Consider the following 43,667-nt stretch of genomic DNA (forward strand, 5'->3'; position numbering starts at 1 on the left):
GTGATAATCCTATCACTATTGGTTGGAGCCTATTTCTATCAACGAAATAAGATGGGCATACATAAACAGGCGGAGAATCTATTCGTACAGATGCTTCAAGAAGAGATGGAAAGAAAAGAAAGAGATTTAAATCTATTTCACTTGTTTGCTGAGAGTTCATCTGATACTCTACCTTTGAAAATTTACATTACAACAGCAGAAGGGAAAAAAGCGTACGAGGTTGATTCTTTGAAAAGTAAAAAGAACATTTCTCGGAATCTGAGAAACCGGTCAATACACTCTATCCTATGTGAGAAATCCCATTTATTGCCGGATTCTTTAAATGAACATTGGCGGAGTATGCTTAAGAAAGATCACATTGATACAGAGTCTGCGGTGCGTGTGCAGATGGAAAATCTTCAGGGAAAGATTGTTAGTTCATCAAGTGACGATTGTGTGTGGGATACTTCTTTGGGGGTTGTAACTTCATATATAGGCAATCGTTGTGAGATAGAGGTCATCGGTCTTTTAGCTTTTAGTTGGAAAACAATATTATGGTATCATTGGCAACCTTTTGGATGGATTGTAATTTGTTTGTTATTGACGCTTTTATTTATCTGCTTTTATTATAAAATGGTAAATCGGCCTCCGGAATTAAAGGAGGTTCCTTATGAGGTTGTCGTTGAAAAGGAAGTCGTTGTTGAGAAAGAGGTGATTCGTGAGATAATAGTTGAAAAAGAAACATCTCCGGAAGAAAAGGCACCTCTAATAAAGCAGATTTGTAAAGTAGAAGGACAACTATATAGTTTACGTCATGGAGTTGTTTTTGATGCCCGGAATAGAGTTCTTAATTGTAATGGCAAGAAAATGTCTTTGTCCCCCCAGCAATGTCAGATTCTAAAGCTTTTTTTAGATGCTCCCGATTATACGGTGACTGATGAGGATATCATTAAGTTTATTTGGAAAGGTCAATCGAACGTTCAGATAAATATGTTTTGTTCTGCCGGAAACAAATTAGGGAAGAGATTAGAGCAAACTGGTTGTGGTGTTTGTTTCAGGCGTTTTGGAAGCGATCGTTATCGTATGTTGTTCATAGATGACCTTGTTGACAATGATTTGACATGAATGGCAATAAATGGCAATAAAATTGATAGCAGTTTATCCAAAATCTCTTTTTACCTTTGCTGCCAGTTATTAACACTTATACTTTGAAACCATGAAAAACTATATGAAATTGATCTTTGGGCTTGGTTTAATAGCCTTGGTCGGGTATTGGCCTGCCGCGAAAACTCCTAAGAGAGTAAATTCCTTATTCTTGCAAAATGTAGAGGCGCTTGCCGGTAGTGAACACGTTACCAATTTAGGTTGCTTAGATGACGGATCTGTAGATTGTCCTATTAACCATATCAAAGTAGAATATGTGGTTCAAGGATTTAGTCTTGGGGAGTGAGTGCTCTTTTATATAAATCTTATCACACTAGAATCATTCATTGCATTATTAACTTGGGTTAGAAAGGGAGTGGAACGATCTACGTTCGAGAAAAGTCTTAGAATCGTCCACTCCCGGATAACCCTTAAAAAAGGAGGTTGCCCGGCACGAAGATAGCGAAAAATTCATTGGAATGAGTAAATGTAGCATATACTTTTTCTACGGAGGAGGTGGCTCCCCGAAAGAGAGACACGACAAACAAAAGAATTACTAACCTCGTAAAAAATATGTAAGTTATGAGTAAGAAGATTTTTGCGGCCCTGATAGTCGCTGTAGTTGCAACTTTTGCAGGCTACAATATATATCAGTCACAGAGAGCAGAAATGTCGATATCGGATTTGGCAATGGCTAATGTAGAAGCGTTGGCTAGAGATGAGGCTAACAGTAATGGCAATACGGGTCCAAGTGAATTGTACGATTGTCCATGGTTATTCACTGGTGACGGAACACATTGTAAATGTGAAAATATGGCTCCATGTACAGCGGTCCTTTGTGATTAACATACATATAGGCTGTAGCTAAGATGCTGCAGCCTTATTATTAATTTTAGTAAGTTGAAATGATTTGTATGTTTTATAGAATATTAGCAATTTGTGCCTTTGCTATGACCTTATTGGGTTGTGGACATAAAGAAAAAGTAAGTGTGTTTGTGACGAATGATATGAAAGACTCCTGTTTGGTCAGTTCTCTTTCTAATACTCTTGATATGAATTCTTATGTAGATTCTCTTTCTTTTATTTCATTAGATGATTCAGATGCGAACTCATTTATAAAAGATATAAATAAGTGTATAATAAAAAATGATCGTATCTATATTTTGGATTTTTTTGGAACAGAGTCTGTTAAAGTATTTGATTTGTCTGGAAAGTTTCTTTTTATGGTAGGAGCCAAGGGCGGAGGTCCTGGAGAGTTTTTTCGTACTTTCGATTTTGATGTCAATGATAATGGGATTTACCTTTTAGATGTCCGAAATAGAAAAATCATAGAATATGCTTTAGATAATTCCTTTAGAGAAGAATATCGTTATGATGGTAAACTGTCTGGAATCAATAGCTTTTTCGTAACTAATCAATCTAATTTCGTACTTGGAATGGATAAGGAAATATATGATGATGCCAAAGTTCTATTAGTAAATCAGGAATTTGAAATTATCCAACATATACTTCCTTTTAATGAGAAAGATACTCAAGGGCAATTGAAGATTGGGAGTTTTAGAAGATGTGGCGATAATATTGTTTTTTACTACCCTGTTTCTGATGATATTTATTTATTTGAAAAATCGGGTGAGTTGGGTAAAAAATATTCTATTTCTTTAAATGCTCAACCTATACCAGATGAGATTAGAAGTGACTATAATAAAGTAGTATCAGAAAGGAAATTAGGTGGGTTTAATTATTTTCATGAATCTGTTTATTATAATGGTAACTTATTTCTGGCTACTATGTTTTATGGTTCTTCCAAAGCGTTGTTTTGTTTGGATATTGTGAATCAAAAGTATATTATAAAGAGTTATGAAGGAATAATGGAATTATTTAAGAAGTTATCGATTCGTGATTTTAATTTTCCTGTGTATGCAGATAATAACCAGATAGTGTGTGCCATGAATCAAATGATTTATGAGAAGATAGAAGAGAAAGAGATGATAGACCCTGCATATATAGAAATGTTAAAAGAAGGTGGGACTTTATTACTTGTTTATCATTTAAGAAATGATAAAACTCATGAATGACAAAATTTACATTCTAATATTAAGTTGTGTTCTATTTATTTCTTGTGGCAATAGTTCTTTACCTTCAAAGAATCAACAAGAATTATCAGAAATAGTCAATGAATTGATGGGGAAACATATTGTATTTCCTAAGGTGATGTATAATGATAGGGCTATTGATTCATTGTTGAAGATGGATTATAAATTGGTCGTTTATACCGATTCTGTCGGATGTACAGAGTGTCATTTATCATTAGGAGAGTGGTCAGTGAAGATCCGAGAAATGAAAGTAATAAATAAAAATCTATCTTTTGTATTTATTGTAAATAACTCAAGTGAACTTGTTATTAGAAGTTTATTGAATAAGAATCGATTTGATTATCCGGTGTTTATTGATCACAATAATTCTTTTTATAAGTTGAATTCTTTAAAAAAAGATCATCGATTTCAAGTCTTTTTATTGGATAGAGAAAATAATATATTGCTTATAGGGGATCCGATACGAAATGATGCAATATGGGAGTTATATAAGAAAACGTTGAATGATGAGGAGAGTGTTCCATTTAAGCGATATAGTAATAGAGAGATTGCTGTTAGTGCTACCACTATTAATTTGGGGGAGTTCTCTTCCGAGCAATCTCAATCTTGTATTTTTACTTTATATAATACGGGTGAAAATATGCTTGTCATTAATGATGTGGTTACCTCTTGTGGGTGTACTTCAGTGGAGTATTCAAAAGAACCGGTTTCGCCAGGGAAGTCTTTGGATATCATTGTAACTTATAAAGCGGATCATCCGGAGCACTTTAATAAAACTATTACGGTATACTGTAACTCTTCCGCGTCTCCATTGCGGTTAAAGATAATGGGGAATGCTAAATAGTTTGAAATGAAGAGTTAATTGAATATATTTGTTGAACTTTAAATAGGATTGCTGGCAATAACTTATAGGTCCTTTATAATTATTAAATGTAAAATGTATCTGCTGGACGTGGATTGTAGTATAGAACTCGTTGATTTGGAGGGTTGTGGAAGCATCTGGCTGATTAGATAGTAGGTTAGGAAAGTAGAAAAATATTTGCCTGATTGAAGTGGGATAGTGACTTTATAGAATAAATATGAATCATATGAGATTTAATTTAGTCGTTTTATTTGTAATTTTACTTTTTTTCTCTTCTTGTGGCAGGGAAGAAAAAACTGTGTATGATTTTCCTTTAGAACAATCGCTTAAGAGTGATAGGGAAGTTAGTTTAAACAAGGAACTATTAGCTCCCTATCTGATGTGTTCTTATGATTCCACTCTGTGTCTAATAGATTGGACTGCCAATCCGATGGTGCATGTTTATAACATGAATACAGGGAAAGAGATGGTTGCTTTTGGGAATAAAGGCATGGGGCCGGATGATTTTCTATCTATATCCCAAATGTATGTAGATATGGATAAGCGTTCTTTGGTACTGTATGATCAGTCTTTGCAAACTATAAGTTTTTTTCAAATGGACAGTTTAGCTCAAGGAAGTCTCTCAAAGATAGATTTTATTTCAGCTCCTAAGTTAGGAATGAATAGGGTATATGCATATTCGGATTCCATATTTTACGGGAGTGGGACTTTTGAAAGTGGCCTGATAGCGAAATGCAATCAGAAAGAGATTTTAAATCAATATCTCCCTTTTCCACAAACAGAGCAAGCGGTAAACGGGATGTAAACTATTTGTTGTTCCAGGGGGATCTTATTATGAAGCCGGATAAAAAACGTTTTGCTTACTTGTCGTATGAGTGCGATTTATTATCTATTCAGAAAGTGGTAAATGACACGTGCCTGGAAAGTGTAGTACATTTGAATACGTATACGCCGGTATTTGAGAATCAATCTACTAACGAAGTGTCTTCTGTTGATGTCTCTGCCGATTCTCCTAAAGGATTTCTTCGTGGGGTAGCCACTGAAAACTATATTTATGCACTTTACAGTGGGCAAATTGGGAAAAATAAGGCAATAGCAAATGAAGTTTATGTATTTGATTGGGAAGGACGTGCTGTAAAGAAAGTGATATTAGATAGATGGGGTGTATGCATCTCGGTGGATAGTAATGATGAACGACTCTGCCTGATGACAAAGGAAACGGATGGTGGAGAAGAGCGTTATCATTATTATTGTTATCGGTTAAACTGACTTTTTGGTTAGGGTGTTATGGGTTTGCTTGATATACTTTAAAAATGAAATATACGTTAGTTGTTTAAAAGTAACGAAGATGAAACAAAAATATATCTTATTTCTTTCATTGTGTTTTGTATTTTTCTCATGTAGGAAGAACGATGTTGATTCGGTTTATTCATTTGACACAGCATGCGAAATTGTAGACTATAATCTTATTTGTTCAGATGAAGATGCTCCTTGGGGAGCTATAATGAATATGGAAATAGTAGACAGCATTTTGGTTCTTCAGCATGCAATGGATGAATATGCTTTTTCATTTATTAATGTAAATAATGGGGAGCTATTATCTCAATGGGGGCGTACAGGCGAAGGACCAGAAGAGTTTATAGATTTCGGGTCTGGTTTTGAAATTGTTGACTCGAGAATTGTTTTTCTGGAGCGAATGAAGAAAGCAAGGATTTCGGTATCAATATCCGATATCTTAAGCAAAAAAGAACATCCGGATATAATAAGGGAGACTTATCCTTATAGTGTGGATTTCAGGGCTTTGGAGATTAATACTGTTGGCAATAAAAAGATAGTGACCGGCGGGTTTAAGGAAGGTTATTGGGGAGCTCTTGACTCACAGAATCATATTATACCTCATGTGGCAGAGCTTCCTTTTGATGCGGGTGAGGTGTCCGGTTTAGAGAAGGGTACCGTTTTCGGAGGTATATTGAAGGCAAGTAGCAAACAATCCAAATTTGTGCTTTCAATACGTGCTTCTGATGTTTTCGAAATTTATCGTGTTTCTGACGATGGAATAAATCGTGTCTATGTGAGTCCTTTTAAGCATATTCCGAAAACCTGGAAGAAGGGAGGCGGTTATGCAATTGATTATAACCAAAGTATTGGAGGAATAAAAAATATAGCAGTCTCGGATGACTTGATTTGTTTTTCACTCTTTTTACAAAATTACAATGAGGCTGCAAAAACAGACTTTGCGTCTAATGAGCTGTTCTGTTTTGATTGGGATGGGAATAAAGTGAAAAAATATGTGTTACCTTTTCCTATAGGTAATTTCTGTATTGATGAAACTCATATCTATGGAGTTCGGAACTTTGAAGATAAAATTATCATTTATCGTTTTAACATGTAATCTGAGTTTTGATGCGCAGTTAATGCAGATATAGCATCACTGGTGGGTGCTTTAGATTTAAAATGTTCTTTTGGAATGATTGATAATCGCATAGTTAGAGCCTTTTTTGAGTGTGAAATGGGCAGAATGTTTATAAACTGTTTTGTATATCTCTAAATTTGTAACTTAATTTTTTCGATATTTAAGCTTCTTATCAGGAAATAACCTTATTTTTGTCAGTAGGTTCCAGAAAAGTCTTAGAATTGTCCACTTTCGGATAACCTTTAAAAAAGGAGATTGTCCGGCACGAAGATAGCTCATTGGAATGAGTAAATGTAGTATTCACTTTTTCTACGGAGGAGGTGGCTCCCCGAAAGAGAGACACGACAAATAAAAGAATTACTAACCTCGTAAAAAATATGTAAGTTATGAGTAAGAAGATTTTTGCGGCCCTGATAGTCGCTGTAGTCGTAACTTTTGCAGGCTACAATATATATCAGTCACAGAGAGCAGAGGTGACAATGTCGGATTTGGCAATGGCAAATGTGGAGGTATTGGCAGATTCTCGCGAATCGTCGGCTGATTGTACGTTTGGGAATGTAAGTTATGATCAGTATTCCAATACTTTGCATTGCAGCGGTAATGGTACACTTTGTTGTAAAAAGCCAGTAGCAGGATAGGAGCTTTATTCTTTATTATAGAGTTTGGAGGTTGTTTGTCAGCCTCCCACTCTTTATTAAGTCAATATTATTATGGTGACAAAGTGGAAAATTACAGTTGGGCTACTACTTATATTATTTTGTGGTTGTAGCCAAGTGAAAGAATTGCATGAAAGCAGTACAATTATTTCTTTTAAAGAACATACTGATGTAAATGCGGATAGTATATTAGAGTTATCTTTCTTAAAGCTTCAAACAAAAGATTCATGTTTGGTAAAGAATGTTGGGCTTATTAAAGAATTAAATAATTATTTATTAATATTGGATTCTGCCAACTCTAATTTGTATGTTTTTAACAAATTGGGTGCTTTTGTAAATCAGATTGGACAGAAGGGAAGTGGCCCCGGTGAATATATATTGTTATCTTCGTTTTTTGTAGACAATAATAAGAATTATATTATCGCAATTGATGTTGCCCAGGATAAAGTATTGTATTATAGTGCGACTGATTTTAGTTTTTTGTACGAAAGGAGATTGCCTTTTAGTACATCTTGCTGTCTACAGTTAGAGGATGGTAATTTGCTTTGGAATAGCAAAGAATACACAGACTCTAAATTATCCGACTTCCATTTTGTGGTTACGGATTCTTTGTTTCATGTGATAGATTATAAAATGAATAAAGAGTTTAAATCTGGTTATACAATAGGGCCTTCTCAAACAATCTATAAGGTTGGTGCCAATGCATTTGCGTATACTCCATTCGATTTGACGATTTATAGAGTGGCTGCTTCAGAGGTCGTTCCGGCTTATTCTTTTTTATTTGAGGGTCTTACTGTCCCTCCTTTGGATTTCTTGAATAAAATTAGTAATAATGGAAGCTCTAATTACTTGTATGATTTGATTCAATCTGATTATATTTCTTATTATAGTGTAGAAGAAACTGAACGTGATTTGTTTGTATGCTATATGAAAAATAAAGAAAAGTATATAGGATTGTATGATAAGAATACTAATAAGACGTATAATTATACAATTAAAACATTTCAGGATCAGTTAAAGGTGGGTGAACTCAATTATTTTAGTACAGGTTCTGTTGATGGTTATCATGTAGCTCCATTGGATGTGTTATCCTTAAAAGATCTGGTAAGAAACGGATATGCGTGTGATGACAAGTTGTCTGAATTGCTGGCGATATCGAGTGAAGAGGATAATCCTATATTATTGTTTGTTCGGATCAGGAAGTAGACAGCTGTATGAAAAGTGGTGTGATCTTTTTTGTTGATTTTACTTATTTAATTGTTTCTATATTTTAGCTTTTTGCTAGGAAATAATATTATTTTTGTCAGTAAAATAAATCGAAATGGTAAGAACGGTTTTTTACTTAAATATATTGGTATGAAGTATATTCGGTTATTGCTATGCATTGGGGGGATAGTGTTATTAGCATTTCTGGTTAGTTTGTATTTCTTTCAAAGAAACAGAAAGTTGATGCACATAAAGGTGGAAAGCCTGTTTACACAAGTATTGAAGGATGAACTGAAAAAGAAGGGGGAGGAATTGGATTTATTTTATTCTTTTTCAGGGATATCAAGTGACACAATACCTTTAACTGTTTCGGTTATGACCGAAACAGGATCCAGACAGTATAAAGTGGATGCCGGGAAGAGCCGGAAAAATCTTTCTCAGATTTCGAGAGAACGTTCATTACACTCCGTTATTTGCTCCGAGAAGCAGCTATCTCCCATGACTTTGAGTCAGACCTGGGCGGATAGCCTGCAAACACGACATATTCTGGCAAGAGTTGCGATGCAAATAGTAACTACAGATTTGGAAAATCGGACCTTATATAAAAAGAGCCAGACCGTCACTTTTCCTCCCGAATTGAAATTAGTTGCTTATTTGGGGGAAAGATGTGAAATAGAGGTTTCCGGTTTTTTATATTATACTTGGTGGTCGATTTGTAGATACCATTTCTTTCCATTCGGAATAATTGTTGGTATAGCTTTGTGTTTGATTGTTTTTTTGATCTATTTGTTTAGGGTGAAAAACCGTTTGTTTAAAACACAATCTGAGTGTTGGCTGTTAGCGGAGAAGCTAAAAAGAAGGGAAGAAAAATTAGTAGAGTTAGCGAGTATACGGGATCAATATGCGCACCAGGTTGAAGTGCAGCGATCTGACGCTCGGGAGAAGGACATGTTGTTGAAGGATCTGGAGCAAAAGTTGAAAGAGTGCGAAGATCAGATAGCCGATTTAAATAAGTCAAAAGAAAAATTAGTAGAGTTAGCGAGTATACGGGATCAATATGCGCACCAGATTGAAATGCAGCGATCTGATGCTCGGGAAAAGGACATGCTGTTGAAGGATCTGGAGCAAAAGTCAAAGGTGTACGAAGGGCAAATAGCGGAATTAAACAAGGCAAAAGAACTGTTGGGAACAAAATCCTTGATCTATAAATTGAGTCCTATACTGACCTTTGATGCATATAAAAAGATATTGGTGTGTAACGGGGAAATAATTCCACTTAATCTTCAGTCCTCTACTCTCTTGCTGGCTTTCTTAAACGCTACTGATTGTCAATTGACACGTGAAGAAATTGAGAAGTGTTTATCTGGAAGGAGCCGGGAGTGCCTCCGGACGGCTAAGCATCGTTTATCTAAGGTACTTCAAATCGATCCTTCTATTTCTATTGTTCAGCACAACAGAGATCTTTTTCAGCTGCAACTGCCGGAAATTGAGGCCTTGTAACGCTTTGTAACGCGGCAAATGATGATGATAAGAAAAATATAGCTTATGTTTGTATACATTTTAAACGCATATAGACATGAAAAAAACTTTAAAAGTAGCTATTCTTCTTATTGCTATTATTTCTATGGGGCACTGGATGCCTGTGAAACAAGTTCGTGATTTAAATTCTTTATCACTTCAGAATGTAGAAGCTTTGGCTAACGGAGAAACTCCTATTTATACTTCTTGCATTGGTACAGGTTCTGTGGACTGCCCAATTCAACATGATAAAGTGAAGTATGTGAGCCAAGGATTTAGTTTGGATTATTAAAAATATTAACTTGGTTAGGAAGGGAGTGAAACGATCTACGTCCGAGAAAAGTCTTAGAATCGTCCACTCCCGGATAATCTTCAAAAAAGAAGTTTGCCTGGTACGAAGATAGCGAAAAATTAATTAGAAAGAGTAAATGTAGTATTCACTTTTTCTACGGAGGAGGTGGCTTCCCGAAAGAGAGACACGACAAACAACAGAATTACTAACCTCATAAAAAATATGTAAGTTATGAGTAAGAAGATTTTTGCGGCCCTGATAGTCGCTGTAGTCGCAACTTTTGCAGGTTACAATATATATCAGTCACAGAGAGCAGAAATGGAGATGTCAGATTTAGCAATGGCAAATGTAGAAGCGTTGGCAGACGATAATGAAATAAAATCTGGAGATGCATGTTATTCTGATGGGAAATATGATGCAGATAAACCTAAGGCTGTAAAATGTGCTAATCCTTGTGTCTATGAACCACTTAATTTGCCATTATGGCCATCTACCTCTTGGTGTCAGTGATTGAAATAAATATTAATATCATATTGTTGGAATATACCATTATTTCAGCAATATGATTTAGTTCAATTAAAATGAAAAAAATAATATTTCTTATTGCTTTATCTTCTTTGGTTTTAGGGTGTAAAAATAATACCTCTAGCAAAATGTACGTTGACGGATTAACAACTTTGCCTAAAGGGGTAGCTTGTTTTCAGTTGCTTCCCAAGCAAGCCGTAGTTAAGTTTGTTGATAAATATCCAATTGATCTTGATGTCAGTGATTCATTGTTGTATGTTATAATGGCGAAATCTGATACCATTATATATATCTATGATAAAAATAGCGGGATCCTTAAAACAAAATTAGGGCAGGTTGGATATGGTCCGGAAGATATAATATCTCCTGAATTTCTGAGAAATAACTATGAACTAAAAAATGAAAGTAGAGACCTCAGTTTTTATGATTTAAATTCAAGAAAAATATTTGAAATAGATAATTATTATCATATATCTCCATATTTAGATTTTGTTGATGAGATTTACCCGTCACGATCAATTAGTATTTCGAATAACTTTTGGGTAGGGCAGCGTATGGCAAAAAATTATCCAACTATGTTCCAAATATATAATTCTATAACTGGAAAATTAGTTCAGGTTGACTATTATCCAAAGGTAAAGGACATGGATAAATTATTTGATAAGAATTATATGTATGGATTGAACATAGTATCTAATACTGAAAAGAATAGAATTTTGGCAGGTATGTTTTTCTTTGATTTAATTCAAATTTATGATTTTAATGGGAAATTAATAAAAGAGGTTTCTATGACTCAGGGGTATGATCAAGAAAAAGCTCTTGCAAATTTGTTTAATCGCAACGACTACATTGGTTATCCTGCAATTTATTCAACAAATGAATTTTGTTATTTAAGGAGAGATTTTATCGATGGCGAAACAAGAAATGTGAAGAAATCTCAGTTCGTAAAAATGGATTGGAATGGTAACATTAAAGCCGTTTACGCGATTGAAGAGAAGTTACTTGGTGGATTTTGTGTAGATAATAATATACTTTATTGCATTTCTCAAGAAATAAATCAAGGAACTGAAGATGAATATTATAAGATATTATCTTTCGAACTGGAATCATGAAAAAGATAATGATGATGCTATTGGCGATAGCTACGTTGTTGCTTGGAGGGTGTAGCAGACGAAAGATTGAAATTGTAGACATCGTTAATAGCTTGAAGGATAAAGAAGTTTTATTCCCCAGGAATGCCATATTTACTTCTAAGTGCAATGACACTGTTCAGGTGCAATTGGATTCTGATTATAAGATAGTGACCTATATAGATTCTATAGGTTGCACAAAATGCAAAATGAAACTTTCATACTGGAAGAAGTTCATACAAGAAATAGATTCATTGAATAATACAAAAGTTTTATTTTTTATTCATTCTAATAAACGTGATGAAATGCGTTTGATTTTACGGCAAGAAAGTTTTGATTATCCTGTATGTGTTGATCTATTAGATTCATTTAATATTTTGAATAATTTTCCTAATAAAGTGGAATTTCAAACAGTATTGTTAAATAGATATAATAGGGTGGTAGCTATAGGTAATCCTATAAATAATCAAAAAATTAGAGAATTGTATATGAATATTATTTCTGGAAAAAATAATGTAGAGAAACAGCCTTTACTAACAGATATTGCTGTATCTAAATCATTTATGAATTTCGGTGAATTTTCTTCAGACAAAACTAAAAAATGTAACTTCACGATACGAAATATAGGTGAAAATTTGCTGATTGTTAATAATGTGGACACGTCATGTGGATGCGTTTCGATTAGTTATTCTCAAGAGCCAATACAGCCCGGAGGTATTTTGGATATTATTGTAACTTATAAAGCGGATCATCCTGAACATTTTGATAAAACGATTACAGTATATTGCAATGCTTCTGATTCTCCTTTGCAATTGAAAATAGCAGGCAATGCAAAATAGTTTTAGAGGAGTCAAAGAGAGATAAGTAGTTGGTTGGATTAATATGAATGTTACGGTAATAGAATGGATTTACAGTTTCAAAAGCTATATGTATTGATAGAGATAGGTTTACTTTGGCTTGCTTCGTCATGCGGGGGGCAGGGCAGACAAGTGGAGGAGGCCTTATCCCTTTCGGGCAATAATCGTAATGAACTTGAAGCGGTGCTGAAGCATTATGAAGGAGATGACCGGAAGCTGGAAGCAGCACGCTTTTTGATTGGCAATATGCCCGGAAGTTATGGAGTTAATCCGATAGTGAAGAAGGATTGTTCTGCTTTTTATGAGGCTTATGATTCATTGGGACAAAAGTATGACTATCGGGTAGGTACAGAATGGGGGAAACAGGTAGATAGCCTTTGGAAAGATTTTAGTAGTCGACATCGGGTGAGGCAGGAACTTAGCTATGATATTACTCAGATGAAGGCGAGAGATTTAATCCGGGAAATTGATCTGGCATTTCAAGTATGGAAGGAAAATGTTTATTCGAGAAACTGTTCGTTTAAGGATTTTTGCGAGTATATATTGCCTTATCGGCGGCAAAATGGATTATTGATTGATGGTGCCCGTCGGGAGCTTTACAGACGACATCATGGGAAGTATTTTGTAAAAGGTGGAAAGGATTGGCAACAAGAGATTGATTCGTTGTTATATGAATATAAGTATCTGACACATTCCGGTTTTTGGGGAACAAAGATTCCGATATGGAATGCGGCGACTTTTGAGAAGATGCGTCATGGGTTATGTGCACAGCGCTGTTGGTATAATTCTCTATTGTTATCATCATTAGGGATACCTGTTGCTATCGATTTTGTACCAGCATGGGGAAACCGTAATAATTCGCATACTTGGAATGTGGTAATACTGGACGGGCAATCACATGCTTTTGAGTCATTTTGGGATAATGATCGTTGGCAGTATAATTATTTATATAATAATAAAACGAGTGATCCTGTGTGGGGAGAATTTCGACTTCCTAAAGTATACAGAAATACGTATTCAAATCACCTTGAAGGGCCTTTGGCAGATAGAGAAGTGGATAGGGCCGATATTCCAGAACTATTTTGTAACATGAAAAAGGTAGATGTTTCCACTGAGTACTTTGAGGCTGAGGATGTGGTTGTTGAGCTAACTCAGAAGGTACCGGAAGGTACAAAATATGCTTATTTGGCCGTCTGGGGTTATCAAGAGTGGCACCCGGTACAGTGGGGAAAAATAGATGCAGGGAAAGCTGTTTTTAGGAAAATGGGGAAGGATGTGGTGTATTTACCAGTATATTATAAGCGAGGAGTATTGCTTTCGGCTGCTGCACCATTCCGGCTTAAAAGCGACGGGCGGGTGGAGATTCTGAAAGAAAATGGTAAAACAATGGAAATGGTGGTGCGTGGTGCTACGGGGGTTGCCGCTTATGATTGGAATAAAGACTATTTGGCTTGTATGCGAGGACTTCGGATAGTGGGAATAGGAGAAAATACAGAAGAAGAGGAGTTGTGTAGATGGCCGAATTCTTTGTGTATAGAACGTACTTATCAGGAAGTAAAATCCCAACGTCTTTATAGATATGTCCGCTTACAATTGCCTTCGGATAGTTTAGCATTGGGCGAACTTGTCTTTTATACAGGACAAGGCCGTATAAATGATGTGAAGGTGTTAACTCCTGTCCAGGTAACAGGCAGAAAAGAAACTTTGGAAATGCTGACGGATGGTATAGATGCAACCGTTTATAGGGGTAGGATTCGGGATAAAATAGTGGATGTAGACTTGGGTAGAAAATATAAGATTGAAAAAATAGGAATGTCACCTTATTTGAAGACACAGTTGTTTTATCCGGATGAGTTTGAGTTGCTTTATTGGAAAAACGGTTGGAAGCCACTGGGATGTAAACAAGCGAATGATAGTGGTTTTATGAAATTTGAAGAAGTACCACAAGGAGTATTATTTATGTTAAAAAACTGTCGTTGGAAAGGAAAAACCGCTGAACGCATATTTACTTACGAAGAAGGAGTGGTGCGGTGGGAATAAACATTTTGAAATAGTAGCTTTCTACTGCCATTATTGTTAAACCTCCTTAAGGAAATGCCTATCCGTCACTTTTTATTTGTTATTTTGCACCAAATTCGGGTGGAGTGTGTCCTGACGTTTCGGGGTACGCTTAAATATGCAGATAAAACCAATGAATAAACTCACTATAAATGCCTGTCCGCTATGTGGGAGCACACATTTGAAATGTGCTATGACCTGTACGGATTTTTATGCTTCCGGTGAACAGTTTGATTTGTACACCTGCGAAGATTGCGGATTTACTTTTACACAAGGAGTCCCGGTAGAGGCGGAGATAGGCAGATATTACGAAACACCTGATTATATTTCCCATTCGGACACGAAGAAAGGTGCCATGAATGCCATTTACCATCATGTACGTCAGTATATGCTTGGAAGAAAAGCGCGTTTGGTGATGAAAGAGTCCCATCGAAAAAACGGGAGGATACTGGATATCGGTACAGGTACCGGTTATTTTGCCCATACGATGCAGAATAGGGGATGGGAAGTGGAGGCTGTGGAAAAGAGCGGGCAGGCCCGTAATTTTGCGCGCGAACATTTCGGGCTGAATGTGAGGCCGGAGGCCGCATTGAAAGAATTAGTGCCGGGAACGTTCGATGTAATCACGTTGTGGCACGTCATGGAGCACTTGGAACATTTGGACGAAACGTGGGAATTGTTACGTGAACTGTTGACCGAGAAAGGGGTATTGATAGTGGCTGTGCCCAATTGTTCGTCGTATGATGCGATGAAATACGGGAAGTACTGGGCTGCTTATGATGTACCCCGTCATTTATGGCATTTTACGCCTGCCACGATTCAGCAGTTCGGGTCGAAGCACGGATTTATTCTGGCAGCCCGTCATCCGATGCCGTTCGATGCTTTCTATGTATCGATGCTGACGGAGAAACACAAGGGGAGTGCTTACTCTTTTGTGAAAGGTATGTGGACCGGAACGGCGGCGTGGTTGAGTGCCCAGGCTAAAAAGGAACGGAGTAGTTCGATGATTTATGTATTCAGAAAGAAACGCTGATGAAGAGTAAAAGCAGAAATAACGCTGTGTCATATTTTGATATGCAGTTCATCACTTCCAGCATCAGTACCACGTTGGTACTTTTGTTATTGGGACTTGTGGTGTTCTTTGTATTGGCGGCCAATAATTTGTCTGTCTATGTGCGGGAAAATATTAATTTTTCCGTGCTTATCAGTGATGATATGAAGGAGACAGATATTCTGAAGTTGCAGAAACGGCTGAATAATGAACCTTTTGTGAAAGAGACAGAATATATCTCGAAAAAACAGGCATTGAAAGAGCAGACGGAAGCCATGGGAACCGATCCGCAAGAGTTTTTGGGGTATAACCCGTTTACGGCTTCAATAGAAATTAAATTGCATTCGGACTATGCGAACTCTGACAGTATTGCGAAAATAGAGAAACTGATTAAAAGAAATACCAATATACAGGATGTGCTTTATCAGAAAGACTTGATTGACGCGGTAAATGAAAATATCCGTAATATCAGCCTTGTTCTGCTGGCATTGGCCGTGATGTTGACATTTATCTCTTTTGCGCTGATTAATAATACGATCCGGCTGGCTATCTATTCGAAACGTTTCTTGATACATACGATGAAGCTGGTAGGGGCGAGTTGGGGATTTATCCGTCGCCCGTTTTTGAAAAGGAATATATGGAGTGGGGTATTAGCTGCTTTTATTGCAGATACGATCCTGATGGGGGCCGCTTACTGGCTGGTATCTTATGAGCCTGAATTGATTCGGGTAATTACGCCTGAAGTCATGTTACTGGTATCGGGCGCAGTATTGGTGTTCGGAGTGGTCATCACTTTCTTGTGTGCTTATCTTTCTATTAATAAATATCTGAGAATGAAAGCAAGTACGCTATATTATGTGTAATTCCGGATTTATAGATGTAAATAAATTAATGTAAATAACAATGGGTGATAAACAAAAATTTGCCTTCGATAAAACGAACTTCATTCTGCTTGCTATCGGCATGGCAGTGGTTATTCTGGGCTTTATCCTGATGACAGGGCCTTCATCGTCGGAAACGGTGTTTCAGGCGGACATTTTCAGTGTGAGAAGAATTAAGGTGGCTCCGGTGGTCTGTTTCTTGGGCTTTATTTTTATGATATATGGCGTGATGCGCAAACCCAAAACAAAAGAATAAAACAGGATGGAATGGTTTGAAGCACTGATCCTTGGATTGATCCAGGGACTGACTGAGTATTTACCGGTAAGCAGTAGCGGGCATTTAGCCATTGGTTCGGCTTTATTTGGTATAGAAGGAGAAGAAAATCTGGCATTTACCATTGTGGTGCATGTAGCCACTGTGTTCAGTACATTGGTGATTCTGTGGAAAGAGATTGACTGGATTTTCCGTGGTTTATTTAAGTTTGAGATGAACAGTGAAACACGCTATGTAATCAATATCTTGATTTCGATGATTCCTATTGGTATCGTCGGGGTGTTTTTTAAAGATGAAGTGGAGGCCATTTTTGGCTCGGGTTTGCTGATTGTTGGCTGCATGCTGTTGCTGACGGCTGCGTTACTGTCGTTTTCGTATTATGCAAAGCCACGCCAGAAAGAGAACATCTCGATGAAGGATGCATTTATCATTGGTTTAGCTCAGGCGTGTGCGGTATTACCGGGATTATCTCGTTCGGGCAGTACGATTGCAACCGGTTTGTTATTGGGCGATAATAAAGCTAAACTGGCACAATTTTCTTTCCTGATGGTGATACCTCCTATATTGGGAGAGGCGCTGCTGGATGCTATGAAGATGATAAAAGGTGAGGCTATTGCGGGCGATATTCCTACTTTGTCATTGATAGTAGGTTTCATTGCGGCTTTTGTTTCAGGTTGCCTGGCTTGTAAGTGGATGATTAATATCGTGAAGAAAGGTAAGTTGATTTACTTTGCTATTTATTGTGCAATAGTTGGAGTGGTCACCATTGTCGTTTCACAATTGCAATAAATTGCGGATGAATTTTAAAGAAGGAGAAGTACTTTATTTTAATAAACCGTTGGGATGGACGTCTTTTAAAGTCGTGGGGCACGCCCGATACCATATTTGCCGACGGATAAAAGTGAAGAAACTGAAGGTTGGACATGCAGGTACACTCGATCCCTTGGCAACAGGGGTGATGATTGTTTGTACAGGCAAGGCTACCAAGAGAATAGAGGAGTTTCAGTATCATACGAAGGAGTATGTGGCTACCATACGGTTGGGCGCTACTACTCCGTCTTACGATCTGGAACATGAAATTGATGCTACATACCCTACGGAGCATATTACCCGGGAGTTGGTGGAAGAGACGTTGAAAACGTTTGTTGGCGAGATACAGCAGATACCTCCCGCTTTCTCGGCTTGTAAGGTAGATGGTGCACGCGCTTACGATTTGGCCCGTAAAGGCCAGGAAGTGGAGTTGAAGCCGAAATTGCTGGTGATTGATGAGATAGAGTTGTTGGAGTGTAATTTACCGGAAATTAAAATACGGGTGGTATGCAGCAAGGGAACTTACATCCGTGCATTGGCACGCGACATCGGAGAAGCCTTGCAAAGCGGTGCACATCTGACCGGATTGATACGTACCCGTGTGGGGGAGATAAAGCTGGAGCAATGCCTGGATCCTGCAAAGTTTGCAGAATGGATAGATCAGCAGGAAGTGGAGATATCTGAGTGAAATAGAAAAGTAAGAAATAAAATAATTAATAAACGCACATTATTATCATGAAACTGTCGCAATTTAAATTTAAGTTACCCGAAGAAAAGATTGCTTTGCACCCTACAAAGTATAGGGATGAATCGCGCTTGATGGTACTCCACAAGCGTACGGGAGAGATTGAGCACAAGATGTTTAAGGACATCCTGAACTATTTTGATGATAAAGACGTGTTTGTATTCAACGATACCAAGGTATTCCCTGCCCGTTTGTACGGAAATAAGGAAAAAACCGGTGCGCGTATCGAAGTGTTCTTACTGCGTGAGCTGAATGAAGAGCTGCGTTTGTGGGACGTATTGGTAGATCCGGCACGTAAAATCCGTATAGGTAATAAGCTTTACTTCGGTGATGACGATTCAATGGTGGCTGAGGTAATTGATAATACTACTTCGCGCGGACGTACGCTCCGTTTTCTATATGACGGTCCTCATGACGAATTTAAAAAAGCATTGTATGCGTTAGGTGAAACTCCGCTGCCGCATACGATTCTTAACCGTCCGGTGGAAGAAGAAGATGCAGAACGTTTCCAGTCTATTTTCGCTAAAAACGAGGGAGCCGTGACAGCACCTACTGCGAGTCTGCACTTCAGCCGTGAATTGATGAAGCGCATGGAGATAAAGGGCATAGACTTTGCGTATATCACATTGCACGCAGGACTCGGTAACTTCCGTGATATCGATGTGGAAGACCTGACAAAGCATAAGATGGACTCTGAGCAGATGTTCGTAACCGGAGAAGCTGTTAAGATTGTGAACCGTGCCAAGGATCTTGGTAGGAATGTATGTGCTGTGGGAACGACTGTGATGCGCGCCATTGAAAGCACGGTGAGCACAGACGGGCATTTGAAAGAGTATGAAGGATGGACGAATAAGTTTATTTTCCCGCCGTATGACTTTACAGTGGCTAATGCTATGGTGTCCAACTTCCACATGCCACTTTCTACTCTGTTGATGATTGTGGCTGCCTTTGGTGGTTACGAGCAGGTAATGGATGCATATCAGATAGCATTGAAAGAAGGCTACCGTTTCGGTACTTATGGAGATGCGATGCTGATTTTGGATAAGTGATGAGAATATATCTGGGATTAGGTACTAATTTGGGTGATAAGGAGTTGAATCTTCGTGTCGCTGTACAGAAAATAGAAGAGCGGATAGGGAAAGTGATTTCCCTGTCCGCTTTTTATGCTACTGCCCCCTGGGGATTTCAATCTGATAATAACTTTCTGAATGCTGCGGCGGGAGTGGAGACATCTCTGTCTCCTTTCGATATACTTGAAAGGACCCAGCGGATAGAGCAGGAAATAGGGCGTTTACATAAATCACATGATGGAGTATATAGCGACCGTCTGATTGATATTGACCTCTTGCTTTATGGTGATAAGATATTACAGGACGAAAGGCTTTCATTGCCTCATCCATTGATGGCCGAACGAAAATTTGTTTTGGAGCCGCTTGCCGAAATCGCACCGGACGTTGTCCATCCGGTACTTCATAAAACAATCAGAGAGTTATTTCTGGTTCTTTCGTAATTTACGAACCATCAGATGTCGGGGCAGGTAGGCTACGCAGCCGATCAGCACGGCATACAATATGCGCAAATCGTCGAAAGGCTGGTGGTTCAGATAACAAATAAAGGCATAAATGCCCACTGTGACAGCAATATACACCAGTAGTGTAATGGCGGTTTTTAGTTTATTTTTCATAAGGCAGTCTGTTAATACGAAGCAAAAGTAGCAATAAATCCAAAATATTATCTACCTTTGCCTGTGAAATGAAGTGTGGAAAGATTTGAGTAGCTTGCAACCACAGAAAAAAATGCTAAAACAACATTCCCTTCTGTATGCGCTTTCTACTCTTTTTTAATCTCTGTCCGCATTCATAATTTATAATTCATAATTCATAATTTTATTATGGGATATTTATTCACATCCGAATCGGTGTCTGAAGGACACCCCGATAAAGTGGCCGATCAAATATCGGACGCTGTGCTTGACAAACTGTTGGCTTACGATCCCAGTTCGAAAGTAGCTTGCGAAACCTTAGTGACTACCGGACAGGTGGTACTTGCGGGAGAAGTGAAAACAGGTGCTTATGTTGATTTACAACTGATAGCACGTGAAGTGATCCAAAAGATTGGTTACACGAAAGGCGAATACATGTTCGAAAGTAATTCGTGCGGTGTATTTTCTGCCATTCATGAACAGAGTGCCGACATCAACCGTGGTGTAGAGCGTGAGGACCCTATGAATCAGGGGGCAGGTGACCAGGGAATGATGTTTGGTTATGCAACCAACGAAACTGAGAACTATATGCCGTTGTCGCTTGACCTGGCACATAGAATACTTCTTGTATTGGCCGATATCCGCCGGGAAGGTAAAGAAATGACTTATCTCCGTCCGGATGCAAAGAGCCAGGTAACTATTGAATATGACGATAACGGTACTCCCGTGCGTATTGATACAATTGTTGTTTCAACACAGCATGATGAATTTATATTGCCGGCTGATGGTTCTGCTGCTGCCCAACTGAAGGCGGATGAAGAGATGCTGGCGGTAATCCGGAAAGATGTGATTGAGGTATTGATGCCTCGTGTCATTGCGTCTATCAACCACCCGAAGGTTCTTGCTTTGTTCAATGATAATATTGTTTATCACGTAAATCCGACCGGTAAATTCGTTATTGGCGGTCCGCACGGAGATACAGGATTAACCGGACGTAAGATTATTGTTGATACCTACGGTGGTAAAGGGGCTCACGGTGGTGGCGCTTTTTCCGGTAAAGATCCCAGTAAAGTAGACCGCAGTGCTGCTTATGCTGCTCGTCATATTGCTAAAAACCTTGTAGCTGCCGGTGTTGCCGACGAAATGTTGGTACAGGTTTCTTATGCTATCGGGGTGGCGCGTCCGATTAATATTTATGTAAATACATACGGCCGCAGTAATGTGAAAATGAGTGATGGTGAAATCGCCGGAAAGATTGATGAGCTGTTTGACCTCCGGCCAAAGGCTATTGAAGATCGCTTGAAACTCCGTTATCCGATTTACAGTGAAACGGCCGCTTACGGACACATGGGGCGTGAACCCCAGGTAGTGACTAAGCATTTTCAGTCTCGTTATGAAGGTGACCGGACTATGGAGGTAGAGTTGTTTACATGGGAAAAACTTGACTATGTGGACAAAGTGAAAGAAGCTTTCGGTTTGTAATCAGCGTAGCTTTACAGCTATTTATTATAGGAGGGCCGCACTTGTTTTTATCCCATATAGGGAGAAAACAAGGCGGTCTTCTTCTTTTCTCCTTGAAATTTGGTACTTTTGCACCGTGTTTAACCAAACCCATGTAAGAAATGAACCAAATAACTTCCGTATGTGTATATTGTGCTTCAAGTACGAAAATAGATCAGATTTATTTTGATGCGGCTGTACGATTAGGGCAGCTGTTAGCAACCCGGCATATCCGTTTGATAAATGGAGCAGGGAATATAGGATTGATGCGGTCGGTGGCTGATGCCGTATTACAGAACGGAGGCGAAGTGACCGGAGTGATCCCTCACTTTATGGTAGAGCAAGGGTGGCATCATAACGGTCTGACGGAGCTTATTGAGGTGGACAGTATGCACGAACGTAAACGACTGATGGCTGAAAAGAGTGATGCTGTGATTGCATTGCCCGGAGGATGCGGGACTTTGGAAGAGCTACTTGAAATTATCACCTGGAAACAGTTGGGGCTTTATCTTAAACCGATCGTGATATTGAATACCAATGGCTTCTTCGATCCATTGTTGGCAATGCTTGACAAAGCCATAGACGGTAATTTTATGAGGAAACAACATGGAGATATCTGGCATGTAGCCCATACTCCGGAAGAGGCTGTGCATTTGGTTCATTCAATACCCGTATGGGACAGTTCCATCCGTAAGTTTGCTGCTATATGATTTCTCCTCAGGACTCTGTCGGCGTGCAGGTGGCAGATACTTTGCCGCAGACCTTCCATGAAGCTTGTGTGCCAAAAGATACATTGGCGGCGGTTGATTTACAGGCAGTGAGCGAGACGGTTACAGGGGTGGAAGGCATATCGATCCCTTACTCTCCAAGGACGGATGACGGGTTGGCAATGGTACTGCTGGGATGTTTCTTTATTTCTTCGTATGTGTTGGCGCGCAGTAAGAAATTTCTGTTGCAACAAGTCAAAGATTTTATGTTGCATCGTGAGAGAACAAGTATTTTTGCTTCCTCTACAGCAGCTGATATGCGTTATCTGTTATTGTTGATTGTGCAGACTTGTGTTCTTGGAGGTGTATGTATCTTTAACTATTTTAATGATGTCCGGCCTTCACTGATGGAGCGCGTTTCGCCTCATTTACTTTTAGGAGTTTATGTTGCTGTATGCATACTCTATTTTCTGTTCAAGTGGATTATATATTCGTTTTTGGGGTGGGTGTTTTTTGACAAAAGTAAAACAGATATATGGTTGGAGTCTTATTCTACACTGATTTACTACCTTGGATTTGCTTTATTTCCGTTTGTTTTGTTTCTGGTCTATTTTGATCTGAATGTTACCTTTTTAGTTTCAATTAGTTGCATTTTGGTAATTTTTACTAAAATATTGATGTTTTACAAGTGGCTAAAGCTTTTTTCCTGTAATATTTATGGGGTTTTCCTTTTAATTTTATACTTTTGTGCCCTTGAAATCATACCTTGTTTAATAGTCTATCAGGGTCTGATTCAGCTAAATAATGTTTTGATAATAAATTTTTAGGACGTTGAAAATTAAGAAAGTATTAGTGTCGCAGCCTAAGCCTGCTTCAGAGAAATCTCCTTATTACGACATTGCTGAAAAGTATGGTGTAAAAATAGATTTCCGCCCCTTCATCAAGGTTGAGAGCGTCTCTGCGAAAGAATTCAGACAACAGAAAGTATCGATTCTTGATCATACGGCTGTTATATTTACCTCACGCCATGCGATTGATCATTTCTTCCATTTATGTACGGAGTTGCGTGTGACGATCCCTGAGACGATGAAGTATTTCTGTGTAACAGAAGCTGTTGCTCTTTATATTCAGAAATATGTTCAGTATCGTAAGCGTAAGATTTTCTTCGGAGCTACGGGTAAGATTGAAGATTTGATTCCTTCGATTGTGAAGCATAAAACAGAGAAATATCTCGTTCCGATGTCGGATGTACATAACGATGACGTGAAGAATCTGCTGGATAAGAGTAATATTCAGCATACGGAATGCGTAATGTATCGTACTGTTAGTAACGACTTTATGGAAGGAGAGGAGTTTGATTATGACATGCTGGTATTCTTTAGCCCTGCCGGAGTTTCTTCATTAAAAAAGAACTTCCCTGATTTCGATCAGAAGGATATCAAGATCGGAACATTTGGATCGACAACAGCACAGGCTGTTCGTGATGCAGGACTCCGTCTGGACCTGGAAGCACCTAATGTAAAGGCTCCTTCAATGACGGCTGCTCTCGATTTGTTTATTAAGGAAAACAATAAAGGAAAATAAATGAAACGGTGAACAGCAAACGGTAAACAATGAACAGGCATATTTATCTGTAGCATTGTTTACTGTTTGTTGTTTGCCGTTTATAATTATTATGGCAAATACCTTGTGCAAGGCCGAAAGGCTGAATAGTAAGATTCTGATTGAGAAGATGTTTGCAGGCGGCTCTAAGTCGTTTTCCATCTTTCCGTTGCGTGTGGTGTATATGCCTGTAGAAAATCAGGATGCTCAGGCATCTGTTTTATTGAGCGTTTCGAAGAAACGATTTAAACGCGCGGTAAAGCGGAATAGAGTGAAACGCCAATTGCGTGAAGCGTATCGGTTGCATAAGCATCTACTATTGCAGACTTTAACCGATAGACAACAACAGTTGGCTATTGCTTTCATTTATCTTTCGGACGAATTAACGTCCTCGGCCGAAATAGAGGAGAAAATGAAGATTCTGCTGGCTCGTATCAGCGAGAGATTGGTATGAAACGTCTGCTTTCATACATATTATTGCTTCCCATATACTTTTACAGGGCTTGTATTTCGCCCATGACCCCTCCTTCATGTCGTTTTACGCCTACTTGTTCGCAGTACGCTATTGAAGCGATTAAGAAACATGGTCCTTTTAAGGGGCTTTATCTTGCCGTCAGGCGGATACTTCGTTGTCATCCGTGGGGTGGATCTGGGTATGATCCCGTGCCTTAGTGATTTATGAATATTCTGGATATACATACGCACCGGCTGCCTGCAAAACCGGGGCAGGCAATACAAAATTGTCAGCCGGCAGAATTTGCTCCGTTGGGCGGTGCTTACTATTCTGTGGGGATTCATCCCTGGTACCTGACCCGTGAGAATTTCATCCACCAGTGGGAACTGTTGTTGTCAGCTATCCATTCTCCTCAGGTTCTTGCAATTGGCGAAGCAGGTCTCGACAAGTTGGCACAGACGGACTATGTGTTGCAGCAGGAAGCGTTTGAGAGGCAGGCTATACTTGCACACGAAATGGAATATCCGTTAGTAATTCATGCGGTGCGATCAGCAGATGAAATTATTCGCTTTAAAAGGAAAATGCAGCCTTCTAACCCCTGGATTATACATGGTTTCCGCGGGAAAAAAGAATTGGTTCTGCAATATATCCGGGAGGGAATTTATCTTTCACTGGGAGAGAAGTATCAGGAGGAAGCGCTTCGACAGATACCTTCGGAATACTTGTTTCTGGAGACAGATGAAAGTCTGATAGATATCCATAGCCTTTATGAGCGAGCTGCTTTACTTCTGGAGGTGCCTGTTTGCAAACTCATGCAACAAGTACAGCAAAACATTAATAACGTCTTTTTTAGGCAATAAGAGTTGCTTGTTCCGATAAAGAGTCGTACTTTTGCCCTAATTAAACTTTAAAACTTATTATCATTCGATGAATTTTGTAGAAGAACTAAGATGGCGTGGAATGGTGCATGACATGATGCCCGGCACAGAAGAGTTATTGGCGAAAGAACAGGTTACTGCTTATTTGGGTATTGATCCGACAGCCGATTCGTTGCATATCGGACACTTATGCGGTGTGATGATCTTGCGACACTTCCAGCGTTGCGGCCATAAACCATTGGCCTTGATTGGTGGTGCAACAGGTATGATTGGCGATCCTTCGGGTAAGTCGGCAGAACGTAATCTGCTCGATGAAGAGACTTTACGCCACAATCAGGCTTGTATCAAGAAGCAGCTGGCTAAGTTTTTGGACTTCGAATCTGATGTTCCTAATAGAGCCGAATTAGTGAACAACTATGATTGGATGAAGGAGTTCAGTTTCTTGGATTTTGTTCGTGAAGTGGGCAAACACATCACTGTAAACTACATGATGGCTAAGGAATCAGTAAAGAAGCGCCTGAACGGTGAAGCCCGTGACGGATTGTCGTTTACAGAGTTTACTTATCAGTTGTTGCAGGGTTATGACTTCCTTCACCTCTATGAAACCAAAGGATGTAAATTGCAGATGGGTGGTTCCGATCAGTGGGGAAATATCACTACCGGTACTGAGTTGATTCGCCGTACCAATGGTGGTGAGGCTTATGCACTGACATGTCCGTTGATTACCAAAGCTGACGGTGGAAAGTTTGGTAAGACAGAATCCGGTAATATCTGGTTGGATCCTCGTTATACGTCTCCTTATAAATTCTATCAGTTCTGGCTCAATGTGAGTGACTCTGACGCAGAACGTTATATCAAGATATTTACTTCGCTTGATAAGGCAGAAATCGACGGGTTGGTTGCTGAACATAATGAAGCTCCGCATTTGAGAGCACTTCAGAAACGTTTGGCAAAGGAAGTAACTGTGATGGTTCATTCCGAAGAGGATTACAATGCTGCGGTAGACGCATCTAATATCTTGTTTGGCAATGCTACATCCGATGCGTTGAGAAAGTTGGACGAAGACACGCTTCTGGCTGTGTTCGAAGGTGTTCCTCAATTCGAGATTTCACGTGATGCATTGACAGAGGGAGTGAAAGCAGTTGATCTGTTCGTTGACAATGCTGCTGTATTTGCTTCAAAAGGTGAAATGCGTAAACTGGTTCAGGGTGGCGGTGTTTCTTTGAATAAAGAGAAGTTGGCTGCTTTTGATCAGGTGATTACTACTGCTGATCTGCTTGATGAAAAATATCTGTTGGTTCAGCGTGGTAAGAAAAACTATTATTTGATTATCGCAAAATAAGAAGTTTTCTTTTCCGCCTTTCATTCAAAGGGGCGGAATAAGTGAAACTTTAATATAAAAAAGAGGATGTCTCAAAAGGGGGTGCCATGTAATAGGCAAATTGACCCTGTGAGACATCCTTTTTCTTTGTGGAGTGGCAGATTAGTGCTTTTCTGCTTTATCTGCCGGGAGTTCTTTTAGTAATTCTTCTACTGCCGTCTTCAATTGCGTATCTTCACCTTTGACGATTGTTTCCGGTGAGTTGGCAACTTTAATGTCCGGTTCCAGCTGTGTGTTTTCCAGATAGCTTCCATCCGGGAGTCGATAGCCTATGACAGGAATACCGAATACCAGAGATGGGTCTTGCAGGCGTTCCCACGAAACACTGGTCATAGTTCCCGGTACGGGCATACCTACCAATTTACCCAATTTCTGGTGGCTGTATACCCATGGTGTACCGTGCGCATTCGAGTAATTGGCTTCACATGTCAGCATGATAGATGGTTTGTTCCATCGGCGGCTGGGCATATCGCATGCTTCGCGTCCGCGAATAACCTGAGTGAAATACTTCTTGCCGCTGAACAACACTTCGATATCTTCGTGAAGGCGGCCACCACCATTGAAACGGGTGTCTATAACGATACCTTCGCGGTTATTGTATTTTCCTAAAATATCCGAGTAGACGGAACGGAAACTGCCATCACCCATCGACTGTATGTGTACATATCCCAGACGTCCGTTGGACCATTTGTCTACATCGGCCGCCCGTTGTTTCACCCAGCGTTTGTAAAGCAGATTGTTGAGGGTTCCGTTGCCGACCGGGATTACTACTTCTTCCCACCGTTCACCGTTTTGCGGATTGTATAGCGAAACAAGCGTCTTCTTATTGGCTTTGTCATTCAGTAACGTCAGATAATCTGTTTTGGGAGTTATTGCCTGCCCGTTGATCTTTTCAATGACAGTTCCGGCTTTCACCTTCGAGCGGGCGTGATCAAACGGCCCTTTTTCAATCACTTCCATGATCAATGCACCTTTTCCTTTGTGATTCCAGTCTGTAAGCACTCCCAAACTGGCTGTGGCATCTCCCGGAATGGATGGAGAGAAGCGGCCGCCGGTATGCGATACATTCAGTTCACCCAGCCATTCGCTCAGCAATTCGGCAAAGTCGTAGTTGTTATTGATGTGCGGCAGGAATTTGCGGTAAGCAGCAGACATGGCATCCCAGTCTACTCCGTGCATGTTGGAGTTGTAGAAACGTTTCTGCTGCTGCTTATATACATGGTCGAACATATATTCTCGTTCTGCAGCTAAATCCATTTTCATCTCTGCTTTATAGCTGATCGGTTTCAGAGTCTCTCCGCTGAGGTCCATTTTCTGCATGGTGTTGCCTCCCAGGACAAACAGGGTTTTTCCTTCTTTGTCCATATTCATAGAAGCCCATCCGGCATTCATTTTATGAAGCAGCTTGGTTTCTTTTTTGCGGAGATCCATTTTCCATAGGTCAAATCCACCTTCGAATGCTGACAGATAGTAGAGGGTTTCACCGTCTTTTGAGATGATGGTACTGCCCAGATTCGAAGAATTGGGAGTGAGGCGGATGATACGGTCTTCGAGCCCATTCAGCTCCACTACGATGTTTTTTACCTCGTCTTTCTTTTCAGTCTCTGCTTTGGGATCTTTCTTTTTGTCTTTTTTCAGGTTAGTAGAAGCTTTTTCTTTATCCTTCTGTTGCTCCTTTTCCAGTTCTTTCTGCAATTCATAATCCTCTTTACTCAGACGGAACTTATCGAAAGCATCCTGATTGAGGAATACCAGCATGGCATCGTTTTGTGAACCCCAGGAAGCATGTGCACGCATCCCATATCGTTCGGTCGTGAACAAGATGGCATTGCCGTCCAGTGCCCAACGGGGAGATCCGCTCATGTAACCACTGTTAGTCAGGTTGATGATCGGGCTGCCACCCTGTGCACTCACTAATCCTATGTCTGAATATGGATCATGCCGGTTACCGATAAACTCGAGTGTGAACCATTTTCCGTCAGGTGACCATTGGTAGTCGAAATTTCCGTCGGTGCTGAACCAAGTGGATCCATCGGTGATCTGGCGAACCTTTTTCGTGTCTAAATTAACTACCATCAAGCGGTTGCGGTCCTCTATAAACGCCAGTTCTTTACCGTCCGGTGAGAATTGCGGATAAGCCCGTTCCACGGTTGTGGAGGGCAGTAACACTTCTTCTTCGATGATAGTGGCATTCGGGAAGTTGGCTTCCTCTTTACGGGCTATTTTAGCCAGGAAAAGTTGCCAGTTGCCGTTACGTTCGCTTGCGTAGGCCAAGGTACGGTTGTCCGGAGCGAATGTGAGTCCGGCTTCGCGTGCAGGTGTTTGGGTGATTTGTTTTGTGGTTGTATAATCTGTCGAGGTCACAAATACTTCTCCCCGTACGATAAACGCAATCTGTTTTCCATCCGGCGATACGGTTCCCGATGTCGCTCCGTTTGTAAAAGTCAGGTCTGCTATTTTATCCTGATCATCGCGGACAATGTCTATGTCCGTTTTTTGTGGCGTGGCATTACCTTTTTGAGTATATATTTCCCCGTCATACGCATAGCATAACGTTCCGTCATGACTCATTGACAAGAAACGCACAGGATGTGTTTTGAAAGATGTCACCGTTTTAAGAGACTGTGTGTTGTCCAATGGGAAGTTGTAGACATTGAACGAGCCTTCGCGTTCACTTAATATATATACACTTTTTCCGTCCGGTGAAAGGATGGGGTTGCGGTCTTCTCCGGCGTGATTGGTCAGGTTGGTATGTTTTCTTGTTTTGGTGTTGTACATCCAGATGTCACGGGTGATGGACGAAGTGTGATGTTTCCGCCATTCATCTTCAAAACCTTTACGGTCCTGATAAAGGAAGAATTCCCCCGATGTTGCATAACAAACTGCTTCGGCCGGGGTGCCCAGCACCTGTTCCGTACGTCCTCCATTTGCAGGGACCTTGTATAGCTCTGTCATGGCTGTTGTCGGGAACATGGCGCTTTGTGCGGGATCTTGGATGGATGCTGAAAATAGAATATATTTTCCGTCCGGTGTAAAAGTTGAAGGGAGTTCGGATGCAGAATGGGTAGTCAGTCTTTGTGCCGTACCTCCTGTCGCCGGCAATATAAAAATGTCAAAATTGCCATTACGGTCGCTGGCAAAAGCGATTTGCTTACTGTCCGGCGACCAAATCGGTGTGCATTCATACGATGGTTGTGTTGTAAGCTGGGTGGCTACCCCTCCTCCGGCAGGTACTTTGTAAATATCTCCTTTGTAACAGAATGCTATTTCTGTTCCGTCCGGCGAAATCTGTACGTCGCGCATCCATAGTGGTGATGCGGCATTGCCGGTAAGCGTGGTGAGACCCAATGCAATGCATACAAAAAGTTTTCTCATACTTACTGAATTTATTCGTTTACTTTATTGATTTCTGTAAGTACAAAGGTAGCAATTAGCTGCGGCTAATGAGACTTATTATACAAAAAAGTCTAAAAAGATTTGGAAAATAACTTGCATGGCATTATCTTTGCATCGCTTTTTAACAGAAAGCGCAAGAGCTTGTCCTATGGTGTAATGGTAGCACAACAGTTTTTGGTTCTGTTTGTCTAAGTTCGAATCTTGGTAGGACAACAACTTTTATAAGGAAAAACATTAAATCCCGCTAAATAGCCATATTTAGCGGGATTTTTCTTTTCATCCTCACCCTTTTTATGGATCAATAAGTAGCTCTGAGAGGTTCCTCAGGCATCTTGAAATAAACTCACCACAAAGTTAGATTCCAAATCCCGAAAGCTTCCGGATAAGCTTACTTCGAATTTTTAGGGAAACAGTCCTTTCATGCAACTTTCTTTCATCTTGGCAGCCAAGATGAATTTGGATTCCTCTCTTAAGCAAGTTTTCTTTTGATGTTTCGGTACTTTGGATCGAATGAAATCTTATTTTTCGATTTGTTCTTTAGCTTCTTGTGCTTCTTTCTATGGTTTTTGCGCTACTTGGAGTACAAGCGAAGGGTATTCAGACAGACTTTTATTATCTTGAAATTTTCTTCTATTTCTTTCTTTTTGCCTATTTTTGCCTATTCGTTAATACTAAAATCTAATAATCAATGAAACGTCGCGATTTTCTGAAGTGTTCACTTGCTGTAGGAGCAAGCTTGGCAACCTCTCCGTTGACTTATGCATTTAATGGTGAAAACCAAGAGTCAAACAATGATTCGTCCGGACCCTCTAAGGCTCCTGCCACAAAAGGAGGGAAACCACATATCATTTTTATTATGAGTGACCAGCATCGTGGAGATGCTTTACATTGCATGGGGAACAAAGCCGTCATTTCTCCTAACATAGATAAGTTGGCTCAGGAAGGCAGCTTGTTTGTATGTGGTTATAGTTCTGCCCCCAGTAGTACGCCTGCGCGTGCCGGCTTGCTTACGGGGATGTCTCCATGGCACCATGGGATGTTGGGGTATGGAAAGGTCGCTTCCAAATATAAATATGAAATGCCCCGGATGTTGCGCGATTTGGGCTACTATACTTTTGGAATAGGGAAGATGCACTGGTTCCCACAGAAAGCCTTGCATGGCTTTCATGCTACATTGGTAGACGAGAGCGGGCGTAGTGAAACCCGTGATTTTATTAGTGACTATCGAGAATGGTTTCAGTTGCAGGCACCCGGGAAGAACCCGGATTTAACGGGAATCGGGTGGAACAATCATAATGCCGGAACTTATAAACTTGAGGAAAGATTACATCCTACGGCCTGGACGGGGCAAACAGCCTGTGAATTAATACGGAATTATGAAAGTGATCAGCCTCTGTTCCTGAAAGTCTCTTTTGCCCGCCCTCATAGTCCGTATGATCCTCCGAAACGATATTTGGATATGTATGAAACGGCAGATATCCCCGTACCGTTTGTTGGGGATTGGTGTGGAAAGTATGCTGAACGCAAAGATCCGGAAAAGGTTGCGAAAGACGCAGCTTTCGCGAATTTTGGAGAAGAATACGCAGTCAATTCCAGACGCCATTATTATGCGAATGTGACGTTTATTGATGATCAGATTGGGCAGATTATTCAGGCCCTGAAAGAGAAAGGAATGTACGAAAACTCAATCATTTGTTATACGGCCGACCATGGTGATATGTTGGGTGACCATTATCATTGGCGGAAAACCTATGCCTACGAAGGTTCGGCGAAGATTCCTTATATTATAAAATGGCCTTCTGTCATGACTACACAGGCTATTAAAGGAAAACGAATAGAACAGCCGGTAGAGTTACGTGATTTTTTGCCTACCTTCATCGAACTTGCAGGGGGAACGGTACCGGATGATATGGACGGTAAGTCTTTGGTTGCACTGGTTTCAGGAAATAATGATGGCTGGCGGAAATATATTGATCTGGAACATGCCACCTGCTATAGTGCCGATAATTATTGGTGTGCGCTTACTGACGGTAAAATGAAATATATCTGGTTCATTCATACGGGCGAAGAGCAGTTGTTCGATTTAAGTGCAGATCCCGGAGAACGGAGAAATCTTTTTGGGGACAGTCGTTATGCAGACCGGTTGGCTGAGATGCGTAAAGCAATGGTTTGTCACTTACAAGAGAGAGGAACAGATTTTGTAAAAGATGGAAAGCTGGTAGTAAGAGATCAGACCTTACTTTATAGCCCTAATTATCCAAAAAATTGATGTTATTTATCTGTGCAGGATAATTGGGCGCAATTTATTCTCAAATCCCGTTTTCTTTTCTTATTTTTGTGTCGTGTACGCAAACGATGTTTGTCTGAGCGGCACCTAATGTAAACTTATAAATAAGAAATATGAAAACAAACTATGAGATTCGCTATGCTGCCCATCCGGAAGATGCAAGAAGCTATGACACCAAGAGAATCCGGAGAGATTTCCTGATAGAGAAGGTTTTTTCGGCCGATGAAGTGAATATGGTATACTCCATGTACGATCGTATGGTAGTGGGTGGAGCCATGCCGGTAAATGAAGTATTGAAGTTGGAGGCTATCGATCCTTTGAAAGCTCCTTATTTCCTGACCCGTCGTGAAATGGGTATTTTCAATGTCGGAGGTCCCGGTGTTGTGAGAGCGGGGAATGCGATATTTCAGTTGGCTTATAAAGAAGCGCTTTATTTGGGTTCGGGCGATCGGGAAGTAACCTTTGAGAGTGCGGATGCCGCACATCCTGCTAAATTTTATTTTAATTCGCTGACCGCTCACCGAAATTATCCTGATAAGAAAGTAATGAAAGCCGATGCGGTGGTTGCTGAAATGGGTACGTTGGAAGGCTCGAATCACCGCAATATTAATAAGATGCTTGTAAACCAAGTGCTACCTACCTGCCAGTTGCAGATGGGAATGACCGAACTGGCTCCGGGAAGTGTGTGGAATACGATGCCTGCGCATGTTCACAGCCGCCGTATGGAGGCTTATTTCTATTTTGAGGTACCGGAGGAGCATGCCGTATGCCATTTCATGGGTGAGGTTGACGAAACCCGGCATGTATGGATGAAGGGCGATCAGGCAGTATTGTCACCGGAATGGTCCATTCATTCGGCAGCGGCAACTCACAGTTACACTTTTATCTGGGGCATGGGGGGTGAGAATCTTGATTATGGCGATCAGGATTTTTCGTTAATCACGGACTTGAAATAAAGTGTTTGATATGGATATTTCTTTTTAGGGAATGGAAGTGATATGAGTTTTTTTAAAACATTATGAGTATGGTAAACTTTTCATTAGAGGGCAAAGTGGCATGGGTCACGGGTGCATCTTACGGTATCGGTTTTGCGTTGGCTACTGCCTTTTCAGAGGCAGGCGCAAAGATCGTTTTTAATGACATCAGTCAGGAGCTGGTCGACAAAGGGATGGCTGCATATAAGGAACTGGGGATTGAGGCCAGTGGATATGTGTGCGATGTCACGAGTGAGGAGCAGGTAAATGCTTTGGTTGCACGGATCGAGAAAGAGGTCGGAGTGGTTGATATTCTGGTAAATAATGCCGGTATCATTAAGCGCATCCCGATGTGTGAGATGACAGCGGAGCAGTTCCGGCAGGTGATTGACGTGGACCTGAATGCCCCGTTTATTGTGTCGAAAGCTGTGATTCCTTCAATGATTAAGAAGGGGCATGGAAAAATCATCAATATCTGTTCGATGATGAGTGAGCTGGGGCGTGAAACAGTATCTGCTTATGCCGCTGCCAAGGGCGGGCTGAAGATGCTCACCCGTAACATTGCGTCCGAGTATGGTGAGTTCAATATCCAGTGTAACGGTATTGGCCCGGGGTATATCGCCACACCTCAGACGGCGCCTTTGCGTGAAGTGCAGCCGGACGGTTCGCGCCACCCGTTCGATTCATTCATTATAGCCAAGACTCCCGCTGCCCGTTGGGGAACACCGGAAGATCTGATGGGACCGGCCGTATTCCTGGCTTCGGATGCTTCGAATTTCGTGAACGGTCATGTGCTTTATGTAGATGGCGGTATTTTGGCTTATATCGGTAAACAACCTAAATGAATCTGATCAATACAATTGAATCAATGAAGAAAGTTTTTCTTTTTGCCGCACTCGCTTTGCTGTGTCTGGCTTGTAATGAAGCGGGTAAGTCGGTCTCTGTTACGGTATCTAATGCCACTTCGCTGGAACGTGACGGTGAGATGGTAGAAGTATCCATGAGCGAGGTTTCCTCTAAATTGCAGTTACCCGATACCGCGCAGATAGTCGTAGTGGATGCCGAAGGGCAGCAAGTACCCTATCAGATAACTTCTGATGAGAAAGTGATATTTCCGGTCAGTGTACAGGCGAATGGTTCGACTGTTTACACGATAAAGGCGGGCATTCCCCAGGAGTGTCCGGTGAAGGCTTGCGGAAGATATTATCCCGAACGGGTGGATGACGTGGCCTGGGAGAACGATTTGGTGGCTTTCCGTACCTACGGACCTGCTTTACAGGAAACCGGAGAGCGTGCTTTCGGATATGATATCTGGACGAAGTACAACACCGATGATCCGGTGGTGGAAGCTCGCTATGAAGGTGAACTGAACCCGGATACAAAAGCTAAAATAGCAGAACTCGGGAAGACGGACCCTGAAGCTGCGCAGGAACTTTACCGGTCGGTTTCTTATCATGTGGACCATGGTAACGGACTGGACTGTTATAAAGTCGGTCCTACTTTGGGAGGGGGCACGGCTGCGTTAATGGCAGGTGATACAATTATTTATCCGTATTGTTACGCTACCCAGGAGATACTGGATAATGGTCCGCTACGTTTCACAGTGAGACTGGTGTATCATCCGTTGGTGGTAAGGGGAGACTCCGGCGTGATCGAAACACGTGTGATTACGTTGGACGCGGGTTCGCATCTGAACAAAACGATTGTTTCTTATACCAATCTGAAAGAGACAATGCCTCTGGCCGTCGGCATCGTATTGCATGAACCCGATGGAGCTGTGGTGGCGAATGCGGCAGAGGGATACATTACTTATGTGGACCCGACGGATAATGCCGGTAATGACAACGGTAAAATCTTTGTGGGTGCTGCGTTTCCTACTTTGGTGAAGGAGGCGAAACCTGTTCTGTTCCCGGAGAAAGAGAAAAAAGAGTTGCGCGGAGGTGCCGACGGGCATGTGCTGGCTATCAGCGAGTATGAACCGGGAGCTGACTTTACTTATTACTGGGGAGCTGCCTGGGATAAAGCCGATATAAAAGACGCTGCTGCCTGGAATGCCTATATGGCCGATTTTGCCCGGAAGATACGTAATCCGCTGACGGTAACGGTGAAATAAGAGAGCTGCCTGAGCTTTTTACTGGTGTCAGCAATATGGCTTTTCTACAGGAGATTGAGAAACAACTGTCAGGGGAGGATATGAACGTGGCATTGACGGGAGCGATTCTGCACTAATCCGTCCGGTCATAGCCCGACTCTTAGTCTTCCATCTGTTTTATATTCCTTATTAGTCCGCTATACTTAGCCCTCTTCACAGCACTGCCTTTGAAGAGGGTTCTGTATTTTTCTTCGCTTAGTTGTTGCCAGTCTTCTTTCTTCATATTCATGAACTCCGGCGAGGGTTGCAGCTCCGGTGTCCGGCAAGGAGTGGCAAACCGGTTCCAGGGACAAGCTTTCTGGCATTCGTCACATCCATAAACACGGTTTCCCATCAGAGGGGAAATAGAAGCCGGAATTTCGCCTTTATTCTCAATCGTGAGGTATGAAAGGCAACGGCGTGCATCCAGACCGTACGGGGCTTCTAAAGCTTGCGTGGGGCAGGCTTGCAGGCACCGGTTACACGTCCCGCAGCGATTCGGCCGGGGGCGGTCGTATGTGTCGGCTTCCGTGTTCAGGAAGAGTTCTCCCAAGAAGAAGGTAGATCCGGCACGGGGAATGATCAGCTGGGTATTCTTCCCGATCCATCCGAGGCCGGCACGCCAGGCCCAATAGCGTTCGAGTACGGGGGCGGTGTCACAGAACACACGTCCGTCCAGTTCCGGTACGTCTGATTCCTGTATGAAGCGGAACAGGGTGGTCAGTTTTTCACGCATGAGATCGTGATAGTCCTTCCCGTAAGCGTACCATGCGAATTGATATTCCTCCTCAGGTATACGGGTAGCGGGGTAGTAGTTCAGGGCTACGGAGACTACGCAACGGGTGCCTTCGACCAGCAGAGCCGGATCGCAGCGCTTGTCGAAATGGTTGCCCATATAAGCCATTTCGGCGTGCCTGCCCGAGCCCAGCCATTCCTTCAGAAAGTCCCGGTGTACGGGATCGACCGGACCGGCCGGTGCTATGCCGCAAGCAGAAAAGCCGAGGCGCAAGGCTTCGGCTTTCAGGGCTTTACTGTTTATCTTCGTTTCCATTATAATAACTTAAACTCGTATCCTTCCTCCTTCAGGAAGTCGATGGCACGAGGAAGTGCGTATTGTAGGTTTCCGTTGTTCCAGGACTTCAGCGAATCGTGGAAGGTAATGATAGACCCGTTGCGGGCATATCTCATCACATTGGCCAGCACTTGCGGAGGGCGGAGCTTCTTACTGTAGTCTCGTGTAACGAGGTCCCACATGATGATCTTATAGTGGCGCTTCAGCGTCATATACTGCATCCAGCGCATGTGTCCGTGAGGCGGACGGAACAGGTCCGTTTTCATCAGTTCGTTGGCCTTGTCTGTATTGGCCAGATAATTTACCGACAGATATTCGAAGCCGCGGATGTGGTTGAACGTATGGTTGCCGATGCGGTGTCCGCGTTCCACTACCATACGGAACACATCCGGATGCTTGCGGATGTTGTCGCCTACCATGAAAAAAGTAGCCCTGATGTTGTGTTTGTCCAGCAACTCCAGTACCCAGGGCGTCACTTCCGGAATGGGGCCGTCGTCGAAGGTCAGGTAAACTGCCTTCTCGTTAGGGTCCATCCGGAAGATAGCGTCGGGATAGATTGCACGGAAAAACCAAGGCGGTTGCTCTATAAACATCTTCTTCGGCTACAGATTACTGATGGACTTTCATACGTCCTACGTAAATGTTATATAGTTCGTTCACCTTCGGAGTATAGTTGCCGGCATGTTTTGACTTGTATTTCTCCATCACTTTGGCTTCCATATCCAGTGCGCTGAGGTGCATGATAAATTCACGCTGCGACATCATCAGATGATTGTCGTCCAGACTGAGATACCAGGTGAGATATTCCACAGACTTGTTTGCCAGTTCGTCGATGATCCGGTCGGCTTTCGCGGTATCTCCCAACTGGTAGTAAGCTTCTGCCATCTCGAGTGCCCCGTTCTGGAAGTCGTAGGGTACGTTGAAAGCGGGAATCATCTTTTCGGCATATTCCAATGCGGCCAGCGCCTTGTCTTTCTTGCCTTCTTTCATCAGCTGTGTGATGAGTTGGGCGAAGATGCGGCGATGGGTGTAGCACATGCGCATGGTGTTCTCGTCGATGTAGATGCCCGGCTTGTCGATGCCTCCGAACTTGAATTTGTTCATCAGGTTGTCGTACATCTTCTCGCTGTCGATGGTTGCTTCGAGCGCTTCCGTATCGAACGGAGTGAAGCGGTACGTCAGACCTTCCTGGATGAAATGCCCACGCATATTCAGTTGGTTGTCCGTGCCTACGGTGATGGCCATGTAGATGGGGCGTTCCCAGTTGGCGTTGGCCAGCATCTCAAGCATCATCAGCTCGCTTTTGTAGAGGGCGCGTTTGGGGTTGCCCTTTTCGTCTTTGAGCGAGATGTGCATATAGTCGGGGATGGAGTCGCCCAACGCTGCCGGGATCATCATACCCGAGCGGCGTACGGCTTCTTTGTCGATCTTGACAACGATGCTGTCGGTCGGTATTACCGCTTGTCCGTCTTTGGTGCGTACCCAGTATTTCAGGATATTCTTCAGTTCGTAAGGATTGTCTCCGAATTGTGCCCGGATGTTGTTCAGGGCTTCCGGGTTCTTGCCGTTCAGGACTTCTTCTTCGGCGGCTTTATAGGCTTTGTCTATCTGCTTTTTGAAGTCCGGGCGTATGGGTACGTATTCGTTCTGTCCCTCCATGTATTCGGTTCTGTCCCAGGTGATGGGCAGTGCGGGAGAGTCGTATGCCGGGCGTTTCATCTGGTCGATGTACCAGTCTGTCTGCAGATAGCTCAGGTTACAGGTGCGTGCGTCGGTGCGGAAACCTTCTGTCTCTTGGTTGTACCACAGCGGGAAGGTGTCGTTGTCACCGTTGGTATAGATGATGGGGTTGCCGCTTTCCTGGAGTGACATCAGATAGTTCTGTCCGAAGTCGCGTGCCACGTAGCGTCCGCTGCGGTCGTGGTCGTCCCATGTCTGGCTGGCCATCTGTATGGGTACGAGCAGGCAGACTGCCGACGTAAGGGTTGCTGCGGGAACTTCTTTCATGTATCTGCGCAAGAGGTGGACGATGCCCGCTACACCCATGCCGATCCAGATGGCGAAGGCGTAGAAGGAGCCTGCGTAAGCGTAGTCACGTTCGCGGGGCTGTCCCGGTGTCTGGTTGAGGTAGAGCACGATGGCTATACCGGTCATGAAGAACAGGAAGAATACCACCCAGAATTGCTGGATGCCTTTCTGTCCGCGCCATGCCTGCCAGAAGAGTCCGATGATTCCCAGCAGAAGCGGGAGGCAGTAGAAGACGTTGTGTCCCTTGTTGTCCTTCAGTTCTTGTGGCAGGAGGCTTTGGTCGCCGTACATGAGGTTGTCGATGAACGGGATGCCGGTGATCCAGTTGCCGTGCTCTATTTCGCCGCTGCTCTGGATGTCGTTTTGCCGTCCGGCGAAGTTCCACATGAAGTAGCGCCAGTACATGAAGTTGAGCTGGTAGGAGAAGAAGAACTTGATGTTGTCCCACTGTGTGGGCATGTTCACCATCAGCATCTCTCCGCATTGGTCGTAGGGGACGTCATATCCGGTGATGTCCTGCCAGGACTTGTAATAAGGGGCGTGTGCCGAACTGTACATGCGGGGGAAGAGCATGTTCTGCGCGTACTCATATTCCACGCGTCCCGGAAGTTCGACGTACGAATCTTTTTCGTCCGGTGAGGTTTTCTCTTTGCGGACGTATTTGGTGTCTGCACTTTTCTGGCGGGGAACGCAATAGCCGTCTTCTACGTCGAGCGCCACTTTCGAGGAGTAGGCCGGACCGTAGAACAACGGGCGTGTGCCGTATTGCTCTCGTCCTAAGTATTCGCCCAGCGTGAAGATGTCTTCCGGTGAGTTCTGGTCCATCGGCGTGTTGGCTACCGAGCGGATCACGATGAGGGCATACGAGGAGTATCCCACCATAATCATCATGGTGCAGAGCAGCGCCGTGTTCACGGTCCGGGCAGACATGCGTATCTTGGCGTTGAGCTTCGATGCGTAGAAGAGGTAGAGGGCCAGTGCACCCAATACGAGGATGCCGACGATGACGGCGCCTGCTCCGTGTCCGTAGAACGGGATGCCGAGCATGGCGATGGTCAGCAGGAAGGAGAGGTTCATGCGGGTGCGGCTCTTCTCGTTGTAGCTTTCGTAGATGCCCCAGATGATGGCGGCTGCCAGCAGGGCGATGTAGACGATCACGCCGGTGTTGAACGGCATGCCGAGGGAGTTGACGAACAGCAGTTCGAACCAGCCGCCCACTTTTACGACACCGGGTACGATGCCGTAGAGCACCGCTGCCACCAGTACCATCGATCCGGCGAGTGCCAGCAGGGAGCCTTTACCGTTGGCGTTAGGCACTTTCTTGTAGTAGTATACCAGTACGATGGCCGGCAGGCAGAGCAGGTTGAGCAGGTGCACACCGATGCTGAGACCTGTGAGATAAGCGATGAGGATGATCCAGCGGTCGCTATGCGGTTGGTCGGCAACGTCTTCCCACTTCAGTATCAGCCAGAATACGATGGCGGTAAACATCGAGGAGTAAGCATATACTTCTCCTTCGACGGCCGAGAACCAGAATGTGTCGCTGAATGTATAGGCCAGTGCGCCTACCAGTCCGGAACCCATGACGGTGATCAGTTGTCCGCGGGTGATGGCGTTTTCGTCCGTGATGACGAGTTTGCGGACCAGGTGCGTGATGCTCCAGAAGAGGAACAGGATGCAGGCGCCGCTCATCAGTGCACTCATGTAGTTGACCATCCGGGCTACCAGTGCCGGGTCGTTGACGAATTGCGTGAAAAGGTTGGCCGTGAGCATGAAGAAGGGTGCTCCGGGGGGATGTCCTACTTCCAGTTTATAGGCGGTAGTGATAAATTCCGGGCAGTCCCAGAAACTGGCTGTGGGCTCTATCGTCATGCAATAGACGGTAGCGGCGATCAGGAAGGTGATCCAACCCACGAGGTTGTTTACGGTTTTGTACTGTTTCATTCAGACTATAGTTAGTTATTTGTTAACATGATAGACGGGCACAAAGATAATGATTTACGTGAAGATAGCCGTAGAAAGTGTAGAGTTTTAGGAGTTTGGAGGGGAGAATTAAGAAACGGTAACGGTTGGTCTTAAATTAATAATAAGAATAGTTGAAGAAGAATTATTGTATGGGAGAGCAAAGACCGTGTTTCAAAAGACGTTCGTCTGATGCAACAAAGATAAGACGCTTTTTTCATCTGTGCAAATATTTCTGCATCCATTTAATTATCAGTCATTTATCTCTTCCTTTTGTGTTCAGTGTGCAGAGCCAAAACTGTGTTTCAAAAAAGGAACGTCTTTTGAAACACGATTGTGTTTTTCAGGATGTCATATCTAATTGTAATACACAAACTTACGCATAATAAAAGTTGTATCAAACAGTCTTTACCGGCTTATACACACATGTATAAGCCGGGTGAGAGATTTTTGATCTGATTATTCACTAAACAAATTTAGAATGAACAAACTCTTTATTATGCGAACTCCCCTCTTATGGATCGCGGTAATGACAGCATCCTGCCTCTGGGTCAGTGGATGCACCCAAGAAGAAAAGTATCCATTTCTTCCGGAAAAAGATAAGGATTCCGGCATTGTAATACCTATTAACATCAGTATGGCTGAAAATGGTGAGTACAATGCTTACTCTCCGGACAATACTATGTCCCCCCGTCATAATGCTCCTCTGATTGCCGAATGGGCAGGGGTAAAAACTCTAAGCCATACCCGCACAAAAGAATCCTCGGAATATAGTGGTCCCGGAATCGCATCCATGGAACTGACGGAAGATACCCTTTCCACCCTAACTACCCGTGCAAACACTCTATCTACAGGTATTTACTTTCGTCTGATCGTTTTCCGAAAATCAGGAAGCAACTACGTATTCCAATCAGCCGCAGACTATACCTCAAATGGTACTTCCTCGCCTGTACTGAAGCAAGGTAAACTACTCACACGGTCAGGAACGATACGGGTAATCGGCTACTCCTTCAATACAACTGCGGCATTGGGAGGTATCCCTGCATCATATACCTATAATAGCACCAAGATAGACATTTCAAACATGAATAATGACTTTATGACTTATGATTCAGGAGACATAGCCAATGTGAATAGTCTTGATTATAATCTTCCGGTAACATTCAAACAGAAACTGTGCAAACTTACAATAAGCATTAGTGTAACAGGCTTCACAAGTAATACCATCAGCGGGTGTACAGGAGTATACGTAAAGAAGGGAGGTAATTCAACCTCGTGGGTGATTGGAAGTTCGGCAGTGGCTATTAATACCAACAACACAGCTTCATTTAATCCAAACACCAACCTGACTACCACTATACGCATGGTTCCCTTCGCAAGTGCCCGGACAATAACAGTACACTTCGACAAGCTGACAGTAGGAAATATAATTACTAATAATGCGGATAATATAGACATTACTTCAACTCAAAGCGTACAATTGAAAGAGGGTATGAGCTATACAATGAAAATCCAGTTTAAGAGAAGCCCCGGAATAAATGTTCCGGCAGGTAGCATCAATCTGAGCAATCCGAAAAAAGCATGTACCAATGATGATAAGCAAAAGTTATCAAAATTGGTATTTGCTGACGGCAATTTAAAAAGTACCGGTGCAAACAACAATTATGTATGGGCAACCAACAAAGAATTTGGCTACTATTATCAATGGAAAAAAGACTATAATGGAAACAACATCGATCCTTGTGCCAGACTAAATCCCACAACTTATGGTAGTGGTTGGCGGCTACCTACACGCAATGAAATGGAAAGGTTAGCGAGATGTACAAATGTGAAAAAGGTCTCTAATGGAGTGAATGGGATATGGTTCCTTAATGCTACAACCGGTATTTTCCTACCGTTAGGTGGTTGGCGTAATAATAGTTCAGGAACGGCAGCAGAAGAATGGCCTGGAACATACGGTAACTATTTTACGGATGAATCAATTAATACTAATGATTGTTATAGAATAGATATATCTCCCGGTGAAGGTAAAGCCGATGTCAATAGTACACAAAAGAGAATGGCATACCAAACTCGTTGTGTCAAAGGACCTAAACTATAATATTTCCCCTTAAATAGAAGAAGAGTAAAAAAAACAAAGACAGAAACAGTGCTGATAACCCACTGCCTGTTTTTTTCGGAGATATTCCGTAAATTAAAATATGAACAAGTCAACTGATTCATTCCGAATCAGTTGACTTGTTCATATTTTAATTATTCCTCCCAAAAATTCCGAACGCCTCGATCGAAGGAAAAGTCTAAAACAAATCCCCTACTATAGATAGTCAGCACAATTCGTCAGGAATCTATTATGAACCAACTTTGCAAACATTGCCATACCCTGGATACACCAAGTATTTCGATATTAGCAACCCTACATACTCTGATAGTAACCGTCCAAAAAGCAAGTATAAAACTCAAACAAAAGAAAAGTTCACTTCTCTAATAATAAATATCTTACTTAAGTTTCGGAAGTAGGTTTACGCTGTCTGAACCGGTATGCTCCATTAACATTGTTAACGCCTTTTTCAGATTGTTTGGTTCTTGTGTGCAAATAACAAGTCTTTTGCATTTAAAACATTTGTTATTCACATCTACAAAACAAGCTTTAACATTGTGTTAAAACAAAGCTTTTGAGGATAGAAATATTATGCTTTTAAAATATTGTTTTTCAGATAGTTAATCTTTGGGTTTGCTTCTCTGCCTCCCAAGTGATCTTTTCGGGCGAAAGTTGTGATACTTGCTTTTTTGTCAACTATAAACGAGGACTTACACTTCTGAAACTTGAATATCTTATGTTATAAGAATCATGTTTCAAAGAACGTACGTCTGATGCAACAAAGATAAGGCGCTTTTTTCATCTGTGCAAATATTTCTACATTGTTTTAGTTATCAGTCGTTTATCTATTTTCCTTGCATTCGGTGCGGAGAGTGAAAATGGTGTTTCAAAAGACGTACGTTTTTTGAAACACCACCGTGTATTCAAGACTGTTATATCTGATTGTAATACACAAACTTACGCATAATAAAAGTGGTATCAAACAGCCTTTCCGGACTTATA

The 43,667-nt window shown here is 41.9% G+C and carries 41 protein-coding genes and 1 tRNA gene (1 of these 42 cut by a window edge); 37 read left to right on the forward strand and 5 right to left on the reverse strand.

The genetic code is table 11. The annotated features are described in order from the left end of the window. The 23 genes from FDF36_RS19525 to folK all read left to right on the forward strand — a co-directional run. Nucleotides 1–1,104: the 3' portion of a winged helix-turn-helix domain-containing protein gene (locus FDF36_RS19525; protein WP_220392466.1), read on the forward strand. The gene continues 36 nt to the left of window position 1, outside the view; the window shows 1,104 of its 1,140 coding nt (coding positions 37–1,140); its start codon lies beyond the left edge, outside the window; its stop codon occupies nt 1,102–1,104. Nucleotides 1,105–1,207: 103 nt separating this feature from the next. Next, nucleotides 1,208–1,429, forward strand: coding sequence for an NVEALA domain-containing protein (locus FDF36_RS19530; RefSeq protein WP_220392467.1), 222 nt, complete (start codon nt 1,208–1,210; stop codon nt 1,427–1,429). A gap of 275 nt (nt 1,430–1,704) precedes the next feature. Further along, nucleotides 1,705–1,968: an NVEALA domain-containing protein gene (locus FDF36_RS19535; protein ID WP_220392468.1), complete on the forward strand. Its 264-nt coding sequence runs from the start codon at nt 1,705–1,707 to the stop codon at nt 1,966–1,968. 68 nt (nt 1,969–2,036) lie between these two features. Further along, complete coding sequence (locus FDF36_RS19540) at nt 2,037–3,197, forward strand: 6-bladed beta-propeller (RefSeq protein WP_220392469.1); 1,161 nt, start codon at nt 2,037–2,039, stop codon at nt 3,195–3,197. After that, the gene (locus tag FDF36_RS19545) at nt 3,190–4,059 is read left to right on the forward strand and encodes a DUF1573 domain-containing protein (protein WP_050550871.1); all 870 of its coding nucleotides are present in this window, start codon (nt 3,190–3,192) and stop codon (nt 4,057–4,059) included. The genes FDF36_RS19540 and FDF36_RS19545 overlap by 8 nt, the downstream gene beginning before the upstream one ends. Nucleotides 4,060–4,303: 244 nt before the next feature. Further along, on the forward strand, nt 4,304–4,882 hold the full coding sequence (locus FDF36_RS19550) for a BF3164 family lipoprotein (RefSeq protein ID WP_259281481.1): 579 nt from the start codon (nt 4,304–4,306) through the stop codon (nt 4,880–4,882). 29 nt (nt 4,883–4,911) lie between these two features. Continuing rightward, the gene (locus FDF36_RS19555; protein WP_220392471.1) at nt 4,912–5,346 is read left to right on the forward strand and encodes a BF3164 family lipoprotein; all 435 of its coding nucleotides are present in this window, start codon (nt 4,912–4,914) and stop codon (nt 5,344–5,346) included. A 79-nt stretch (nt 5,347–5,425) separates the two neighbouring features. Next, nucleotides 5,426–6,469 carry a BF3164 family lipoprotein gene (locus FDF36_RS19560; RefSeq protein WP_220392472.1) on the forward strand — a complete coding sequence of 348 codons (1,044 nt, stop codon included), beginning with the start codon at nt 5,426–5,428 and terminating at the stop codon, nt 6,467–6,469. Between the two features lie 407 nt (nt 6,470–6,876). Then, complete coding sequence (locus tag FDF36_RS19565) at nt 6,877–7,128, forward strand: NVEALA domain-containing protein (RefSeq protein ID WP_220392473.1); 252 nt, start codon at nt 6,877–6,879, stop codon at nt 7,126–7,128. A 72-nt stretch (nt 7,129–7,200) separates the two neighbouring features. After that, complete coding sequence (locus FDF36_RS19570; protein ID WP_220392474.1) at nt 7,201–8,352, forward strand: 6-bladed beta-propeller; 1,152 nt, start codon at nt 7,201–7,203, stop codon at nt 8,350–8,352. 243 nt (nt 8,353–8,595) lie between these two features. Beyond that, nucleotides 8,596–9,852: a coiled-coil domain-containing protein gene (locus tag FDF36_RS19575; protein WP_220392475.1), complete on the forward strand. Its 1,257-nt coding sequence runs from the start codon at nt 8,596–8,598 to the stop codon at nt 9,850–9,852. Nucleotides 9,853–9,928: 76 nt separating this feature from the next. Continuing rightward, on the forward strand, nt 9,929–10,162 hold the full coding sequence (locus FDF36_RS19580) for an NVEALA domain-containing protein (protein WP_220392476.1): 234 nt from the start codon (nt 9,929–9,931) through the stop codon (nt 10,160–10,162). Nucleotides 10,163–10,393: 231 nt separating this feature from the next. Then, nucleotides 10,394–10,672 carry an NVEALA domain-containing protein gene (locus FDF36_RS21370; RefSeq protein WP_250718240.1) on the forward strand — a complete coding sequence of 93 codons (279 nt, stop codon included), beginning with the start codon at nt 10,394–10,396 and terminating at the stop codon, nt 10,670–10,672. Between the two features lie 71 nt (nt 10,673–10,743). After that, a complete protein-coding gene (locus tag FDF36_RS19590) occupies nt 10,744–11,799 on the forward strand; it encodes a hypothetical protein (RefSeq protein WP_220392477.1) in 1,056 nt (351 codons plus the stop codon). Continuing rightward, nucleotides 11,796–12,656 carry a DUF1573 domain-containing protein gene (locus tag FDF36_RS19595; protein WP_250718239.1) on the forward strand — a complete coding sequence of 287 codons (861 nt, stop codon included), beginning with the start codon at nt 11,796–11,798 and terminating at the stop codon, nt 12,654–12,656. Before FDF36_RS19590 ends, FDF36_RS19595 begins: the two co-directional genes overlap by 4 nt. 63 nt (nt 12,657–12,719) lie before the next feature. Next, entirely contained in the window at nt 12,720–14,714 is a 1,995-nt protein-coding gene (locus FDF36_RS19600; protein WP_220392478.1) for a hypothetical protein, read from the forward strand. 151 nt (nt 14,715–14,865) lie between these two features. Next, nucleotides 14,866–15,765 (forward strand): class I SAM-dependent methyltransferase, encoded by a 900-nt coding sequence (locus FDF36_RS19605; RefSeq protein ID WP_005779720.1) that lies wholly within the window; start codon nt 14,866–14,868, stop codon nt 15,763–15,765. Beyond that, nucleotides 15,765–16,646 carry a cell division protein FtsX gene (locus tag FDF36_RS19610; protein ID WP_005779718.1) on the forward strand — a complete coding sequence of 294 codons (882 nt, stop codon included), beginning with the start codon at nt 15,765–15,767 and terminating at the stop codon, nt 16,644–16,646. The genes FDF36_RS19605 and FDF36_RS19610 overlap by 1 nt, the downstream gene beginning before the upstream one ends. Nucleotides 16,647–16,686: 40 nt before the next feature. Continuing rightward, complete coding sequence (locus FDF36_RS19615; RefSeq protein WP_005779716.1) at nt 16,687–16,920, forward strand: DUF3098 domain-containing protein; 234 nt, start codon at nt 16,687–16,689, stop codon at nt 16,918–16,920. 6 nt (nt 16,921–16,926) lie between these two features. Next, the gene (locus FDF36_RS19620; RefSeq protein ID WP_005779713.1) at nt 16,927–17,727 is read left to right on the forward strand and encodes an undecaprenyl-diphosphate phosphatase; all 801 of its coding nucleotides are present in this window, start codon (nt 16,927–16,929) and stop codon (nt 17,725–17,727) included. 7 nt (nt 17,728–17,734) lie between these two features. Next, a complete protein-coding gene (truB, locus tag FDF36_RS19625; RefSeq protein WP_220392479.1) occupies nt 17,735–18,436 on the forward strand; it encodes a tRNA pseudouridine(55) synthase TruB in 702 nt (233 codons plus the stop codon). Between the two features lie 47 nt (nt 18,437–18,483). Further along, complete coding sequence (gene queA / locus FDF36_RS19630; RefSeq protein WP_195317723.1) at nt 18,484–19,542, forward strand: tRNA preQ1(34) S-adenosylmethionine ribosyltransferase-isomerase QueA; 1,059 nt, start codon at nt 18,484–18,486, stop codon at nt 19,540–19,542. Further along, nucleotides 19,542–20,003 (forward strand): 2-amino-4-hydroxy-6-hydroxymethyldihydropteridine diphosphokinase, encoded by a 462-nt coding sequence (folK, locus tag FDF36_RS19635; RefSeq protein WP_005812402.1) that lies wholly within the window; start codon nt 19,542–19,544, stop codon nt 20,001–20,003. Before queA ends, folK begins: the two co-directional genes overlap by 1 nt. Here the strand turns inward: folK and FDF36_RS19640 are convergent. Beyond that, nucleotides 19,983–20,177: a hypothetical protein gene (locus tag FDF36_RS19640; RefSeq protein WP_195317722.1), complete on the reverse strand. Its 195-nt coding sequence runs from the start codon at nt 20,175–20,177 to the stop codon at nt 19,983–19,985. The two genes, folK and FDF36_RS19640, sit on opposite strands and share 21 nt — an antisense overlap. A gap of 207 nt (nt 20,178–20,384) precedes the next feature. Between FDF36_RS19640 and metK the strand changes: the two genes are divergently transcribed. From metK to tyrS, 8 genes are all read left to right on the forward strand, one after another. After that, entirely contained in the window at nt 20,385–21,677 is a 1,293-nt protein-coding gene (gene metK / locus FDF36_RS19645) for a methionine adenosyltransferase (protein ID WP_220392480.1), read from the forward strand. A gap of 140 nt (nt 21,678–21,817) precedes the next feature. Continuing rightward, nucleotides 21,818–22,405, forward strand: a complete 588-nt coding sequence (locus FDF36_RS19650) for an LOG family protein (protein WP_220392481.1) — start codon at nt 21,818–21,820, stop codon at nt 22,403–22,405. After that, complete coding sequence (locus tag FDF36_RS19655; protein WP_220392482.1) at nt 22,402–23,229, forward strand: DUF4271 domain-containing protein; 828 nt, start codon at nt 22,402–22,404, stop codon at nt 23,227–23,229. The genes FDF36_RS19650 and FDF36_RS19655 overlap by 4 nt, the downstream gene beginning before the upstream one ends. A 4-nt stretch (nt 23,230–23,233) precedes the next feature. Continuing rightward, a complete protein-coding gene (locus tag FDF36_RS19660; RefSeq protein WP_220392483.1) occupies nt 23,234–23,986 on the forward strand; it encodes a uroporphyrinogen-III synthase in 753 nt (250 codons plus the stop codon). A gap of 91 nt (nt 23,987–24,077) precedes the next feature. After that, nucleotides 24,078–24,458, forward strand: coding sequence for a ribonuclease P protein component (gene rnpA, locus FDF36_RS19665; protein ID WP_220392484.1), 381 nt, complete (start codon nt 24,078–24,080; stop codon nt 24,456–24,458). Continuing rightward, nucleotides 24,455–24,676 carry a membrane protein insertion efficiency factor YidD gene (gene yidD / locus FDF36_RS19670; RefSeq protein ID WP_005779696.1) on the forward strand — a complete coding sequence of 74 codons (222 nt, stop codon included), beginning with the start codon at nt 24,455–24,457 and terminating at the stop codon, nt 24,674–24,676. Before rnpA ends, yidD begins: the two co-directional genes overlap by 4 nt. A 6-nt stretch (nt 24,677–24,682) precedes the next feature. Further along, complete coding sequence (locus FDF36_RS19675; protein ID WP_220392485.1) at nt 24,683–25,318, forward strand: TatD family hydrolase; 636 nt, start codon at nt 24,683–24,685, stop codon at nt 25,316–25,318. 67 nt (nt 25,319–25,385) lie between these two features. Then, nucleotides 25,386–26,678 carry a tyrosine--tRNA ligase gene (gene tyrS / locus FDF36_RS19680; RefSeq protein WP_005779687.1) on the forward strand — a complete coding sequence of 431 codons (1,293 nt, stop codon included), beginning with the start codon at nt 25,386–25,388 and terminating at the stop codon, nt 26,676–26,678. A 141-nt stretch (nt 26,679–26,819) separates the two neighbouring features. On the opposite strand, the gene FDF36_RS19685 is transcribed toward tyrS, so the two are convergent. After that, entirely contained in the window at nt 26,820–30,092 is a 3,273-nt protein-coding gene (locus FDF36_RS19685) for a S41 family peptidase (protein WP_220392486.1), read from the reverse strand. Nucleotides 30,093–30,255: 163 nt separating this feature from the next. On the opposite strand from FDF36_RS19685, the gene FDF36_RS19690 reads away from it, so the two are divergent. The 5 genes from FDF36_RS19690 (at nt 30,256) to FDF36_RS19710 (ending at nt 35,487) form a co-directional block, all read left to right on the forward strand. After that, nucleotides 30,256–30,326 (forward strand) — tRNA-Gln (locus tag FDF36_RS19690). A 475-nt stretch (nt 30,327–30,801) separates the two neighbouring features. Beyond that, a complete protein-coding gene (locus FDF36_RS19695) occupies nt 30,802–32,382 on the forward strand; it encodes an arylsulfatase (RefSeq protein ID WP_220392487.1) in 1,581 nt (526 codons plus the stop codon). Between the two features lie 131 nt (nt 32,383–32,513). Beyond that, the gene (kduI, locus tag FDF36_RS19700; protein ID WP_220392488.1) at nt 32,514–33,356 is read left to right on the forward strand and encodes a 5-dehydro-4-deoxy-D-glucuronate isomerase; all 843 of its coding nucleotides are present in this window, start codon (nt 32,514–32,516) and stop codon (nt 33,354–33,356) included. Nucleotides 33,357–33,424: 68 nt separating this feature from the next. Then, a complete protein-coding gene (locus FDF36_RS19705) occupies nt 33,425–34,219 on the forward strand; it encodes a gluconate 5-dehydrogenase (protein ID WP_220392497.1) in 795 nt (264 codons plus the stop codon). Between the two features lie 23 nt (nt 34,220–34,242). Continuing rightward, the gene (locus FDF36_RS19710; protein WP_220392489.1) at nt 34,243–35,487 is read left to right on the forward strand and encodes a DUF4861 domain-containing protein; all 1,245 of its coding nucleotides are present in this window, start codon (nt 34,243–34,245) and stop codon (nt 35,485–35,487) included. Nucleotides 35,488–35,626: 139 nt separating this feature from the next. Here the strand turns inward: FDF36_RS19710 and queG are convergent, their stop codons facing one another. The 3 genes from queG to FDF36_RS19725 are packed head-to-tail and all read right to left on the reverse strand — an operon-like array spanning nt 35,627 to nt 40,549. Next, complete coding sequence (queG, locus tag FDF36_RS19715; protein WP_220392490.1) at nt 35,627–36,556, reverse strand: tRNA epoxyqueuosine(34) reductase QueG; 930 nt, start codon at nt 36,554–36,556, stop codon at nt 35,627–35,629. Next, entirely contained in the window at nt 36,556–37,170 is a 615-nt protein-coding gene (locus FDF36_RS19720) for a polysaccharide deacetylase family protein (RefSeq protein ID WP_195317717.1), read from the reverse strand. Before FDF36_RS19720 ends, queG begins: the two co-directional genes overlap by 1 nt. Before the next feature lie 16 nt (nt 37,171–37,186). After that, nucleotides 37,187–40,549, reverse strand: coding sequence for a protein O-mannosyl-transferase family (locus FDF36_RS19725; RefSeq protein ID WP_220392491.1), 3,363 nt, complete (start codon nt 40,547–40,549; stop codon nt 37,187–37,189). Nucleotides 40,550–41,048: 499 nt separating this feature from the next. Between FDF36_RS19725 and FDF36_RS19730 the strand changes: the two genes are divergently transcribed. After that, nucleotides 41,049–42,668 (forward strand): hypothetical protein, encoded by a 1,620-nt coding sequence (locus FDF36_RS19730; RefSeq protein ID WP_220392492.1) that lies wholly within the window; start codon nt 41,049–41,051, stop codon nt 42,666–42,668. The last annotated feature ends 999 nt before the right edge of the window (nt 42,669–43,667 follow it).

This window comes from Bacteroides fragilis (genome assembly GCF_019583405.1).
In the GTDB taxonomy this organism is placed as follows: Bacteria; Bacteroidota; Bacteroidia; order Bacteroidales; family Bacteroidaceae; genus Bacteroides; species Bacteroides fragilis_B.

Excerpts from the sequence above, each read along its gene's own strand:
- FDF36_RS19530 (WP_220392467.1), top strand. The coding sequence starts at position 1,208 with ATGAAATTGATCTTTGGGCTTGGTTTAATAGCCTTGGTCGGGTATTGG.
- FDF36_RS19535 (WP_220392468.1), top strand. The coding sequence starts at position 1,705 with ATGAGTAAGAAGATTTTTGCGGCCCTGATAGTCGCTGTAGTTGCAACT.
- FDF36_RS19540 (WP_220392469.1), top strand. The coding sequence starts at position 2,037 with ATGTTTTATAGAATATTAGCAATTTGTGCCTTTGCTATGACCTTATTG.
- FDF36_RS19545 (WP_050550871.1), top strand. The coding sequence starts at position 3,190 with ATGAATGACAAAATTTACATTCTAATATTAAGTTGTGTTCTATTTATT.
- FDF36_RS19550 (WP_259281481.1), top strand. The coding sequence starts at position 4,304 with ATGAGATTTAATTTAGTCGTTTTATTTGTAATTTTACTTTTTTTCTCT.
- FDF36_RS19555 (WP_220392471.1), top strand. The coding sequence starts at position 4,912 with ATGAAGCCGGATAAAAAACGTTTTGCTTACTTGTCGTATGAGTGCGAT.
- FDF36_RS19560 (WP_220392472.1), top strand. The coding sequence starts at position 5,426 with ATGAAACAAAAATATATCTTATTTCTTTCATTGTGTTTTGTATTTTTC.
- FDF36_RS19565 (WP_220392473.1), top strand. The coding sequence starts at position 6,877 with ATGAGTAAGAAGATTTTTGCGGCCCTGATAGTCGCTGTAGTCGTAACT.
- FDF36_RS19570 (WP_220392474.1), top strand. The coding sequence starts at position 7,201 with ATGGTGACAAAGTGGAAAATTACAGTTGGGCTACTACTTATATTATTT.
- FDF36_RS19575 (WP_220392475.1), top strand. The coding sequence starts at position 8,596 with ATGCACATAAAGGTGGAAAGCCTGTTTACACAAGTATTGAAGGATGAA.
- FDF36_RS19580 (WP_220392476.1), top strand. The coding sequence starts at position 9,929 with ATGAAAAAAACTTTAAAAGTAGCTATTCTTCTTATTGCTATTATTTCT.
- FDF36_RS21370 (WP_250718240.1), top strand. The coding sequence starts at position 10,394 with ATGAGTAAGAAGATTTTTGCGGCCCTGATAGTCGCTGTAGTCGCAACT.
- FDF36_RS19590 (WP_220392477.1), top strand. The coding sequence starts at position 10,744 with ATGAAAAAAATAATATTTCTTATTGCTTTATCTTCTTTGGTTTTAGGG.
- FDF36_RS19595 (WP_250718239.1), top strand. The coding sequence starts at position 11,796 with ATGAAAAAGATAATGATGATGCTATTGGCGATAGCTACGTTGTTGCTT.
- FDF36_RS19600 (WP_220392478.1), top strand. The coding sequence starts at position 12,720 with ATGGATTTACAGTTTCAAAAGCTATATGTATTGATAGAGATAGGTTTA.
- FDF36_RS19605 (WP_005779720.1), top strand. The coding sequence starts at position 14,866 with ATGAATAAACTCACTATAAATGCCTGTCCGCTATGTGGGAGCACACAT.
- FDF36_RS19610 (WP_005779718.1), top strand. The coding sequence starts at position 15,765 with ATGAAGAGTAAAAGCAGAAATAACGCTGTGTCATATTTTGATATGCAG.
- FDF36_RS19615 (WP_005779716.1), top strand. The coding sequence starts at position 16,687 with ATGGGTGATAAACAAAAATTTGCCTTCGATAAAACGAACTTCATTCTG.
- FDF36_RS19620 (WP_005779713.1), top strand. The coding sequence starts at position 16,927 with ATGGAATGGTTTGAAGCACTGATCCTTGGATTGATCCAGGGACTGACT.
- truB (WP_220392479.1), top strand. The coding sequence starts at position 17,735 with ATGAATTTTAAAGAAGGAGAAGTACTTTATTTTAATAAACCGTTGGGA.
- queA (WP_195317723.1), top strand. The coding sequence starts at position 18,484 with ATGAAACTGTCGCAATTTAAATTTAAGTTACCCGAAGAAAAGATTGCT.
- folK (WP_005812402.1), top strand. The coding sequence starts at position 19,542 with ATGAGAATATATCTGGGATTAGGTACTAATTTGGGTGATAAGGAGTTG.
- FDF36_RS19640 (WP_195317722.1), bottom strand. The coding sequence starts at position 20,177 with ATGAAAAATAAACTAAAAACCGCCATTACACTACTGGTGTATATTGCT.
- metK (WP_220392480.1), top strand. The coding sequence starts at position 20,385 with ATGGGATATTTATTCACATCCGAATCGGTGTCTGAAGGACACCCCGAT.
- FDF36_RS19650 (WP_220392481.1), top strand. The coding sequence starts at position 21,818 with ATGAACCAAATAACTTCCGTATGTGTATATTGTGCTTCAAGTACGAAA.
- FDF36_RS19655 (WP_220392482.1), top strand. The coding sequence starts at position 22,402 with ATGATTTCTCCTCAGGACTCTGTCGGCGTGCAGGTGGCAGATACTTTG.
- rnpA (WP_220392484.1), top strand. The coding sequence starts at position 24,078 with ATGGCAAATACCTTGTGCAAGGCCGAAAGGCTGAATAGTAAGATTCTG.
- yidD (WP_005779696.1), top strand. The coding sequence starts at position 24,455 with ATGAAACGTCTGCTTTCATACATATTATTGCTTCCCATATACTTTTAC.
- FDF36_RS19675 (WP_220392485.1), top strand. The coding sequence starts at position 24,683 with ATGAATATTCTGGATATACATACGCACCGGCTGCCTGCAAAACCGGGG.
- tyrS (WP_005779687.1), top strand. The coding sequence starts at position 25,386 with ATGAATTTTGTAGAAGAACTAAGATGGCGTGGAATGGTGCATGACATG.
- FDF36_RS19685 (WP_220392486.1), bottom strand. The coding sequence starts at position 30,092 with ATGAGAAAACTTTTTGTATGCATTGCATTGGGTCTCACCACGCTTACC.
- FDF36_RS19695 (WP_220392487.1), top strand. The coding sequence starts at position 30,802 with ATGAAACGTCGCGATTTTCTGAAGTGTTCACTTGCTGTAGGAGCAAGC.
- kduI (WP_220392488.1), top strand. The coding sequence starts at position 32,514 with ATGAAAACAAACTATGAGATTCGCTATGCTGCCCATCCGGAAGATGCA.
- FDF36_RS19705 (WP_220392497.1), top strand. The coding sequence starts at position 33,425 with ATGGTAAACTTTTCATTAGAGGGCAAAGTGGCATGGGTCACGGGTGCA.
- FDF36_RS19710 (WP_220392489.1), top strand. The coding sequence starts at position 34,243 with ATGAAGAAAGTTTTTCTTTTTGCCGCACTCGCTTTGCTGTGTCTGGCT.
- queG (WP_220392490.1), bottom strand. The coding sequence starts at position 36,556 with ATGGAAACGAAGATAAACAGTAAAGCCCTGAAAGCCGAAGCCTTGCGC.
- FDF36_RS19720 (WP_195317717.1), bottom strand. The coding sequence starts at position 37,170 with ATGTTTATAGAGCAACCGCCTTGGTTTTTCCGTGCAATCTATCCCGAC.
- FDF36_RS19725 (WP_220392491.1), bottom strand. The coding sequence starts at position 40,549 with ATGAAACAGTACAAAACCGTAAACAACCTCGTGGGTTGGATCACCTTC.
- FDF36_RS19730 (WP_220392492.1), top strand. The coding sequence starts at position 41,049 with ATGAACAAACTCTTTATTATGCGAACTCCCCTCTTATGGATCGCGGTA.